At 62.2% G+C, this 57,671-nt stretch carries 47 protein-coding genes and 1 other RNA gene (1 of these 48 running past the window's edge); 5 read left to right on the forward strand and 43 right to left on the reverse strand.

What is annotated here, in order from left to right; translation table 11 throughout:
- Positions 1-148: 148 nt before the first annotated feature.
- From rny to HY896_01480, 35 genes are all read right to left on the reverse strand, one after another.
- A complete protein-coding gene (gene rny, locus HY896_01310; protein MBI5574981.1) occupies positions 149-1,720 on the reverse strand; it encodes a ribonuclease Y in 1,572 nt (523 codons plus the stop codon).
- A 23-nt stretch (positions 1,721-1,743) separates the two neighbouring features.
- Positions 1,744-2,346, reverse strand: coding sequence for a 5-formyltetrahydrofolate cyclo-ligase (locus tag HY896_01315; protein MBI5574982.1), 603 nt, complete (start codon positions 2,344-2,346; stop codon positions 1,744-1,746).
- Positions 2,347-2,556: 210 nt separating this feature from the next.
- Positions 2,557-2,738, reverse strand: a non-coding RNA gene (gene ssrS / locus HY896_01320) — 6S RNA.
- An 18-nt stretch (positions 2,739-2,756) separates the two neighbouring features.
- Positions 2,757-3,038 carry a cell division protein ZapA gene (locus HY896_01325; GenBank protein ID MBI5574983.1) on the reverse strand — a complete coding sequence of 94 codons (282 nt, stop codon included), beginning with the start codon at positions 3,036-3,038 and terminating at the stop codon, positions 2,757-2,759.
- Positions 3,039-3,069: 31 nt separating this feature from the next.
- Positions 3,070-3,330, reverse strand: a complete 261-nt coding sequence (zapB, locus tag HY896_01330) for a cell division protein ZapB (protein MBI5574984.1) — start codon at positions 3,328-3,330, stop codon at positions 3,070-3,072.
- Positions 3,331-3,418: 88 nt separating this feature from the next.
- Positions 3,419-5,053: a Na/Pi cotransporter family protein gene (locus HY896_01335; protein MBI5574985.1), complete on the reverse strand. Its 1,635-nt coding sequence runs from the start codon at positions 5,051-5,053 to the stop codon at positions 3,419-3,421.
- A 13-nt stretch (positions 5,054-5,066) separates the two neighbouring features.
- Positions 5,067-5,990, reverse strand: coding sequence for a signal recognition particle-docking protein FtsY (gene ftsY, locus HY896_01340; protein ID MBI5574986.1), 924 nt, complete (start codon positions 5,988-5,990; stop codon positions 5,067-5,069).
- A gap of 15 nt (positions 5,991-6,005) precedes the next feature.
- Positions 6,006-9,596 (reverse strand): chromosome segregation protein SMC, encoded by a 3,591-nt coding sequence (gene smc / locus HY896_01345; protein ID MBI5574987.1) that lies wholly within the window; start codon positions 9,594-9,596, stop codon positions 6,006-6,008.
- 161 nt (positions 9,597-9,757) lie between these two features.
- A complete protein-coding gene (locus tag HY896_01350) occupies positions 9,758-12,514 on the reverse strand; it encodes a pyruvate, phosphate dikinase (protein MBI5574988.1) in 2,757 nt (918 codons plus the stop codon).
- A gap of 27 nt (positions 12,515-12,541) precedes the next feature.
- Positions 12,542-14,620 (reverse strand): glycine--tRNA ligase subunit beta, encoded by a 2,079-nt coding sequence (locus HY896_01355; GenBank protein ID MBI5574989.1) that lies wholly within the window; start codon positions 14,618-14,620, stop codon positions 12,542-12,544.
- 25 nt (positions 14,621-14,645) lie between these two features.
- The gene (gene glyQ / locus HY896_01360; GenBank protein ID MBI5574990.1) at positions 14,646-15,524 is read right to left on the reverse strand and encodes a glycine--tRNA ligase subunit alpha; all 879 of its coding nucleotides are present in this window, start codon (positions 15,522-15,524) and stop codon (positions 14,646-14,648) included.
- A 99-nt stretch (positions 15,525-15,623) separates the two neighbouring features.
- Positions 15,624-16,394: a DNA repair protein RecO gene (gene recO / locus HY896_01365; GenBank protein MBI5574991.1), complete on the reverse strand. Its 771-nt coding sequence runs from the start codon at positions 16,392-16,394 to the stop codon at positions 15,624-15,626.
- Between the two features lie 6 nt (positions 16,395-16,400).
- A complete protein-coding gene (locus HY896_01370) occupies positions 16,401-17,231 on the reverse strand; it encodes a DUF4115 domain-containing protein (protein MBI5574992.1) in 831 nt (276 codons plus the stop codon).
- Positions 17,232-17,239: 8 nt separating this feature from the next.
- On the reverse strand, positions 17,240-17,998 hold the full coding sequence (locus HY896_01375; protein MBI5574993.1) for a tetratricopeptide repeat protein: 759 nt from the start codon (positions 17,996-17,998) through the stop codon (positions 17,240-17,242).
- Complete coding sequence (gene mtnP, locus HY896_01380) at positions 17,995-18,852, reverse strand: S-methyl-5'-thioadenosine phosphorylase (GenBank protein MBI5574994.1); 858 nt, start codon at positions 18,850-18,852, stop codon at positions 17,995-17,997. The genes HY896_01375 and mtnP overlap by 4 nt, the downstream gene beginning before the upstream one ends.
- Before the next feature lie 137 nt (positions 18,853-18,989).
- Positions 18,990-20,042: a 23S rRNA (adenine(2503)-C(2))-methyltransferase RlmN gene (gene rlmN / locus HY896_01385; protein MBI5574995.1), complete on the reverse strand. Its 1,053-nt coding sequence runs from the start codon at positions 20,040-20,042 to the stop codon at positions 18,990-18,992.
- A 179-nt stretch (positions 20,043-20,221) separates the two neighbouring features.
- Positions 20,222-20,656: a nucleoside-diphosphate kinase gene (gene ndk, locus HY896_01390; protein MBI5574996.1), complete on the reverse strand. Its 435-nt coding sequence runs from the start codon at positions 20,654-20,656 to the stop codon at positions 20,222-20,224.
- An 11-nt stretch (positions 20,657-20,667) separates the two neighbouring features.
- A complete protein-coding gene (locus tag HY896_01395) occupies positions 20,668-21,216 on the reverse strand; it encodes a 2-oxoacid:acceptor oxidoreductase family protein (protein MBI5574997.1) in 549 nt (182 codons plus the stop codon).
- A gap of 6 nt (positions 21,217-21,222) precedes the next feature.
- Positions 21,223-22,053 (reverse strand): 2-oxoacid:ferredoxin oxidoreductase subunit beta, encoded by an 831-nt coding sequence (locus HY896_01400; protein ID MBI5574998.1) that lies wholly within the window; start codon positions 22,051-22,053, stop codon positions 21,223-21,225.
- Positions 22,054-23,184, reverse strand: coding sequence for a 2-oxoacid:acceptor oxidoreductase subunit alpha (locus HY896_01405; protein ID MBI5574999.1), 1,131 nt, complete (start codon positions 23,182-23,184; stop codon positions 22,054-22,056).
- Between the two features lie 35 nt (positions 23,185-23,219).
- Entirely contained in the window at positions 23,220-23,459 is a 240-nt protein-coding gene (locus HY896_01410; GenBank protein ID MBI5575000.1) for a 4Fe-4S binding protein, read from the reverse strand.
- Between the two features lie 24 nt (positions 23,460-23,483).
- Positions 23,484-24,365: a succinate--CoA ligase subunit alpha gene (sucD, locus tag HY896_01415; GenBank protein ID MBI5575001.1), complete on the reverse strand. Its 882-nt coding sequence runs from the start codon at positions 24,363-24,365 to the stop codon at positions 23,484-23,486.
- A 10-nt stretch (positions 24,366-24,375) separates the two neighbouring features.
- Positions 24,376-25,542: an ADP-forming succinate--CoA ligase subunit beta gene (gene sucC, locus HY896_01420; protein MBI5575002.1), complete on the reverse strand. Its 1,167-nt coding sequence runs from the start codon at positions 25,540-25,542 to the stop codon at positions 24,376-24,378.
- Positions 25,543-25,700: 158 nt separating this feature from the next.
- Positions 25,701-26,642, reverse strand: coding sequence for a malate dehydrogenase (gene mdh, locus HY896_01425; GenBank protein MBI5575003.1), 942 nt, complete (start codon positions 26,640-26,642; stop codon positions 25,701-25,703).
- 248 nt (positions 26,643-26,890) lie between these two features.
- Positions 26,891-29,401 carry an acetate--CoA ligase family protein gene (locus HY896_01430; protein MBI5575004.1) on the reverse strand — a complete coding sequence of 837 codons (2,511 nt, stop codon included), beginning with the start codon at positions 29,399-29,401 and terminating at the stop codon, positions 26,891-26,893.
- Positions 29,402-29,409: 8 nt separating this feature from the next.
- Positions 29,410-31,212: an aspartate--tRNA ligase gene (aspS, locus tag HY896_01435; GenBank protein ID MBI5575005.1), complete on the reverse strand. Its 1,803-nt coding sequence runs from the start codon at positions 31,210-31,212 to the stop codon at positions 29,410-29,412.
- Complete coding sequence (locus tag HY896_01440; protein MBI5575006.1) at positions 31,209-32,474, reverse strand: histidine--tRNA ligase; 1,266 nt, start codon at positions 32,472-32,474, stop codon at positions 31,209-31,211. Before HY896_01440 ends, aspS begins: the two co-directional genes overlap by 4 nt.
- Entirely contained in the window at positions 32,471-33,775 is a 1,305-nt protein-coding gene (locus HY896_01445; GenBank protein MBI5575007.1) for a GGDEF domain-containing protein, read from the reverse strand. The genes HY896_01440 and HY896_01445 overlap by 4 nt, the downstream gene beginning before the upstream one ends.
- A 133-nt stretch (positions 33,776-33,908) precedes the next feature.
- Positions 33,909-36,281 (reverse strand): ComEC/Rec2 family competence protein, encoded by a 2,373-nt coding sequence (locus HY896_01450; GenBank protein MBI5575008.1) that lies wholly within the window; start codon positions 36,279-36,281, stop codon positions 33,909-33,911.
- A gap of 99 nt (positions 36,282-36,380) precedes the next feature.
- Positions 36,381-38,612: an NADP-dependent isocitrate dehydrogenase gene (locus tag HY896_01455; GenBank protein MBI5575009.1), complete on the reverse strand. Its 2,232-nt coding sequence runs from the start codon at positions 38,610-38,612 to the stop codon at positions 36,381-36,383.
- A gap of 444 nt (positions 38,613-39,056) precedes the next feature.
- Positions 39,057-40,703 carry an excinuclease ABC subunit UvrC gene (gene uvrC, locus HY896_01460; protein MBI5575010.1) on the reverse strand — a complete coding sequence of 549 codons (1,647 nt, stop codon included), beginning with the start codon at positions 40,701-40,703 and terminating at the stop codon, positions 39,057-39,059.
- Between the two features lie 6 nt (positions 40,704-40,709).
- Positions 40,710-42,701, reverse strand: coding sequence for an excinuclease ABC subunit UvrB (gene uvrB / locus HY896_01465; protein ID MBI5575011.1), 1,992 nt, complete (start codon positions 42,699-42,701; stop codon positions 40,710-40,712).
- Positions 42,702-42,858: 157 nt separating this feature from the next.
- Positions 42,859-44,361 (reverse strand): cysteine--tRNA ligase, encoded by a 1,503-nt coding sequence (locus tag HY896_01470; GenBank protein MBI5575012.1) that lies wholly within the window; start codon positions 44,359-44,361, stop codon positions 42,859-42,861.
- The gene (gene ispD, locus HY896_01475) at positions 44,362-45,552 is read right to left on the reverse strand and encodes a 2-C-methyl-D-erythritol 4-phosphate cytidylyltransferase (protein MBI5575013.1); all 1,191 of its coding nucleotides are present in this window, start codon (positions 45,550-45,552) and stop codon (positions 44,362-44,364) included.
- 58 nt (positions 45,553-45,610) lie between these two features.
- Positions 45,611-46,099: a CarD family transcriptional regulator gene (locus HY896_01480; GenBank protein ID MBI5575014.1), complete on the reverse strand. Its 489-nt coding sequence runs from the start codon at positions 46,097-46,099 to the stop codon at positions 45,611-45,613.
- Between the two features lie 100 nt (positions 46,100-46,199).
- Between HY896_01480 and HY896_01485 the strand changes: the two genes are divergently transcribed.
- Positions 46,200-47,267 carry a DUF362 domain-containing protein gene (locus tag HY896_01485; protein MBI5575015.1) on the forward strand — a complete coding sequence of 356 codons (1,068 nt, stop codon included), beginning with the start codon at positions 46,200-46,202 and terminating at the stop codon, positions 47,265-47,267.
- Positions 47,264-48,070: a 2-hydroxyglutaryl-CoA dehydratase gene (locus tag HY896_01490; GenBank protein ID MBI5575016.1), complete on the forward strand. Its 807-nt coding sequence runs from the start codon at positions 47,264-47,266 to the stop codon at positions 48,068-48,070. Before HY896_01485 ends, HY896_01490 begins: the two co-directional genes overlap by 4 nt.
- Before the next feature lie 29 nt (positions 48,071-48,099).
- Here the strand turns inward: HY896_01490 and HY896_01495 are convergent, their stop codons facing one another.
- Together HY896_01495 and HY896_01500 are read right to left on the reverse strand one after the other, a co-directional pair.
- The gene (locus HY896_01495) at positions 48,100-49,161 is read right to left on the reverse strand and encodes a response regulator (protein MBI5575017.1); all 1,062 of its coding nucleotides are present in this window, start codon (positions 49,159-49,161) and stop codon (positions 48,100-48,102) included.
- Between the two features lie 31 nt (positions 49,162-49,192).
- On the reverse strand, positions 49,193-50,371 hold the full coding sequence (locus tag HY896_01500) for an aminotransferase class V-fold PLP-dependent enzyme (protein MBI5575018.1): 1,179 nt from the start codon (positions 50,369-50,371) through the stop codon (positions 49,193-49,195).
- 64 nt (positions 50,372-50,435) lie between these two features.
- On the opposite strand from HY896_01500, the gene HY896_01505 reads away from it, so the two are divergent.
- From HY896_01505 to larE, 3 genes are read left to right on the forward strand one after another with little or no spacing between them, the layout of a single operon-like run.
- Positions 50,436-51,248: a HesA/MoeB/ThiF family protein gene (locus tag HY896_01505; protein ID MBI5575019.1), complete on the forward strand. Its 813-nt coding sequence runs from the start codon at positions 50,436-50,438 to the stop codon at positions 51,246-51,248.
- 2 nt (positions 51,249-51,250) lie between these two features.
- Positions 51,251-52,279: a hypothetical protein gene (locus HY896_01510; GenBank protein MBI5575020.1), complete on the forward strand. Its 1,029-nt coding sequence runs from the start codon at positions 51,251-51,253 to the stop codon at positions 52,277-52,279.
- Positions 52,263-53,144 (forward strand): ATP-dependent sacrificial sulfur transferase LarE, encoded by an 882-nt coding sequence (larE, locus tag HY896_01515; protein ID MBI5575021.1) that lies wholly within the window; start codon positions 52,263-52,265, stop codon positions 53,142-53,144. The genes HY896_01510 and larE overlap by 17 nt, the downstream gene beginning before the upstream one ends.
- A 295-nt stretch (positions 53,145-53,439) precedes the next feature.
- Here the strand turns inward: larE and HY896_01520 are convergent, their stop codons facing one another.
- The 6 genes from HY896_01520 to HY896_01545 all read right to left on the reverse strand — a co-directional run.
- The gene (locus HY896_01520; protein ID MBI5575022.1) at positions 53,440-53,814 is read right to left on the reverse strand and encodes a transcriptional regulator; all 375 of its coding nucleotides are present in this window, start codon (positions 53,812-53,814) and stop codon (positions 53,440-53,442) included.
- Positions 53,815-53,828: 14 nt separating this feature from the next.
- Positions 53,829-54,131, reverse strand: coding sequence for a type II toxin-antitoxin system HigB family toxin (locus HY896_01525; protein MBI5575023.1), 303 nt, complete (start codon positions 54,129-54,131; stop codon positions 53,829-53,831).
- 484 nt (positions 54,132-54,615) lie between these two features.
- The gene (locus HY896_01530; GenBank protein ID MBI5575024.1) at positions 54,616-55,101 is read right to left on the reverse strand and encodes a MogA/MoaB family molybdenum cofactor biosynthesis protein; all 486 of its coding nucleotides are present in this window, start codon (positions 55,099-55,101) and stop codon (positions 54,616-54,618) included.
- Positions 55,101-55,550: an MOSC domain-containing protein gene (locus HY896_01535; protein MBI5575025.1), complete on the reverse strand. Its 450-nt coding sequence runs from the start codon at positions 55,548-55,550 to the stop codon at positions 55,101-55,103. The genes HY896_01530 and HY896_01535 overlap by 1 nt, the downstream gene beginning before the upstream one ends.
- Positions 55,550-56,989, reverse strand: coding sequence for a diguanylate cyclase (locus HY896_01540; GenBank protein ID MBI5575026.1), 1,440 nt, complete (start codon positions 56,987-56,989; stop codon positions 55,550-55,552). The genes HY896_01535 and HY896_01540 overlap by 1 nt, the downstream gene beginning before the upstream one ends.
- A 1-nt stretch (position 56,990) precedes the next feature.
- Positions 56,991-57,671 carry the 3' portion of a GTPase domain-containing protein gene (locus tag HY896_01545; GenBank protein MBI5575027.1) on the reverse strand. The gene runs 447 nt beyond the window's last position, so 681 of the gene's 1,128 nt are visible here — the last part of the coding sequence; its start codon lies beyond the right edge, outside the window — the gene reads right to left on this strand; its stop codon occupies positions 56,991-56,993.

Below are 57,671 nucleotides of genomic sequence, written 5' to 3' on the forward strand. Positions count from 1 at the left end.
AATAACCAGACTCCGTTTCCGCCAAAGAGAGACCGAGCTCAGGCAACGCAAAACAGGGACGGTCCTGATAACTCCTGTCAATCTATACACCCCAGTTGAATAACCAGACTCCGTTTCCGCCAAAGAGAGACCGAGCTCAGGACCGTCCCTATTTAGCGTACTCCACGGCGCGGGTCTCGCGGATCACCGTGACGCGGATCTGGCCGGGGTAGGACAGTTCCCCTTCGATCTTCTTTGCGATGTCCCGCGCGAGGATCGTGGCAGCGTCGTCGCCGATCTTCTGGTTGTCGACGATGATGCGCACTTCGCGCCCCGCCTGGATGGCGTATGACTTCTCGACACCCGAGAACGATTTCGCGATACGCTCCAGGTCCTCGAGGCGCTTGAGGTAATTCGCCAGCATCTCCCGGCGCGCCCCGGGCCGCGCCCCGGAAAGTGCGTCAGCCGCCTGCACGAGGATCGGAAGGATGTCGTGCGGAGACTCGTCCTCGTGGTGCGCCGCTATGGCATGGATGACGCGGCTGGATTCGCCGTACTTCTTCGCGAGGTCCGCCCCTATGAGGGCGTGCGGCCCTTCAACCTCGTGGTCCACCGCCTTCCCGATGTCGTGCAACAGCCCAGCGCGCTTGGCGACTTTCGCGCTCAATCCCAGCTCGGAAGCGATCATCCCGCAGAGGAACGCCACTTCGAGCGAATGGGTATAAATGTTCTGCCCGTAGGACGTCCGGTATTTCAGTTTGCCGATCAGTTTGACCATTTCGGGATGGATCCCGTGAAGTCCGAGATCGAACAGGGCCTGCTCTCCCGCCTCGCGTACGAGATCGTCGACCTCCTTGGTCACCCGCTCGACCGTCTCCTCTATCCGCGCAGGGTGGATGCGGCCGTCCTGGACGAGGCGCGTCAAGGCGATTCGCGCCACCTCCCTGCGCACCGGGTTGAAGCCGGACAGGATCACGGCCTCGGGCGTGTCGTCGATGATGATGTCGATTCCCGTCGCCGCCTCGAACGCGCGGATGTTGCGTCCTTCCCTCCCGATGATCCTTCCCTTCATCTCCTCGGAGGGCAGAGGCACCGCGGTCACCACGTGCTCCGCCACGTAGTCCGCAGCGTACCGCTGCACGGAGAGGGAGATCATCTTTCTCGCCTTCTGGGCGGCCTCCTCCTTGAATTCCTCGTCCATGGCGCGGATCTTCTTGCCGGCCTCGAGGCGCGCCTCCTCCGTCACCATATCTACCAGCTCGGCCTTCGCCTGATCGGCGGAAATTCCCGCAATCCGCTCCAGGTCCTCCCTCGCCTTACGTAGATCTTCCTGCAACGCCGCCTGCTTCGCATCGAGGCTCCTGGAAAAATCCGAGAGCTCCTTTTCCTTCCTGCCGAACTCCTGGGAACGGGTTTCCAGCGCTTCCGTCTTCCTGTCGAGAATGTCTTCCTTCTGCAGGAGCCGCTTCTCCAGCTGGCCGATCTCGTTCTTCCGGTCCCTCGTTTCCCGCTCGAAGTCCAGCTTGACCTGGAGCTGGTAGTCCTTTGCCTGAAGCGACGATTCCTTGAGGATGTTCTCCGCTTCCTTTTTCGCGCTCTGAAGAATTTCGTCGGCCTTCGCCGCGCCGGCCCGCGCCTCCTCTTCGGCCGAGCGTTTTTTCAGCAACAGGAACACCACGTACAGCCCGAGCGCCGCCGCGATGACGGCCAGCGCCGCAATGACCGCAAGATTGGTATTCAAAATGAGCCTCCCGGGTACCGCATCTATTTTATTTGACCGCCGGCGCCATCCCTTTCAACGCGGATCACGCCGTCTTCCGTTACGACCGCATCCACCGGTACATCCCAAGGATCCACCGGGACCTCCGGCACCACCTGCCGGGAAAACGCCAGGCCGACCGTTACCGCGCTCCCGGCAAGCCCCGACAGGAACCGATCGTAATATCCGTAACCCTTGCCCAGGCGCCTTCCCATGGGATCGAACGCGACCCCGGGGACGACCACCAGGTCGAGCCCGTTCCGTATGCCTGACATTCCCTTTGTAACGCGCGGCTCCAGAAGCCCATATTTCCCACGGACCCAGCCGCCGCTGCCGCCGTCCGGATAGAACAGGAGCGTCCCGTCTTCCATGACCTTGGGATAATAAAGCAGCGCTCCCCCTTCGAGATAGCGCGCGCGGATCACCTCTGTTCCCACTTCTCCGGCGACGGCCATGTAAAGGGCCGCTTTTCCTCCCGGCCCGGGAGGAAACGCCGAAAGAAAATGCAGTTGCGCCGCCCGGCTTTTTTCGGCCTGCTCCTCGCCGCCCGTCTTTTCGCGGCTGCGCTTGCGCGCATTGCGGCGAAGCTGCGCTTTCCGCTCTGACATCAACATCAACTACCTGCCGGAATTGGGGAATGCGGGGTGGACAGGATCCACGAATAAGCCTTTGCGACGGTACGGAAATATCCCGTACCGCTACGGAGGAACCGTTATGGCAAACCAGGCCGGACCTTATTCGTGGTAGAACTTCATGAATCCCTTTAACCTGCCGCCCCAATCTATATAAACGCGGTCTCCCGCGGGTGTAACAGTATAAAAACCCCTGCTCTGTGCCGTGTCGACGATAGAGTCGAACCTGGCTCTCACCAGGTGGGATCCCTGGTTATGGCGGCTTCAGGCTTCCCCCGTGGGGGCATGCTCACCGCCGCCAGGAAGGGACCCCGTTCTACATGTGTTGGCTCAAACTCTCCCGCCAATCACGCGCACGGCAGGGGTAATACCGCCCTTCCGTTCCCTCACTTCAGCGCGCTGTCCAGCGCGTCCAGCAGGTCCCGGCTCTTCTGCTCCAGAAGCTTCTTCTCTTCGTCCTGCTTCCCGCGAAGCTCCAGGACCTCATCCGCCAATTTCATCGCCGCCAGCATGACGACGTTCAGGTAATTCGTCGTCACGCCCGACTTCTGAACCTCGCGAACCCGTTCGTTCAGGAGTTCGCTCAGCCTCGCCATGTGGTCCGCCGACCGGTCGGTCTTAACGGTCAGCGTGTACCCGGCGATGTTCACGTCATACCGGTCACTCATCCCTTCCACTACCCATTATACATTCGACGGGTTACAACTCAATGTTTTCCAGGCGCGAGAGGACTTTCTCAACCCGCTCGCGGATCTCGTTCCGCTCATTGGTCAATTCGGCGACCTTGCGGGCGAGGTCTTTGGCCTCGGCCTTCTTTTGCTCGAGCTGGGCGGACAACTCGGCATTCTGCCCCTTTAGCGCAGACACCAGCCCGACGAGATCGCTGATCTTTTTTTCTATAAGGACGAACGATTCATCCGCCATTTTCCCGGTTCTCCCCTCGATGTGCTCGATGTTCATGATCGGACAGCTTAAATTAACCCGTCCCGGCCGCAGGGTCAATCGTGAACAGGATCGGATGAGCCGTCCCGAACCATTCCCGTGAATTTCAGCGGTTGGGTTCCCTCTCTTCTATCTGAAGGACGCTGTAGGCGATCGCCGCGCAATGCGAAGCGATGACCTTCCATGCCGAAAGGATATCGAGGTGGGCGGCGCTGGACTCGAGCGATTCCGGCGTCCCCTTCCTCAGCCTGCGGATGTGGGCGAGCCGAAGATCCCGTTCCATGCGTCCCACCGTATCCTTGCGCGCGATGACGATTTCGGCAGCCTTCCGGTCCCGCGTGACGAACGCCGAGACCGCCTCGCGGTACATCGCCTCCACCTCCGACAGAAAGGACTCCAGCTCCTTCGCCCCCTCCTCCGAAAATCGCTGCTCCCTCTCCGCCATCCGGCGCACATGGTCTCCCAGCGTCTTGTCGATGAAGTCGCCGATGTTCTCAAGGTCGGATGCTATGGCGATATATGCCACCGCGCGGTTCGTCTGTTCCGAATCGAGGGAGCCTTCCCCAAGCGCCGACAGGAACACCTTGATCTCGCGCGTCAGCTCGTCCACGTCGTCATCCATCCGCCGGATGCGCTCGGCCAGCGCTTCTCCATCCGCACCGCGGATAGCCTGCAGCGCCGCGCCGTGCATTTCCTGTATCATGTCCGCGATCCGCATGATCTCACGGGCCACCTGGCCGAGGGCGGCCCCGGCTATCGGAAGGTGCTCCCGGTCAAGGTACATCGGCTTTCCCCGGGGAGCCGCCTCCTTCTTTTCCGGAATGATCCCGGAGAGCCACGAGGCGATTTTCGGCGCCAGCGGGAAAAAGAGAACTGCGAGCGTAAGGTTGAACAGCGTGTGCGCGTTCGCGACGATCCGGGAGGGATCGGGGGATACGGAGGCGAGCATATCCCGGACGTACGGGAAAAACGGCAGGAACAGGAGCGCTCCCGCGGTCTTCATCGCCACGTGCCCCCAGGCTATCCTCTTCCCCTCGGCGGCCAGCCCGGAGGCGGCGACGAACGCAACCGACGATCCGCCGACGTTCGCTCCAAGCACCAGCGGAAGGACCGCGGACACGGGGAGAACCCCTTCCTGGACGAAAGCGATCAGCAGGATCATCACCGCGGTGCCGCTCTGGAACAGCGCGCTCAGGGCCACTCCCCATGCAAAGGCAACAAGGGGAGCTCCGCCCAGGTCCGTCATCAGGGAACGGAGGCTGGCCACCTGGCCTACCTCGCCTGCCGCGCCCGCAAGAAATCGGAGCGAAAGGAGGATGAACCCGATTCCGAGCAGGCCCTGGCCTGCGGCATGGATCCTGGTCTTTCTTCCCCAAAGGTACAAAAGGACGCCTGCGGAAAGGATCGGAAAGGCGTAACGGTAGATCCGGAACGAGAGCACCTGGACGATCAGGGTGCTTCCGAGATCGGCTCCGAGCACGACGGAAAGCGACTGGACAAGCGGCAGCGGAGCGATTTCCGCAAATGATACGAGGAGCGTGACGACCGCGCCGGAGCTCTGGAGAAGCGCCGTTCCGGCGACCCCCGCCCCGAACCCTCCCAGCCGGCTCCTGCCCGGGGCGCCCCACCAGCTTTTGAGACGCGCCCCGAAGGAAAGCTCGAAGCCCTGGCCGGTGATCCTCACTCCGTACAGGAGGAGGAACGCCCCTCCGATCACCTGGAGAAAAAGGGTGTCGATCATATGGATTAAATGCTCAGAAAAGCGCTTCGGCGAACGCCGAAGCATCGAAGGGGCGCAGGTCCTCGACGGACTCGCCGACGCCGATGAACCGGATCGGGGCGCCGATTTCCCGGGTGACCGAGAGCACTACGCCGCCCTTCGCCGTGCCGTCCAGCTTCGTAAGGACAAGCCCCGTCACGCCGGTGAACTCCTGGAAGGTCTTCGCCTGCGCGATGGCGTTGCGCCCGTTCGTGGCGTCGAGCACGAGCAGCACTTCGTGCGGCGCCCCCGGCATTTCCCTTCCGATCACGCGGACCGCTTTCCGCATCTCCTCCATGAGAGAGGACTTCGTGTGGAGCCGCCCGGCGGTGTCGATGAGGACCGCGTGGGCGCCCCTTGCCTTTCCGGCGCGCACGGCGTCGAACGCGACCGCCGAGGAGTCGGAGCCTTCCTTGTGCTGGACGAACTCGGCCCCGACCCGGTCCGCCCAGATCTTCAGCTGCCCTATGGCCGCCGCGCGGAAGGTGTCGCCCGCGGCCAGAAGAACCGGATGCCCCTCTTCCTTCAGCCAGTGGGCGACCTTGCCGATCGTGGTCGTCTTTCCGACGCCGTTCACGCCGACGACAAGGACGACGAAGGGATAAGGGGGAACGACCTTCAGGGGGACCATCCTGGGGGCGAGGGTTTCCGCGATCATTCCCCGGAGGGCCGAACGCAGGGCGTCCGTATCGGGGAGCTCGCCGCGCCGCCACTTCGCCCGGAGCGCCTCCGAGTACTCATGCGCCAGGGGCGCCCCCGCATCGGCGAGGATGAGCGCCTCCTCGAGATCGGCGAGGACGTTTTCATCCACCGGGCCGATGCCGCGGGCGACCGCCTCGACGTTCATGAACAGCAGTTCGCGGGTCTTGGAAAGCCCCGCCTTCAGGCGGGAGAAGAATGAATCGTTCGATTTAGCCACGCCCGGAGGGATGAATCACGCGTTGAATTTTACGGAGACGACTTTGGAGATCCCAGGCTTTTCCATCGTTATCCCGTAGAGGCTGTCCGCAAGTTCCATCGTTCGCTTGTTGTGCGTTATGAGGAGGAACTGGTAGCGCCCCGACATCTCCCTGACGAGGGAATTGAACCGGTCGATATTGGCATCGTCGAGCGCTGCGTCCGCCTCGTCGAGAAGGCAGAACGGAGACGGCTTCACGAGGAAGATCGAAAAGATAAGGCAGGCGGCGGCAAGCGATTTTTCCCCGCCCGACAGGGAAGACAGCGGCAGCAGCTTCTTTCCGGGAAGCTGGACTACGAGCTCCACTCCGGTTTCGAGGAGGTTTTCCTCGTCGATAAGCGTCAGGAACGCCCGCCCGCCAAGGAACAGCCGGGGGAACACCTCCGTAAGCTTCTCGTTGATTTTCCCGAATGTGTCGGAAAAACGCTCCCGCGTGGTCCGGTTGATCCGCTGGATCGCCCTGGAAAGGTCGTCGAGCGATTTCTCGAGATCTTCCTTCTCGCCCGCAAGGAAGGAGTGTCGTTCGGTCTGTTCGCGGTATTCCTCGATCGAGGCGAGGTTGACATCCCCCATTCCGGAGATCCTGTCGCGCAATTCGGCGGCGCGGGATTCCCATCCGGAGATTTCAGCCGCCTCCCCTTCGGGATCGGCGGCTTCCTCCGGCACAGGGAGATCCGCCGGGTGCGCCTCATACCGCTGATACGTCAGGACATCGAGGTTCGACAAATCGTTTTCGATCCGCTGCACGGACAGGCGAAGGTCGGTGAGCCGATCGGAAGCTTCCTGCGCGCCGCGGCGCGTTTCTTTCATCGATCCTCCAAGGGAATCGATCTTCGCGGCGATCGCCGCCTTCTCGTCGATGAGCCTGTCGATCGCCTCCTGCCGCCGCGAGAGCTCGGCGGCGCCTTCCTCGACGGCGGTGCGCCCGGATTCGATCGCCTCTTCCAGCGCGCGGACCCTTCCCGCGTAATCCGTCTTCCTTCGGCTCCAATCTCCGGCCAGTACGCGTTTCTCCTCCAAAGCCGCTTCAAGTCCCTCGAGTGCCTTACGTTCGGCGTCGTCCTTCCCTGCAAGCTCCGCCAGCTCGATCTCCGCCGCATGGCACCGTTTCCGGGCGTCTTCGGCGGAAAGACGCTTTTCCTCGAGCGCTTCGATCAGCCGGCGGACGCGCTCCTCCTCTTCGCCCTTGGCCTGCCCGGAAAGCTGAGCCGCCTCCTGCGACGCCTTGTGCTCGGTCCGGATCCTTGCCAGGTCGGCCTTCTGGTATTCCAGATCCCGCACCAGGTCCTCGTGCCTTTCCACCGCCTGCGAGCGCGCCGCTTCGAGCCCCGCCCGCAACTGCTCCACCCGGCGAAGCTCGTTCGTGCATTCCTCCCTGCGGCGGAACATGAGGTTTCTCCGCTCTTCCAGCTCCGCCTTCGTGCGGCGGGACTCCTCCTCCGCCTCACGGAGCCGTGCGGCCTCGCAGGCGATCACGGCGATCTCCTTTTCCAGGTCGCGCATTTCCCGCTTCACCGCAAGGATGCCGGACTCGCTTTCACCGAGGGAGCCGCCGACCAGCGCACCTTCCGCGGTGACCACGTCCCCTTCAAGTGTGACGTAGGTGTTCCACACTCCGTTGCGGTTCCAAAGCCTCAGCGCGCAATCCATGTCGCGCACAAGCAGCGCTCCTCCGAGCAGGCCGCGCACAAGGTCCCCGCACTCCGAAGACGCCCGGACGACGTCGGCAAGCGGGGCGATCACCCCTTCCTCGCCGAGATACGCGGGCGCATCTTCCCGGGAACGCAGGGAAACCGGCACGAAAGTACCACGGCCTTCGCGTGTTTCCTTGAGGAACCTGAGCGCTGAAAGCCCCTCGGTGTGGTCGCGGACGACGATGGATTGCATTCTTTCTCCGAGCACAGCCTCGACGGCCTTCTCGTAAGGGGCGTCCGTCTCCACGAGGTCCCCGATCACGCCGAAGATCCCCTTGTCCCCCTCGGCGCCGCCGCTTTTCCCGTGCCCGTTGAAATGCCGGAGAACGGCGCGCACGCCGGAAGTGGCCCAATCCTTCTGCTCGTATACGCGGGACAGGGTGTCCAGCCGGGAGGATGACGCCTGGAGGAGGCCCTCGGCCTCGGCGCGCGTCTTCACGGCATCGTCGATCCGGACTGTGGATTCATCGAGGAGGCGGCCCGTCTCTTCCCAGGATGTTTCCGCGCCGGCGACCGCGTCCCTGGACACATCCTCACGCGCCCGGACTTCCGCAAGCTCCCGTTCCGCCTTCCCGGATTCCGCCAAAGCCGCTCCGACCTGTTCCTCGAGGCGGACGAGTTTCCGCTCGTTGTCATCGATCGTGCGCTGATACGACCCCGCGCTTGAAAGTGCGGTGGAGTGATGATTCACGCGAACCATCAGGTCGTACTTTGCGCGGTCGGACAGCTCCCGGTGGAGACGGTATTCCTCTTCCGCCCCGCCGGCCTCGGCCGAAAGGGCGGCAAACCGGCCCCTGGCCGAATCGACGCTTTCCCGCCGCAGCGATGCGCCTTCGCGCGCATCCCCGATTCGGACCGCAAGGGCGGAAATCTCCTGCCCGATAACCTCCGCCCGCGCCGCGGCTTCATCGATCAGCCCGCGCAGCTCCCCGGCCTGCCTGACGTTCCCTTTCCATTCCTCCTCACGACGGGCGACTTCCTCCTTCAGTGCGCCGTGGGCGGCCCCAAGGTCCCGCTCTTCGCTTTCCGCCTCGGCGTGGCGGATCTTCATGGATTCCATCTCCGCTTCGAGCCGGGAGATCTCCCCGCGGATACCGAGAAGCGAATCCTCGAGCGAGTGAAGCTCCACGCCCGCGGACGACCGAAGCTGCGTGAACTCCCGGAATTTCCGCGCCGCGATCCGCAGATCCAGATCGCGCAGCTCCTCCTTCAAGGCCTTGTACTTTTCCGCCTTGCGGACCTGCCGGTCGAGGCTGCCTATCTGCCGCTTCACCTCGTCGAGGATGTCCTTCACGCGCGCAAGGTTCTGCCGCGTGCTCTCCATCTTCCGTTCCGCTTCCTTTTTACGGACGCGGAACTTCGCCACCCCTGCCGCTTCCTCGACGATCAGGCGCTTCTCGTCGGGCTTCGCGTTGACGATCGTTGATATCCTGCCCTGCTCGATGATGGCGTAACCGCGGGCGCCCGCCCCCGTGTCGAGGAAGAGCTCTGCGATATCCTTCAGGCGGCAAGGGACCCGGTTGATGTAAAATTCGCTCTCGCCGTTCCGGAAGGTGCGGCGGGTGACCTGTATCTCCGCGTAGGACTCGTACCCGGGGGGACCGCCACCTTCTTCATTGCCGAAAGTAAGCGATACCTCGGCCATCCCCAACGGCCCGGCCGCATCGGAGCCCGCGAAGATCACGTCTTCGAGGGCCTTGCTCCGCAAATAGGTCGGAGCGTGTTCTCCCAGGACCCATCGGATGGCGTCGACGATATTGGATTTGCCGCAGCCGTTCGGGCCGACGATTGCGGTGATTCCCTCGGAAAATTCGAAAATCGTCTTGTCGTAGAAGGATTTAAAGCCGAAGAGTTCGAGTTTTTTGAGTTTCATTGTCCCCTTGCTGCCTGAGGCACGGAATACCTCGACATATTATCAAGATAGTGTATATGCCGCCCCCCCTGGACGCAATATATTGTGTTTGGGGGGAAATGTAAAGCCGAAAAAAACGGCGGCCCCCGGGAGGGCCGCCGTTTTGATGGGAGTAAATATTCCTATTTTCTGGGTTGGGCGGTCTTTTCCCTCAACACAGCCTGCGCCGCCGCCAGCCGCGCGATGGGGACGCGATAGGGCGAGCAGGAAACGTAATCCAGCCCAACGCGGTGGCAGAATTCAACCGACTTCGGGTCCCCGCCGTGCTCGCCGCAGATCCCGACCTTCAGGTTCGGCCGCACCGACCTGCCCTTCTCCACGCCCATGCGGACGAGTTGACCGACGCCTGTCTGGTCGATGGTGGCGAACACGTCGGCCTCGAGGATGTTCTCGGGCCGCCTCGGATAGACGACCTTGCAGGATGCGCAGGAAAGGTCCTTCTCGAGCTTGGTGCCGCACCGCGGGCAAAGCTCGGATCGCGACATGTAGTACTGGATGAACTTGCCGGAGTCGTCACGAGAGAATCCGAACGTCGTCTGCGTGAGATCGTTCGTGCCGAATGAGAAGAATTCCGCCTCACTCGCGATCTCGTCGGCGGTGACCGCCGCGCGTGGGAGCTCGATCATCGTTCCCACCGTGTAGGGAAACTTCTTCTTGTAGCGTTTCATCGTCTCTTCCGCGACTTCGACCACCAGCTCCTTCTGCGCCTTCATCTCCTGGACCATGCTGACAAGCGGAATCATCACTTCCGGCACCACGCGGATGCCTTCGCGGGTGACCTCGGAGGCGGCCTCGAAAATGGCGCGGGCCTGCATGCGGCTTATCTCGGGATAATAGATCCCCAGCCGGCATCCGCGCAGCCCCAGCATCGGGTTGAACTCGTGAAGTTCTTCCACACGGTCGAGCAGCCTGCGCTTCTCGTCGACGATCGTGCGGTCCGCACGCACGAGATCGAGTTTCGTGACCTCGACCATCAATTCCTCCCGCTTGGGAAGGAACTCGTGCAAAGGCGGGTCCAGGAGCCGGATCGTGACCGGGTAGCCCTTCATCTCCTTGTAGAGCCCCTTGAAGTCCTCGCGCTGCAGGGGAAGGAGCTTCGCGAGGGCCGCCTCGCGCTCCTCCTTCGTGCGGGCGAGGATCATCTCCCGCATCAGCGGTATGCGGTCCTCCGCGAAGAACATGTGCTCGGTCCGGCAGAGCCCGATCCCCTGCGCTCCGAACTCCCGTGCGGTGCGGGCGTCGCGCGGCGTGTCGGCGTTCGCGCGGACCTTCAGGCGCCGTATCGCATCGGCCCAGGACATGAGCGTGCCGAACGAGCCGGTCATCTTCGGCGCGATCAGCGGCACCTGCCCCAAAATCACTTCTCCGGTGCTTCCGTTAAGGGAGATGAATTCACCTTCGCGGACCGCCCGGCCGCCGACGACGAAACGGTGCGTCGATTCGTCCACGTCGATCGCCTCGCAGCCGGCCACGCAGGTCTTCCCCATCTGGCGGGCGACCACCGCGGCGTGGGAGGTCATGCCGCCCTTGGCGGTAAGGATTCCGCGCGCCACGTCCATTCCGTGGATGTCGTCGGGGCTCGTCTCCTTGCGTACCAGGATCACCGCCTTACCTTCCATCGCCCACTCCACCGCGCGGTCGGCGGTGAACACGGCGGCGCCGGTCGCCGCGCCCGGAGAAGCGGGAAGGCCCCGGGCGATGACCTCCAACTTCGCCTTGGGGTCGATAACGGGGTGAAGGAGCTGGTCTATCTGCTGCGGCTCGAGCCGCATCACCGCCTCTTCGCGGGTGATGAGCTTCTCCTTGACCATGTCGACGGCGATCTTCACCGCAGCGGCCGCCGTGCGCTTCCCGTTCCTCGTCTGGAGCATGAAGAGCACGTTGTTCTCGACGGTGAACTCGAAGTCCTGGACGTCCTTGTAATGCTTTTCCAGCTTGTCCGTGATCTTCACGAGCTGCGCGAAGACCTTGGGCATCTCCTTCTTCAGCGCGGCGATCGGCTTCGGCGTGCGGATCCCCGCCACCACGTCTTCTCCCTGCGCGTTCGTGAGGTATTCCCCATAGAACTCCGTGGCCCCCGTGGCCGGGTTACGGGTGAATCCGACGCCCGTCGCGCAGTCGTCGCCCATGTTTCCGAACACCATCGCCTGGACGTTGACGGCGGTGCCGAGGTTGTCCGGAATACCGTGCGCCTTGCGGTAATACTTCGCGCGGTCGTTGTTCCAGGACTTGAACACGGCGTCGCGGGCCAGGTCGAGCTGCGTCTCCGGGTCCTGCGGGAACTCCTTGCGAAGGCGAGCCTTGACGAGAGCCTTGAACTTCCCGCACACATCCTTCAGGTCCGCCGCGGCGAGCTCAACATCGCTTTCAATGTCGCGCTCCCGCTTTTTCCGCTCGAAGATCTCCTCGAAATGCTCCTTGTCGATCCCGAGAACAACGTCGGAGAACATCATCAGGAATCGGCGGTAGGAGTCGTAGGCGAACCGCGGGTTCTTCGATTTTCCGGCGATGCCCTCGACGCTTTTGTCGTTCAGCCCCAGGTTGAGGATCGTGTCCATCATCCCGGGCATGGAGAACTTCGATCCGGACCGCACCGAAACGAGGAGGGGGTTCTTCGGATCGCCCAGCTTCTTGCCTGTCATCTTCTCGAGGCGTGCAAGCTGCGCGGATATTTCCTTCCTTACGTCCGCGGAGATCTTTCCGCGGTTCGCATAAAAGAGGTTGCAGACTTCCGTGCTGATCGTGAAGCCGGGAGGTACGGGCACTCCCAGGTTGGTCATCTCCGCCAGCCCGGCTCCCTTGCCTCCGAGAATGTCCTTCATCTCCCCGTGCCCTTCGGCCTTGCCGCCGCCGAAGAAATAGACGCGCCTGGTGGCCATTCCCTTTTCCTCCCGGTCCGCTTTTTTTTACGCCTTGGACGCGCTTACCTTAGAAAAATCCGCCACGCCGGCAAACAGGTTGGAGAGATTCTTCAGGAGCGCCAGGCGGTTGGTTTTCACCTTTTCGTCCTTCGCCATCACCAGCACCTTCTCGAAGAAAGCGGACACCAGCGGCTGGAGCCGCGCCATCTCCCGGAACGCTTCCGAGTACCGGCCGTCCTTCGCAGCGGCCGAGACCCTGCCGGAAACATCGTTCGCGGCCGTGTGCAGCGCCCTCTCCTCGTTGTGCTCGAAGAGGATTTCCGATATCGCGAGCTGTCCCGAATATGCCTTGGTGATGTTTATCGCCCGCTTGAATACCTCGGCGAGCGGCTCGAATGCGGGGTCGGAGCGGAACGCGACGAGCGCATTCAGTTTCGACCGAAGGTCCGTCATGTCGGTCAGTCCGGCGGAAATCACTGCATCTGCCAGGTCTCCCGGTGTGCCCTGCGCGGTCCAGAGGTTGAACAGCCGGCCCTGGATGAATTCCATCACTTTCCGCTTCACTTCGTCCTTGGGGGATTTCAGCTTTCCCGTCAGTGTGGATAGCGAAAGGTCCACCAACCCCTCGATGGGAACGCGCAACCCCCGCGCTTCCAGGATGGAGAGGATCCCCAGCGTGTGACGGCGCAGCCCGTACGGGTCCGCGGTGCCGGAAGGGATAAGACCCACGCCGAAGCAACCGCACACCATGTCGATCTTGTCCGCAACGGCGACTGCGGCCCCCACGTCGGTCGACGGGAGGTCGTCGGACTGGCCCTTGGGCAGGTAGTGCTCGTAGACGGACTGCGCTACCTCCTGCTTCTCTCCGGTCTTGAGCGCATAGTGCCGTCCCATTACACCCTGCAATTCGGGGAATTCCTTGATAACGCCCGTCGTCAGGTCCGCCTTGGCGAGGTACGCAGCCCTCCGGCAGTCCTTCTCCTTCGCGGGGAACCCTATCGAGGCGACGTATCCGGAGATATCCGCCATCCGCTCGATCTTCTCCCAGTACATGCCGAGGTCAGCCTGGAACAGGACGTTCTTCAGCTTTTCCGCCCGGTCGAACAGGGTTTTTTTCAGGTCGTCCCCGTAGTAGAACTCCGCGTCGGAAAGGCGGGCGCGGATTACGCGCTCGTTACCGGCGATCACCACGCGGTTGTCCGGGACGCGCATGTTCGATACGAAGGCGAAACCGGGGAACAGGTTCCCCTTATCGTCCTCGAACACGAAATATTTCTGGTTGACGCGCATTGAGGTGATGAGGACCTCCCGCGGCAGGGACAGGTACTTTTCCTCGAACCGGCCCACCATCACCACGGGGTACTCAACCAGGTTCGCCACGATCTCCACCAGCGGCTCGTCTTCCACCCACTTCCTGCCTGTCTGCGCTTCAGCCTCCTTGATGCCCGCGCGGATCTTCTCCTTGCGGACTTCCAGGTCCACGAACACGTCGGCCGCAGCCAGCTTGTCTAAATATTCATCGGTCTTCGACAGGTCGATGGAACCCGGGGAAAGAAAACGGTGCCCGTATGTCGTGCGGCCCGCGGTGACGTTTCCGAAGGACAGGGGCAGCACCTGATCACCGTAAAGCGAAACGATCCAATGGACGGGCCGCACGAACCTCACGTCCAGGTCCGCCCAGCGCATCGACTTCTTGAACGGTATCGTGGGAATCCACCCCGCCACCACCTCGGGGAGGACCTCTGCTACCGGCCGGGCGGCCTGCGCCTTCACGATTCCCAGGTATTCTCCGCGGTCGGTGGGGAACAAGCCGAGATCGGACAGCTCCACACCCTGCGCCTTCGCGAACCCGAGCGCAGCCTTGGTGGGTTTTCCTTCCTTGTCGTAGGCAACGCTTTTCGGCGGGCCCAGGACCTTTTCCTCGGAAGCCCTCTGCCGGTCCGAAAGGTTTCGGATGACGTAGGCGAGCCGCCTGGGGGTTCCGTAGATGTCGACCCGGTCGAAGACGAAGCGGGCTTTTTTCAATATCTCGGCGAACTGCTGGCCGCCGAACCACAGTGCGGGTCCCACCAGCCCGGCCGGGATCTCTTCGCATCCTATTTCCAACAGGTAATCGCGTTCCATAATCCCTCTTCTTCGTGATGGATTGTCAGCGGGGGAACTTCTTCATCAGCGGGAAGCCCATCTCCTCGCGGGACTTCAGGTACCCTTCCGCGCAAAGCCGGGCCAGGTTGCGGACCCTGCCTATGTACGACGTGCGCTCGGTGACGGAAATGGCGCCGCGGGCATCCAGCATGTTGAACGTGTGGGAGCACTTAAGGCAGTAATCGTAAGCCGGAAGGACGAGTTTCCTGTCGATCAGCTGCAGGCATTCCTTCTCGAACATGTTGAAAAGGGAAAAGAGCATCTGTATGTCGGCGGCTTCGAAGTTGTACTTGGAGAACTCCACCTCCCCGCGGTGATGCACGTCTCCGTAGGTGACGTTCCCCACCCACTTCAGGTCGAATACGTTCTCCACGTTCTGGAGATACATCGCGATCCGCTCGATGCCGTAGGTGATCTCTCCCGAGACGGGCTTGAGATCTATACCTCCGCACTGCTGGAAGTAGGTGAACTGGGTGATTTCCATCCCGTCCAGCCATACTTCCCATCCGAGGCCCCACGCGCCGAGCGTCGGGGACTCCCAGTCGTCTTCGACGAGCCGTATGTCGTGTTTCAACGGGTCTATCCCGACGGCCTTAAGCGAATCCAGGTACATCTCCACGTAATTGTACGGGCATGGCTTCATAATAACCTGGTACTGGTAATAGTGCTGGAGGCGGTTCGGATTCTCGCCGTACCTGCCGTCCGTAGGCCTGCGTGAAGGCTCGACGTATGCCGTGTTCCACGGTTCGGGCCCGAGGGCCCGCAGGAATGTCGCCGGATTGAAGGTTCCCGCGCCCACTTCGATATCGTAGGGCTGGTGGATTACGCACCCTTTGTCCGCCCAGAAGCGTTCCAGGGCAAGAACAAGGTCCTGGTATAGCAAGGTGTCCTCCCCGTTCGGAAAGTGATAGGGTTACATATCACTCCGCCGAACGGGGTGTCAAGATAAATCACTATAAATACAGGGGGTTTGCGACCCCTATCACTGTTTGCCGCCTCCGAGGCTGCGGAATGATTTCCCAAGGTGTAACTCGAGATATCCAGGTATAACAGCCTGCAATTCCTCAAGAATGTTATTGGGGATGCGCAGCCGGCGCAGAATGGAGGGGGAGGAGGACTGGAGCGCTTTCCATGTTCTCACCGCTCCGAGAGACATTGGAAGACCGCCGGAAGAGGCGCAATTCCCGCAGATAAACCTCCCCTCGGAGAGTATGAACCGAACCGATCTTGCATCTTTTCGCTCGAGGCTGTCCGCAGGAAGCCCGCATCGGCGGCATCCTCCAAGGTCCGGCCCCCATCCTCCCAGTGAAAGAAATGCCGCCTCCGCCTTTCTCGCCGCCGCCGAGGGGGGCTCTCCCGATGCAAGGGAACGCATCTCATCGTGGAGGATGCGAAACGCCTTGGGCTTGGGGCCCGGTTGGGGAAAGATCGAAGCCGCGAGTTCGAGCAGGTAATCGGCGTGCCGCACCCTCTCCCAATCCGCCACGATTTCCCAGTAACTCGAAAGCAGGGAGCAGGAATTCAGGATCGCCATCCTGCCCGGGATCTCGGTCCATTCCGTCTGTAAAAGGAAATATTTCTGGAGGCTGCCGCCGAATCGCTTCCTGCTTCGAAGCGCCGCCTTCGCCATCATGGGAACCAAGCCGTCGGATTCGGTGAAGAAGGATAGCCGCAGGTCCGCCTCGCCCCGATCCGCGGAGCGGACGAGAAACGCGCGGGATGACTTGAATGAACGCGTCCCTTGGGACGGCAAGCCCCGTTACTCCCCGAGCCGGATTTCCTTCACCTGCCCCCTGGCCCCGAATGGCGGCAGCAGCTTGCCATTGAGGGTCCCCACCACGCCGCCTGCGTTTCCCAGCTTCAGGAAGATCTTCTTCCTGGCTTGAATGCTGATCTTGTCCCCCGGATAAAGCATGACGTCCACGGGTTCCTGATCGTCCAGTCCGTACATCAGCCAGGTCATTTCGCTCGCTTCCAGGAAAAGCTGGTAGGGAGATTTCACCGGTCCGACGCCTCCGACGGACGTCACCACGCTCTGGGGAGCCGGCGCATTGTTATCCGCCGGGACGGCAGCGGTTTCGGGAGCAGGCTGCTGTGCCGTGTTGTCGGCGATCTTAGGCTCAGCCGCAGCCGTCGCCGCGTTCTCGGCCGGCATGGGAGAGGGAGGGGAAACCGCCGTGACCGGCGGAGGGGGAACCTTCCGCATGGAGGTCCTGGTGCTTACCCACGCAAGCACGAGGCCTATGAAAAGGACCACGACGGCGGCCAGGGCATAAGTCGTCCTTCGACTCCCGCGCTGGCGCTCCCGTTCCACCCACGTGGGGATGGAATATCCCGGTGAAGGCGTGGATTCCGGCGATGCTTCCAGCGAACGGAGATATTCCGAAAGGACCGGCTCGGGATCCTGCCCGAGCAGTTTCGCGTAGGAACGGATATATCCGGAAGAAAACACTCTCGCGGGCCATCCGCTGTAATCCCCGTTCTCGATGCCCTGGAGGTATTTCCCCGCTATGCGGAGCCGCGTGGCGGCCTCTTCGATGGTGATCCCCCTCGCTTCCCGCTCCGCCTTCCATGCGGCTCCGGAGTTCATGGGGCAGGTTACCTGTTTTCCTTCCCGGCGGCGTTCAGGAAATCCGAAACCTGCTTCCGGAGCACGGGATCCGAAGAATTCGCGAGTACGTTCCGGAATGCGTTCTCCGCATCCTGCCGCCGCCCGAACGAGAGGAACAATTTACCGAGATCCATCCAGGCCGGGACAGCATCGGGAGACAGCGCGACGCATACCTCGAGCGTCCGCACCGCGTCCTCGGTGCGCCCACGGTCCGCCTGCAGCATCGCCAGCCGCAGATACGCGTTCACGTACCGGTCGTTCATGCCGATCGCCCGCCGATACATCGCCTCGGCCTTTTCCCGGTCGCGCCTGCGCCGGTACTCCTCTCCCATGTTGTAATAAGCCCATTCCGGCGTGGGATACAGCACGTTCGACGCCGCGGCCTGGAATTCCCGGATAGCCTCTTCTCCCTTGCCCTGCCGGCTCAGCACTATGCCGAGGTTGTTGTGCGCTTCCGCGTAATCGGATTTCTTTCCGATCGCTTCGCGGAAATATTTCCCGGCCTTTTCCAGATCCCCCCTCGTCTGGTAGGCCAGCCCGAGCGCCACGTCGACCTCCGGATTCCCGGGGTCGAGCTCCGAGGCCTTCGTCAGCTCTCGCATCGCCGACGGCAGGTTCCGCTGCTCCATGTAGGTTATCCCCATCTCCATGCGGGCGGATGCCTCCATTTTCCGCTCGGGCGAAACGGGGGCGCAGGCCAGCAACGCCGCGCACGCGGCGATCGGCACAAGGACGAAGCGTTTCACGAATATTTCCCCAGGAAAATATCGAGACGCTTCCTGGTCGCTGCCGGGATTCTTTTCCTTTCCGTGATAACGGCGTACCGGAGCGCTTCGCCGCATACGCATGAATCGTTCCCGGGAAGCTTGCGGGCCACTTCCCTTATGATCCGTTTCGAGTTCTCCACGTTCTTCCTGATGATCGCGAGGATCGCCTCTATCGATACGTCCTCTTCCGACTCGTGCCAGCAATCGTAGTCGGTCGCGAGGGCCAGGGTTGCATAGCACATCTCGGCTTCCCGGGCGAGTTTCGCTTCCGGCATGTTGGTCATCCCGATCACGTCGACTCCCCATTTCCTGTAGATCCTGGACTCGGCGCGGGTGGAAAACTGGGGCCCCTCCATGCAGAGGTAGGTGCCTCCCTTGTGCGTCCGTTTCACCACCTTCTTCGACGCTGCGTACGCCAGGCCCGCCATGTTCGGGCAGACAGGATCCGCGAACGGAATGTGCCCGACGATGCCGTCCCCGAAAAACGTGGTCGGGCGGAATCGCGTGTGGTCATAGAACTGGTCGACCACGACGATGTCTCCCGGACGAATATGCTCCTTCATGCTTCCCACGGCGGAAATGGAAAGGACCCACTTCGCGCCGATTTTTTTCAGCGCGTAGATGTTGGCTCGATAATTGATCTGGGTGGGGAGGAACCGGTGCCCGCGCCCGTGCCGCGGAAGAAAAGCCAGCGTACGCCCCTCTATCTCCCCCACGACCAAAGCATCCGAGGGATCTCCGAACGGCGTCCGCACGGACACGCTGCGGACGTTCTTCATCCCCTCCATCTCGTAGAGGCCGGAGCCCCCGATCACGCCCAGTATGTCGGCCATCCTGTTCGCGGTCTCCTTATAAGAAATTCTATCGCGACCGGGCGAGACACTCCTCACGTGGTACCCCTCGCGGGGGCTCGCCCGGGAAGATAGCAACATTCAATAAAGATAGATATAAGGTAGAACCTCTCGTCGGCTCAAGGGATTTTTCGTCCGGCGGATGCGCCGCGGAGCTGGCCGCAGGCCGCGCGGATGTCCGCCCCTCGCCTCTCCCGCGTGATGGTTTGTATCCCGGCTGCGAGGAGGACGTCGCGGAACCGGTCCGCGACTTCAAGGAGCGGAGATTCGAAACCGCCGCATTCGTGCACGTTGAAGGGAATCAGGTTGACCTTCACTCTCGCCCCTTTCAGAAGCCGCGCCAGTTCCGCTGCATCCCGTTCCGAATCGTTGACGCCCGCCAGGAGAACGTATTCCGCGGTCACCTTCCGGCCGCTCCGGAGAGGTATCCTCTTCATCGCAGCGACGAGTTCCCTGAGCGGATATTTCCGGTTGATGGGCATAAGCGACGTTCGCACGCCGTCCCGCGGCGCATTGATCGAAACGGCGAAACTCACCGGGAATTCCTTCGCCATCGCGAGCATGGCCGGGATCACTCCGGCAGTGGAAACGGTCACCCGCTTTCCCGACAGCCCGAAACCGAACTGCGAAAGGAGGATCGCGACGGCGCGGGAAACCTCCCGCGGGTTATCCAGCGGCTCCCCCATTCCCATGAAGACGACGTTGCTAAGCCTTTCTCCCTTTTCCGCGAGCCGCCTTGCGGCGAAACACACCTGTTGGACGATCTCGGTGGATGCAAGGTTCCTGCGGAACCCCGCTGCGCCCGTTGCGCAGAATCCGCACTTCAAGGCGCACCCTGCCTGCGAAGAGATGCAAAGTGTCCTGCGGTCCTCCTCCGGTATGAGAACGCTCTCTATCGCTTCTCCGTCTTCGAGCCGGAACAGATACTTCTCCGTTCCGTCGAGGGACGATTCCACCATTTCCGCAGGGGGCGAGGAAATGCGGCATTCGCCGGCGAGCTGTTCGCGGAACTTCATAGAGAGGTCGCTCATTGGAGCGAAATCCTCCGCGAACCTTTGGTAGATCCAGCGTGAGATCTGCCGTGCGCGGTAACGCTCCTTCCCCCACCGGGAAAGCAGCGATTCCAGTTCGGGAAGCGTGAGGCCTTTCAGGTCGGTGCGCGGGTCGATCATAGAAAATTCAGGGACGGTCCTGATGCCTCCTGTTGATTTATACATGCCGGTTGGATAACCAGTATACTACTCTACTGAAGAGAGTCCTCACTCAGGACCGTCCCTATAACATAACAAAAAACCCCGGCGCGTCATGGATCGACGCGCCGGGGTTGTTGCATCGGATATGATGTATTGCTTTACGATACTATATCCAATCTACTGAAAAAATAGCATATTTCTGTCGCAGCCGTTTCCGGGGCGTCGGAGCCGTGCACAATATTACGCTCGATGCTTCCGGCGAAGTCGGCGCGTATCGTCCCCTTGTCCGCCTTCGAGGGATCGGTCGCTCCCATGATCTTGCGGTTCCTGGCGATCACGTCCTCCCCTTCGAGCACCATCACCACGATAGGTCCCGAAGACATGAAATCGGTCAGGGAGGAGAAGAACGGGCGCTCCCGGTGGACCGCATAGAACCCTTCCGCCTGTTTCCTGCTCAGATGGAGCATCCTCATGGCGACGATCCGGATGCCTTCCTTCTCGAACCGGCGGATCACCTCTCCGACGATGCCATCAGCGACCCCGTCAGGCTTGACGATGGAGAGGGTGCGTTCTTTAGCCGTTACTTTCGTCATGTGGTACGTCCTCAGTTCATCTTCGTCTTGGCCATGTCGTAGCCGGCCCGGAGGGCTTTCTTGTTCATCTCCTCGGTTCCTTTCGGAACCCGCGACAGAACCGCCTTTTCCACCGATTCGATCGTCACTTTACCCGTCAGGGCCGTGATGGCTCCCAAGGCGACGATGTTGGCGACGAAAGCCTTCCCTATCTCCTCGGATGCCGTCCGGATGATAGGCATCTTGATCACCTTGAAGCTACCCGCAGGGATAGTTTTGACGAAATCCTCGTCTACGAGCAGCGTTCCGTCGGCCTTTATGTCCTTGTAATATTTGGTGCACGACTCCTGCGTAAGCGAAAGCTGGAGGTCGATCGCCTGGGCCTTCGGGAAGTCGATCGTCTGGTCGGAAATGATGACTTCCGACTTGGACGCGCCGCCGCGGGCCTCGGGGCCGTATGATTGGCTCTGGACCGCGTTGATCTTGTCGTAGATCGTCGCGGCCTCGGCGAATATGACACCAGCCAGGATCAGGCCCTGGCCTCCCGAACCGGAAAAACGGATTTCGTAACGTTCGCTCATGACCTTTTAGGCCCTCCCCTCTTTCGGTTTCTTCAGCTTCTCCACGAGACCGTAGTAGGTTTCGCAGTATTCCGGCGCCTCCTTCTTGAAGAGGACGCCCGTGGGGAACTTGCCCGCGGTCTTTTCCGGCGGAAGCTTGTCGAACGCGGTGATCGGCAGCGAATTGTCCTTCATCCAAAGGAGCATGTCGGTCGGGTTCTTGAACTTGTTCCGCCGGCCGTGCGTCGTGGGACAGGCGTTGATGATCTCGAGCACCGACAAACCCTTGTGATTCATGGCCTCGATAATCAGCTTGTCGAGCGCCGGGACATGGTATGCCGTCCCACGCCCCACCCAGGAGGCCCCCGCCCCCTTGGCCAGATCAGGGATATTGAAGTTCGGGTCCACGTTTCCGTAGGGCATCGTGGTCGCGATGTGACCCGACGGGGTGGTCGGCGAATGCTGGCCTCCGGTCATCCCGTAAATGAAGTTATTGAGCACGATGACGGTGATGTCTATATTGCGCCGGCAGGCATGTATGAAATGGTTCCCGCCGATCGCAGTGGCATCGCCGTCCCCGCTGACCACCAGGACCTTCTTGTCCGGCTTGGCCATCTTGAGGCCCGTGGCGAAAGGCAGGGCTCGCCCATGCGTCGTGTGCAGCGTGTTCCAGTCGACGTACCCCGGAAGCCTCGAGGCGCACCCGATCCCGGAGACAAGCGCGATGTCGTCCTTGGGGATCTTAAGCGAATCGACCGCCCGCAAAAGCGACTTGAAGACGATCCCGTAAGTGCAGCCGGGGCACCAGATGTGAGGGAGCTTCCCCCCCCGGATATATTGGTCGTAGTCGAAGGACATCTACTTGACCTCCTTGATCTTGTCGAGAATCTGGGTGGGGTTGATGGGGTCGCCGTCGACCCGGTAGATCCCCTCCACCTTGCACCTGCCCTTTGTGCACCGCTCCACTTCGAGAATGATCTGGCCGAGGGAGAGCTCCGGCACGATGATCGCGCGGACGCGGGATGCCAGCGCCGCCACCTGCTCCTCCGGGAACGGCCACATCGTCAGCGGACGGAAAAGCCCCGCCTTGATCCCCGCGGCGCGGGCCTGTTCCACGGCGTTCTTGCCGGACCGCCCCGAAACGCCGTAGGCGAACACCGCGACTTCCGCGTCATCGAGCAGGTACTCCTCGTTGCGGATGATGTCCTTCTTGTTGGCCTCGATCTTGCGCAGCAGCCTCAGTTCGTCGGTGTGGATCCGGGGGCTCGCGTTGACCGGGAAGCCGTCGGACGCATGGTTCAGGCCGGTGATGTGCTGCCGGTAGCCGCTGAAGAAGTCGGCCATCGGGGGGACGTCACCCTTTGTCTCGTCGAACGGCATGTATTCCGCCGGCGGGACCGTCGGACGCTTCCGGTTCTCGATGGGAATGACCCCCTTGTCGGGAATCTCGATCTTCTCCCGCATGTGGCCGATGATCTCGTCAAAGGCGACGATTACCGGTGTGCGGTACTTCTCCGCGAGATTGAACGCCCGCACCGTCTCGGAAAAGATCTCCTGCACGTATCCGGGGGTCAGGCAGATCACAGGGTGGTCGCCGTGCGTCCCCCACTTGCACTGCATGATGTCGCTCTGGCTGGGACCGGTGGGAACACCGGTCGAAGGGCCGCCGCGCATGACGTCGATGACGACGCAGGGGACCTCGCAGAGCATCCCGAAGCCGAGGTTCTCCTGCTTGAGCGAAAAGCCGGGCCCCGAAGTCGCCGTGAGCGTCTTGGCCCCGGCCAGCGACCCGCCGATCACCGCCGCCATCGCCGCGATCTCGTCTTCCATCTGAAGGAAGGCCCCGCCGATCTGCGGAAGCCTCCGCGCCATGAACTCCGCCACCTCCGTCGAGGGGGTGATGGGATACCCGGCAAAGAAGGTGCACCCCGCGTAGAGCGCCCCTTCCGCACACGCCTCGTTTCCTTGAAGCAGTTTTAACGTGCCCACCGTGTCTCTCCTTTTGGAATTTCTCGTGGTTTACGTCATTTCTTGTCGATGAAGATGGCGAAATCGGGACACCGCAGCTCGCACGCCGCGCAGGCGTTGCACTTGTCGATGTCAACCACCTTCACGACGAACATTTCCATGCCCAGCACCTGCGTGGGGCAGAGCTTCACGCAGATCTCGCACCCCTTGCAGTAACGCGGGACGATGCTGATCTTCACCTTCTGGTTTTCGGTCGATTCTATCTTCTCCGCCGTCTGCACCTGCGCGTTTGCCATTGCCTTGGTCCCTTCCTTTGCGGATTAATGTACTTTCAGTCCGAGCCGTTTCGCCAGCGTGATCCCAAGGTCGGATGGCGCCTCGGAGACCGAGATTCCCGCCGCCTTGAACGCTTCGATCTTTTCCGCGGCAGTCCCTTTGCCGCCTGATATGATGGCTCCTGCGTGGCCCATCCGCTTCCCCTTGGGAGCGGTCTGGCCCGCCACGAAGCCGACGACCGGCTTGTTCATCTTCGTTTTCACGAACGTCGCAGCCTCTTCCTCCGCAGTACCGCCGATTTCCCCGATCAGGATGACGGCCTCGGTCTTCGGGTCGTTCTGGAAGGCAGACAGGACGTCGATGAAATTCGTTCCGTTCACCGGGTCGCCGCCGATGCCGATGCACGTGGACTGGCCCAGCCCCAGCGTCGTCACCTGGTGGACGGCTTCATAGGTGAGGGTTCCGGAGCGTGAGACGATCCCGATCGTCCCCGGCCGGTGGATGTATCCCGGCATGATGCCGATCTTGCACTCGCCCGGCGTGATGACGCCCGGGCAGTTCGGCCCGACGAGGCGGGTCTTCTTCCCTTCCATGTACCGCTTCACCTTCACCATGTCGATGATGGGGATGCCCTCGGTGATACAGACTGCGATATCCACCTTCGCATCCACCGCTTCGCAGATGGCGTCCGCCGAGAAGGCAGGCGGAACGTAGATGACCGTGGCGTTGGCGCCGGTCGCCTTGACGGCGTCGGCCACCGTGTTGAACACGGGAACACCCTCGATCCTGGCGCCGGCCTTGCCGGGCGTGACTCCCCCGACGATATTCGTGCCGTACTCCAGCATCTGCTTCGTGTGGAACGCTCCGACCGCCCCGGTGATGCCCTGGACAAGTACCTTCGTGTCTTTATTGATCCAGATGCTCATGTTCGCCCCCTCACTTGGCCTGGCCGGCGGCGGCCACGACTTTGATCGCAGCGTCCTTCATGTCGGACGCGGAGATGATGTTGAGTTTCGACGCGGCGAGAATTTCCTTCCCCTTCTCGACGTTTGTCCCTTCGAGCCGGACGACGAGCGGCACCTTGAGGCCGAGCGTCTTGGCAGCCGCGACGACCCCTTCCGCGATTATGTCGCACCGCATGATCCCGCCGAAGATATTCACCAGGATCGCCTTGACCTTGGGATCGGAGAGGATCAGCCGGAAGGCGTTGGTGACCTGTTCGGCGTTCGCGCCGCCGCCCACATCAAGGAAGTTCGCGGGAGCGCCGCCCGACATCTTGATCATGTCCATGGTCGCCATCGCCAGGCCGGCGCCGTTGACCATGCAGCCGATGTTTCCGTCGAGACTGATGTAGGAGAGGTCGAACTTGGAGGCCTCCGTTTCCGTCGGGTCCTCCTCGTCGAAGTCCCGCATCGCCTGTATGTCCTTGTGGCGGAACAGGCCGTTGCTGTCGAAGTTCATCTTCGCGTCCAGGGCGATGATGTCGCCCCCCTCCGTGATCACCAGCGGGTTGATCTCCGCCAGCGAGCAGTCGGTGTCGGTGAACGCGTTGTAGAGCCCCATCATGAACTTCACCGTCTTGCCGGTCAGTTCGGACGGGATATTGAGGCCGAACGCGAGCTTCCGCGCCTGGTACGGCATGAGCCCCACCGCGGGATCGAAATGTTCTTTAAGGATCTTCTCCGGCGTCCGGGCGGCGACCGTTTCGATCTCCATGCCGCCCTCGGTGGACGCCATCATGACCACGCGGGACACTGCGCGGTCGATGACCATGCCGAGGTACAGTTCTTTCCGGATCGCGCTCGCCTGCTCGACGAGGACCCGCTTCACCTTCTTCCCCTGGGGCCCCGTCTGGTGGGTCACCAGGTTCATGCCGATGATCTGCTTCGCGTATTCCCTCGCTTCGTCGTGGGTCTTGGCGAGCTTGACGCCCCCGCCCTTGCCGCGTCCCCCGGCATGGATCTGGGCCTTCACCACGACCGGCGTTCCGAATTCCTTGGCGATGTCTTCCGCCTCGGCCGGGGTGTCCGCCACCTTGCCTCTGGGAACGGCCACACCGTACTTCGCCAGCACCGACTTGGCCTGATACTCGTGGATGTTCATATCCCTACCGTCCCTCCTGAAGAATGAAATTGGCGGATGATCTGCAACGCTGCGAACGACGCGGCAGGACCCAAATACGAATTATTATAACAGAATGGGCCTCCAGCAATCGGCGCGGGGCAGGCCCGGGCCGGCATCCGCCGTAATGAACCCTATCGTCAGAAGCCCAGCCGGTCGACCGCGTCGCAGAGTTCCTTGACCGCACCGGCCGACTGTTTCAGCGCCGCGGATTCCTCCGCGGATAGACTGAATTTCACGACCTCTTCCACGCCGCCCGCGCCCAACTTGGCGGGAAGGCCTACGAACAGGTCGTCGCATCCCTCGTATTTCCCTTGCGAGAGAACCGCGCAAGGAAGGATCATCTTCTTGTCCAGCATGATGGATTCGCACATCTGCACCGCGGCCGCGGACGGCGCGTAATACGCCGATCCGGTCTTAAGCAGCGCGACGATCTCCCCGCCCCCCTTTCGGGTCCGCTCCACGATCGCATCGAGCTTGGACCTTGGGATAAGGTCCTCCACGGGAATCCCGGCCACCGTGGTGTACTTGGTGGAAGGGACCATCGTGTCTCCGTGGCCGCCCAGGACGAATGCGGTGATATCCGTGACGGACACGCCGAGTTCCATCGCTATGAAGCAGCGGAACCGGGCGGAGTCCAGGATTCCGGCCATCCCCATAACCTTGTTCGCGGGAAGCTTGCTGTGCTTGCAGGCAACGTAGGTCATGGCGTCCAGAGGGTTGGACACCACGATGAGCATCGCTGCCGGAGATTTGGCGATGGCCTTGAGGGTAACGTCCTTCACGATCCCGGCGTTCACCTTGAGCAGGTCGTCCCGGCTCATCCCGGGCTTCCGGGGAAGACCCGAGGTGATGATGACGATGTCGGAATTGGCCGTTTCCTCGTACCCGTTGGTGCCCGTTACATTGCTGTCGAACCCGTAGACGGGGCCGGATTGCATGATGTCGAGGGCTTTCCCCTGGGGCATGCCCTCCACGATGTCGACCAGGACGACGTCGCAGAAATCCTTCTCGGCAAGTCGCTGCGCCGTGGTCGCCCCGACGTTTCCCGCTCCGACCACCGTTATTTTCTTCCGGCTCAACGGACCCCTCCCCCTATGCGATGCAGATGACGGCCCATCCGTTCGCTTCCTCCGGGTTCGCGGCGGACGTCCCGATGCCCTTGTTTGGGAGCGCGGCCATCTCGTCCTCCGCCGGCGGGTAAATTATGGGATGATTTCAGGCGGGATGGGGTGATCTCGCCCTAAACCGAGCATACAGTATACAAAGGTCCGCGGCATGTCAAGGAAAAACCGGGAATTGCGCCAATAGGCCGCGGCTGCGATCCGTCTTATCTTCGCCCCGTTCCGCCCTTGCGCAGGGCTTCCAGGATTCCCGGCACGTCGACGTTTTCCCTCACCAGGTCCACGCCCCGCCTGATTTTTTCCGCTTCCCGGATGCGAAGCCGCCCCAGGAGGTTTTCGAATTTCTCCACCGCGAAGAGCGTGTCTTCCTGGACGACCAGTATCGGCACCCCTTTTTCCCTTGCGCGAGCCAGTATCAGGTCGTTGGGCCGGACTCCGCCGGTCAGGACGAGGCAACGGGTGTCGGTCTCCAATGCCGCCAACTGGATGTCCGTCCTGTGGCCGCCTGTGATCACGGCTTTTCGGGGAACGCGCCGGAAGACGCGAAGCGCGCCGTCCATGTCCATAGCCCCCACGCAAAACCGCTCGATCAACGTTTCCATGCGGTCTTCCCCATATGCCGTTTCCGCGCCGAGGGCTTCCGCCAGCGCCTTTACGCTCACGCTTTCCAGCACCGGATCCGCCGGATTGATATCCAATTCCTGTATCTCGGGGAAGTCCATCGACAGGCGGGATATCCGCAGCAGCGCGTCGACGATTCCCCCCTCGTCCGCCGGCAAGCTCCCGCGGAAGGAGGACAACAGCGGGTAGGCGCGGATCTCGCGGACCATTTCCACGGCCTCGTCGCGGGACAGGGGGGCGAGCCGGAACGACACGTCCTTCAGCACTTCCACGTAAATCCCTCCGAGGCCGAACATGAGCAGGGGGCCGAACTGCGGGTCGCGGCTCATCCCGAGGATCAGTTCCCGCCCTCCGGACACCATCTCCTGCACGGAGACGCCGGAGATCCACGCCTCGGGAACCATCCTCCGAGCCGAGGAAGTGATCTCCACGAAAGCGTCCGCCACCGCTTCACGGTCCGTCAGGTTCAGCCGGACGCCCCCGACGTCCGTCTTGTGAAGGATGTCCGGGGAAACGATCTTCATGGCCACGGGGCGCCTCATCTCCTCGGACGCGCGCACGGCTTCCTCGCTCGTCTGCGCCAGGACATGCCTCGGGAACCAGAAACCGTAAGCCGAAAGGATCTCCCTGCTCTCTTCCTCGCCCAGGGTCTTCCTGCCTTTCGCAAGGGCTGCGTCTAGCGCGGTGCGCGCCTGCGCCGTGCGGATCCCGCCCGGCGCCGCTTCCGACTGCGGCGATCCTCCCCGGATTCTCACGTAGCGAAGCATCGCCTGGAACGAGCGGACGGCCCGCTCGGGAACCGGATACTGCGGGATTCCTCCTTCGGACAGGATCTTCCTGGCTTCCCGGACGGATGACTCGCCGAGAAAGGATGCGAACGCGGTCTTTCCCGAATCGGCCAGCGCACGGACGGCGGCCCGGGCGGTTCCTTCCGGCTCCGTCATCGCCTGCGGGGTCAGCAGCACCAGGACGGCGTCAAGCGAAGGATCGTTCCGGATCTCGGAGAGGGCGTCCCGGTACCGGTCGGCCTGCGCATCCCCGATGATGTCCACCGGGTTGCCGAGGCTTGCCGTGGCGGGCATCCTGGCCGCAAGCCGCGAGCGAAGCTCCGGCGAGACTTCGGCGAGCCGGATGCCGAGTTTCTCGGCGGTGTCGGCCGCAAGGATCCCGGGGCCTCCCGCGTTGGTCAGGATCAGCAGCCGGTCGCCTCGCGGCATGGGCTGCATGGCGAATCCGAGCGCAAGGTCGAACAGGTCCTCGACGGTCTCCGCGCGCAGAATCCCGCCCTGGCGAAACGCGGCGGAATAGGCGCGGTCCGAACCCGCAAGACTCCCCGTGTGCGATGATGCGGCCCGGGCGCCGGCGGCGGTCGATCCCGCCTTGACGAGGATTACCGGTTTTCTCGCCGTCACCTCGCGTGAAACGCGAAGGAACCGCATGCCGTCTTCGATGCTCTCGACGTAACCCAGGATGACGCGCGTATCCGGGTCGTTCGCGAGGTATTCCATGACGTCCGATTGCGAGATATCGGCCTGATTGCCGAGGCTGACGAACTTTGAAAACCCGACGTTCTCGCCGATGGCCCAGTCCAGTATGGCGGTGCACAGCGCGCCCGATTGCGAGAAGAACGAGATCGCGCCCGATGGGGGAGTCCCCGCGGAGAACGAAGCGTTCAGCCTGGCGTGGGTATTGATCAAGCCGAGACAGTTGGGGCCGAGCACCCGGACCGAAGCATTGCGCGCGACATCCCGAAGCTCGCGTTCCCTGCCCGCTCCCGCTCCGCCGACTTCCTTGAAGCCGGCGGAGATTACGATGGCGGCGCGCATCCCCTTCGCCGCCAGCAGGGGGATTCCATCGATTACAGCGTCCGGGGGAACGACGAATACTCCGAGATCGACCTTGCCGGGGATTTCCTTGATCGAAGGATAAACCGGCTTGCCTGAGATTTCCCCGCCGGAAGGATTGACGCCCAGGACCTCTCCCTGGAAACCGGCCTGGACGAGATTGGCGAACACCCCGTATCCGACCTTCTCGGGTTTCCGGGAGGCGCCGACGACGACGATCGATTCCGGGCGAAATAACGCGTCCAGGCTCATAGCCTGTCCTAATTCATTTTTTTCTCCGGCGTGGTCACCCGGATGTGCAGCTCGCGGAGCTGCTTGTTGTCCACGGGAGAGGGAGCGTCGGTCATGAGACAGGTCGCCTTCTGCGTCTTGGGGAAAGCGATCACGTCCCGCAGCGACTTCGCATCGGAAAGTATCATCGACAGCCGGTCCAGCCCGAAAGCGATCCCGCCGTGCGGCGGGGCCCCGAACTCGAGCGCTTCCAGCAGGAACCCGAACTTGACCATCGCCTCTTCCGGCCCGATGTTCAGCAGCCGGAACATCTTCGACTGGACGTCCTGGCGGTGGATACGGATGCTACCGCCGCCGATCTCGGAGCCGTTCAGCACCATGTCGTACGCCTTTGCGCGCGCCTTCCCGGGATCGGTATCGAGCAGGGGCAGATCCTCGTCGAGGGGCGCCGTGAACGGATGGTGCATCGCTCCCCAGCGCTTCTCCTCCTTGTCCCACTCCAGAAGAGGGAAATCGACCACCCACAGGAAATCGAACCGGGTTTTGTCGATCAGGCCCAGTTTCTCTCCCAGGTGGAGCCGCAGCCTTCCGAGGGAATCGCACGCGGTGAGATACTCGTCCGCGATCATCAGGATCAGGTCTCCCGGCTTCGCCCCGACGCGGGCGGCGAGGCTTTTGAGCTGCTCTTCCTTGTAGAATTTCGCAAGGGACGACGAAAGCCCCTGGGGCGTGACCTTCCACGTGGCCAGTCCGCGGGCGCCGCCGATCTTCGCCACTTCTTCCAGCGCCGCTATTTCGGAGCGGCTGGATTCCCCCAGCCCAGGCGCGACAAGAGCGCGGATCACTCCCCCCTTGGCCGCCGCTTCGGAGAACACGCGGAACTCGGTGTTCTTCATCAGGTCGGTGCAATCGAAGATTTCCAGGCCGAAACGGGTGTCCGGCTTGTCGACGCCGAAACGGTCCATCGCTTCCTTGTAGCTCAACCGGCGGAAGGGCCATGGAACGTCGATGCCGCGCACGTCCTTGAATGCCCTCGCCATCAGCCCTTCCATCATCGCGAAGATGTCCTCGCGGTCGATGAACGACATCTCCACGTCGATCTGCGTGAACTCCGGCTGGCGGTCGGCGCGGAGGTCCTCGTCCCTGAAACACTTCACGATCTGCGCGTACCGGTCGTACCCGGAGATCATGAGGATCTGCTTGAAGAGCTGCGGCGACTGCGGCAGCGCGAAGAACATGCCCGCGTTGACCCGCGAAGGCACCAGGTAATCCCTCGCGCCTTCCGGGGTGCTCTTCGTCAGCACGGGCGTTTCGATCTCCACGAAGCCATTCTCGTAAAAATATTCCCGGACGGACCGGGCGAGAGCGGCGCGGGACCGGAAAACGTTCTGGATCGCCGGGCGCCTCAGGTCGAGGTACCGGTATTTCAGGCGGACGTTCTCCGCGACGTCGGTGTCGTCCTCGAGAGCGAACGGGATCGGCTTCGACTCGTTCAGGACGGCGAGATCCGATACCGCAACCTCGACTTCGCCTGTCGGCAGGTTCGGGTTCTCCGTTCCCTGGGGCCGTTTCCGCACCGTTCCGCGGACTGACAGCACGTATTCCACCCTCAGCGCATCGGCCTTAGCATGCGACTCCGGCGAATCGCCCGGGTTGAAAACCGCCTGGACGAGCCCTTCCCGGTCGCGCAGGTCGACGAACACGAGCCCGCCGTGGTCCCTCCGGCGATGCACCCATCCGCAAAGTACGACTTCCTTCCCGACGTGCTCAAGGCGAACCTGGCCGCAATAAAGGGTCCGTTTATGTTTCGGAAGAAACGCGTCCACCGTCATACCTCCTTATTTTCAAGGCTCATGAGCCTCCTCAGCGCTTCGTTCCTGGACACTTCCTCTTGCCGGGCGGCTGCCATGTCACGGAACATGACGGCCCCGCGGGAATCCTCCGCCTCGCCGAAGACGACGACCGCCTTCGCCCCCGATTTGTCGGCCCGCCGGAACTGCGACTTGACGCTGCGTCCCTCGTAATCCATATCCGCCCGAACGCCCTTCGAGATCAGGTCCATCTTCCACCTGAACGCCTCGTCGAGAAAACGCCTGTGGGACGTCACCAGGAACACGTCCGCCGACGGCTGCGCGGCGGCGCCTTCCCCAAGGAGCATCAGGAGCCTCTCCACACCGATGGCGAACCCTATGGCGGGGATCCGCTCCTTTCCTCCCAGCATCTCGGCGAGCCCGTCGTACCTGCCCCCGGCGGCAACAGTGTTCTGCGCCCCCATCCCGGGTATGACGAATTCGAAGGTGGTCCTTCGATAGTAATCCAGGCCTCTCACCATCCGCGGGTTCCGCGAGAAGGGGACCCCGCTCGCCTCAAGCCCTGCTTCCACGGCCTCGAAGTGCCTCCGGCAGTCGTCGCACAGGAATTCGAGGATCGACGGGGCGTCTTTCGTGGCCTCCATGCACCGCTCGGACTTGCAGTCCAGCACACGCAACGGGTTCTGCCCTCGCCTGCGGCGGCAGTCGTCGCAGAAGCGGTCCTCGCGCGAGGCGAGGAATTCGGACAGCTTGCGATGATACTCCGGCCGGCATGCGGGATCACCCAGGGAATTGATTTCCAGGGAAACGCCGGCAAGCCCGGCCAGCTTAAGGAAGCCAGAGAGAAACACAAGGATTTCGACATCCGCATACGGCGATTCGGTGCCGAAGAGCTCGGCCCCGAGCTGGTGGAACTGGCGAAGGCGCCCCTTCTGCGGGCGTTCGTGCCGGAACATCGGCCCGGCATACGACAAGCGTACCGGCCACTCGCCCAACTCCGACCGGTTCATCAGAAGCGAGCGCACCACCGGGGCCGTCCCTTCCGGCCTCATCGTCAGGCTCTCCCCGGAGCGGTCGGCGAACGTGTACATCTCTTTTTCGACGATATCCGTCGTCTCTCCCACCGCGCGGGAGAACAGCTCGGTCTTTTCGAGTATGGGGGTACGGATCTCCCGGAAGCCGAATCGCGCAGCGTGCGCAAGGAACGCGGACTCGAGGGCGGACCACCTTGCCGATTCGGGGGGCAGAACGTCCTTCATCCCCCGCACGGAGGGAACGGTCATGGCACGTTTTGCGGAGTGGCGAGATAGACCACGTTGCGCGTGGAGTCTTTTCCCCTGTACATAGCCTGGTCGGCCATGCTGAGGAGGTGCTGCTTGGTTGAAGCGTGCTCCGGGAAAGCCGCGATCCCGATGGATATCGTAAGACGGAGGGAAAGACCGAAATCCTGCCCGAACGATTTTCCTTCGATCATCCTGCGCATGCGTTCCGCGACCAGGAGCGCATCGTCCGCGTTCGTTTCCACAAGAAGGACGACGAACTCGTCTCCGCCGTAGCGCACGACGGTGTCCGTTTCGCGGACGCAGGAACGGAGAACCCCTCCGACCTCCACGAGGACCCGGCTGCCGACGAGGTGGCCATAGGCGTCGTTCACGCGCTTGAAGAAATCGACGTCCATGAAGAGCACCGAAAAGAAGTTCCGATACCGCTCGGACCTCTTCAGCTCCCGGTCCAGAACGACGTTCAGGTACCTGCTGTTGTACAGCTTCGTGAGATCGTCAATGTAGATCAGGTTTTGCGTCTGCGCGCTTCGCTCGGCGTTCAGCAGCGAGAACCGCGCCTGCCGATAGAAGAAATTCAGGAACGGGCTGTCGAGTACGCCGACGCCCGGGACGCCCCGCATGGTAAGCACAACGTACATCTGCGAGCCCGGCGACAGGTCGAAACGAAGCGTAAAGAACGTTCGGTTTTCACCGAGCAGGGCTTCGTCCTCCGGCCGGACCGCACCCAGCTCATCCACGGTGACGATCGCCGGAACGGGCTTGCTTTTCCTGACCAGCGCACCGCCGAATCGAAGCAGGAACACACCCGCAAGCGAATCGTCCGGAAATCCTGCGGCCGCGATGACGGAATAGCCCGATCCTCTCCCCTCCTGCTCGCGGAACAGGATCCCGAAGGAGCTGCCCAACGATTCCTTGAACATCTCCACCACCGTCAGCGAAAGAAGATCCATGTCGGTGGTGGTGATGACGGGAAAGCAGTAGTCGAACAATTCATCGAGGGAGGTTTTCCGCAGCAGGCCGTATCCCTGGAAGAGGTATTTCTCGAGGGTGGACGTCAGCTCGCTGCCCAGGTCCTCCTCGAACAGGATCTCCGAGGCGCCTCCCCGAAGCGCGCCCAGCACGGAGGGGCCGCCTTTCTTGGGCAGGACCAGCACAAGTGGGGTTTTCGGCGCAAGCGATATGATGCTGCGGACGAATTCCTCAGCGCTCTGCCTTTTCGAAAATTTCCGGGCGACGATGACCGAGAAGTTTTCCTTCGCCAGGACGGAAACGCCCTTTTCCCAGTCGGACAGCTCCTTCATGGGGATGTCGGCGAAGGAAGATTGCCTGATTTTCAGTGCGATGGCCCCCGGGTCGGGGGAGATGATCAATATGCGTTGCTTCGCCATGGGTGCAGTCGGGTCGAATAACCGCCTGGATTTACCTTCCCTATGATCAGGGGAGGCGCCATAACAGCTTCCAAATCGATGAACCGCCTTCTCTCCCGCAGTATATCCTATCCCCGTTCGACCTCACGGTAAAAGCCCCGTTTTCCAAGAGAAAAGACTCAGCCGAGTGTACCGGATTTTCTCCCGCGAAACAATTTCTATTTTGGCTTATAACTACGGCCGGTTTGGCCGCGCCGACCCATTCGAGCGGTTTCGCGCCGGCGGAACCATGATGCGGAAGGAACAAAAACCGTTTGCCTTCTTCAGGGGTTTCCGCACTGCCCCACGCGGCGGGCCCGGTCTCAACGTCTCCCGGCAACCATACGGAAAGTTTCCCGTGGCGGACCTCCAACTGAAGGCTCTGCTCGTTGGGAGAACGCCGGTTTCCGTCTCCTGCTCCCCTGACGAAAACATCCGCTCCTCCCGCGGAAAAAACATCTCCTCCGCGTTTCCTGCGCACGAGGTGTTCCCTTTGCGCCACCGCCTCCCCGAATGCGGACGGGGACGGCCCCTCGGGGATCCATATTTCTCCGACCGCGAACCCTTCCAGGATCGCTTTCGCACCCCCGTAATGGTCTTCATGGGGATGGGTAAGGACCAGCACATCGACCTTCCGGATCCCCCTGCTTCTTAAAAACGGGGCCACGATTTTCCCCCCCGCATCTCCCTGCGCCGATCCGCCGCAGTCGATCACCATGTGCTTCCCTCCCGGAAAGGAAACGACATGGGCGGCTCCCTTGCCCACGTTCAATGCCGTAAAGGACAACCGGTTGTCGGGAAGAGCGGCATATGGAAGGTGGATCCACGCAAGGAAAAGCACCGCGCCCGCGAGCGCCGCCGGCCACGGAGACTTCCCTGACCGGCGGAGACGGATCGTCCCCCAGGCGGCCGCCGCAAAGCAGCAGAACGGCGCGATCGTGCCGGACGGCGGCAGCGGCAGATACCCCCATCCATCCCCGGAAGCGCGGGCCAGCAGCGAAAGCGCCGCTGTGAGCCCCTGCGCCACGAACCGGACGGGAGGACCGAGGAAGTCGATCGAGAAGGCCCCGCCCACGGCGGCGAGGAAAGCGCCGGCCACTCCCGCTGTTCCCAAAACAGGGCCGAACAGAAGGTTCCACAGGACTGCTCCGGCGGGAAAGGCGCCGAAGAAAGCGGAGCTGACCGGCAGCGTACCGAGGAACGCCACCGTGGAAGCGAGGACGGCGCCCTTCCCCCAGCGCAGAAACCGATGTTCGACACCCCCGGAGCCGGTTTCCGGTTTTTTCCCGGCGAAGGCGGCGATCAGGAAGAACGTCGCTCCGTAGGAAAGCAGGAATGACGGAGAAAAGATCAGGAAAGGCGAAGCGATAACCGTAACGAAACACAGGATCGTCCAGCAGAGGTCCGACCTTCGGAGGCCGATCGTGTTCCAAAGGGCGACGGCAAGAGTGATCATCCCCGCCGATCGAACCGCGGGGACGGGAGCGCCTGCCATCAGGACATAAGCCCAACAGACGGGAACGGAAACGAGCGAGGCGGCGCGATTGAGGTCCGGTGTCCCGTGCCTTCTGCGAAATATCCATAGCACGCACCTCGCGAGAAAGGAATGCACGGTGAAGAAGATCGCCACGTTGACGCCGGAAATGGCCAACAGGTGCGCAAGCCCGGTTTTACGGAGCAGCGCCACCATGGGATGCGAAAAGGAAGGGACCTCGCCGGTCGTGAGGGATCGAAGATAAAGCGCGCCGTCGGACCGCCCCGCATGCCCGTCCATCCAGAGCGACGTCCTTTCCCGGGCACGCCGGAATACATCGAGTACCCCTCTTCCGTCCGGACGATCCAGGAACACCGCGCGCGAAGCGTCGGTGGAAAAAACGTACTGGACGCCCATCGCCATTGCGCCCCATTCGCGGGGGATCTCCTCGGGGTTGCCCCGGCTTTGAACCGGGTGGAGACGCCCCGTGGCACGAATTTCGGCCGGCAAGCGGACAGTACCGTCCGATGTCCGGACGTACAGAAGCGCTTTCCCCAATTCCATGGATGCGGAGCCGTCGATGGAAGCGACCCTTGCATGTTCCGCCACGCCCTTCCAGCCAGTGTCCATGGGGGCCGATTCCTCCACGACCCCTTGCAGGACCACCTCATCGCCGAGGAAACGACGCGCCGCATCGGGATCGGCGAGCGGTATCCTCCCGCCCGCAAGTACGCCGCAAAGGACCATGACCGCCAGCGCGGTGTGATACGGCGGCAGTCGAAATGTAAGGCAAAGAAGGGATAGGAGCAGCGCTCCCGCTGCCGCGCCCGGCCAAGCCACGCCCGCGCCGAGCGCAACGAACACCCCCGCCAGGTAGACGGGAAGCAGGAGAAGGAATGCGCCGTGCCCCTTGAACGGATAGTCCATTCACCGCAGATGTGCAACCTGCGTTCCGCTTGCGTTGATGTGACAGGAATGGATGGACGGACGGCCGCGTGTGTGCGGCCGCCCGTCCGGGAGAGTTACTTACGCGATCGAGTCGATGATCGCGTTAAAGGTCGCGCTGGGACGCATCGCGATCGACGCCTTCTTGTCATCGGGATCGTAGTATCCGCCGATGTCCATCGGTTTCCTTTGGGCTCCGATCAGCTCCTCGTTGATCTTCGCCTCGTTTTCCTCCAGCTGCTGCGCCGCCTTCGCGAAGCGGGCCGCCAGCTCCTTGTCCTTCGTCTGCGCCGCCAGCGCCTGCGCCCAGTACATGGCAAGGTAGAAATGGCTTCCCCGGTTGTCGATCTGGCCGACCTTGCGGGCGGGCGACTTGTTGTTGTCCAGGAACTTTCCGACAGCCTGGTCGAGCGTCTCGGCGAGGATCTGCACCTTCTCGTTTTTGGACGTCCCGGCGATGTGCTCCAGCGAGGCCACGAATGCGGTGAACTCGCCGAGGGAGTCCCAGCGCAGGTAGCCTTCCTTAAGGAACTGCTGGACGTGCTTGGGAGCCGAGCCGCCGGCTCCCGTCTCGAAGAGCCCGCCGCCTGCAAGCAGGGGGACGATCGAAAGCATCCTGGCGCTGGTGCCGATCTCGAGGATGGGAAACAGGTCGGTAAGATAATCGCGGAGGGCGTTGCCCGTGACCGAGATCGTGTCCTTCCCTTCCCGGATCCGCCTCAGCGAGAACTTCATCGCTTCCACCGGGGGCATGATGTGGATCTCCAGCCCCTTCGTGTCGTGATCCTTTATGTACTTCTCGACCTTCGCGATTACCTGCGCGTCGTGCGCCCTGTTCTTGTCCAGCCAGAAGACGGCAGGTGCGTTCATCGCCTTCGCCCGCGTCACGGCAAGCTTCACCCAGTCCCGTATCGGGAGGTCCTTCGCCTGGCATGCACGGAAGACGTCCCCTTCCTCGACCTTCTGTTCGAGCAGCGTCGCCCCCGAAGCGTCGACGATGCGGATCTTGCCCTTGCCGGGCGCCAGGAACGTCTTGTCGTGGGAACCGTATTCCTCGGCCTGCTGCGCCATGAGGCCGACGTTGGGAACGCTCCCGATCGTCGCGGGATCCAACGCACCGTTCTTCTTGCAGTCCTCGATGATGGTCTTGTAGGTGGTCGCGTAGCAGCGGTCGGGGATCATCGCCTTGGTCTCGTACTGTTTCCCGTCCGGTCCCCACATCTTCCCCGCCTCGCGGACGACGACGGGCATCGACGCGTCGACGATGATGTCGTTCGGAGCGTGCAGGTTCGTGATCCCCTTGTCCGAGTCGACCATCGCGAGCGCGGGGCGGATCTTGTAGACCGCCTGGATGTCCGCCTCGATCTCCGCCTTCTTGTCCGCCGGCAGGCTCTCGATCTTCTTGTAAAGGTCGCCCAGGCCCATGTTCGGGTTTACGCCCGCTGTTTTAAGGGCAGCCGCGTGCTTCTCGAATACGGACTTGAAAAACACGCTGACGGCGTGTCCGAAAAGCACGGGGTCCGAAACCTTCATCATGGTGGCCTTGAGGTGCAGCGAAAGTAGAACGCCCTGCTTCTTCGCGTCCTCGATCTGCTCTTCGAAGAAATTCCGCAGCGCGCGTACGTCCATGTGCGTCGAGTCGAGGATCTCGCCCTCGAGCAGCTTCAGGTTTTCCTTGAGGACCGTCACCTTGCCGTCTTCGCCAACGAACTCGAACCGCACGGCAGTCGGCTGCTTGATCGTGACGGAGGTCTCGTTGCCGTAGAAGTCACCTCCGGCCATGTGCGTCACATGCGCCCTGGAGTCAGGCGGCCACGGATAGTTCCTGGGCGGGTGCTTTTTCATGAACGCCTTGACGGAAAGCGGCGAGCGTCGGTCCGAGTTCCCCTGGCGAAGCACCGGGTTCACTGCGCTTCCCAGGACCTTGGCGTACCGCGCATGGAGCGCCTTCTCTTCGTCGGTCTTCGGGTCTTCCGGATAATCGGGGACGATGTAGCCGTGCTCCTGCAGTTCCTTGATCGCCGCCTTCAACTGCGGGATCGATGCGCTTATGTTCGGAAGCTTGATGATATTGGCCTCCGGTGACAGCACCAGTTCGCCCATCTTCGCCAGGTAGTCGGGAATTCTCTGTTTCTCGGTCAGCTTTTCCGGGAATGCCGCCTTGATTCTTCCCGCGAGGGAGATGTCCCACGGTTCGACGGAGACGCCTGTTCCCTTCGTGAACGCCTGGATGACCGGGAGCAGGGAGTACGTCGCCAGCGCGGGCCCCTCATCGATTTTTGTCCAAATGATCTTCGCCGTCTTTGCTGTCACGGTCATAATCTCTCCTTTGATTTTATTGGAGGACGGTATAACAAAAGACATCTCTTGGACACTGGGAAGGAAGGGATCTTCCCCCCGGGCAATTCATTCCGGCCGACATAAGCCCGCAATCCGCGCCGGGCTTGAACATGTATTCTGTATACAAAACCCTTTGAGCTGTCAAACAAAAAAACCCGTCCCCGGACCGCGTTACGCTTTGGTGCCCGTCTCACGGGCTACGCACGCCTCACGGAGTGCCCATTGCGGGGGACGCCTTGTCCGGCCGTCCATGGCCGGGCTGCGGCTCCACGCTCCTCGCTCACGCCATCCCTGGCTTCCGCGTCGTCGCGTAGGCCCCCGCAATGTGCACTCCGTATCGGCGGCTCGCCCGCGAAATAATCCTCGACGCAATCTATTGGAGTTCTTGGGAACGTTCCGGTTCTTGGGTCCCGTCTCTCAGGAAAAGGTTTTCCGGGTGCGGCGGGCGCGGTGGAAGGAAAGGGCAAACCGGTGGGCCTCGTCGCGTACGCGCATCAGGAGGAGGAGCGCGGGGTCGTTGGGCGCCAGGAACAGCGGGTTCACCCTCCCCGGCAGGAAGATCCTCTCCCGGAATTCGGTCTCCCCTCCGCGCACCCGTTCCTTGGCAAGGGCGATCACGGGGATTGAGCCGGCCCCCGCCTCCTTCATCGCCGCCATGGCCTTGGAGAGCTGCCCCCTTCCCCCGTCGATGAGAACCAGGTCCGGCATCCCGCCGAAATCCTCGTCATGCCCGAACCGGCGGCGGACCACCTGCTCGATCATCGCAAAGTCGTCCTGACCGTCGATTCCGCGCACCGCGAATTTCCGGTACCATTTCTTCGCGGCCTTCCCTCCGACGAACGTCGCCATCGAACCCACAGGTTCGGTTCCGGACAGGTTCGAGATATCGAATCCCTCGATCCGCGCGGGCGCCCTCGGCAGGCGGCAAATGGACGCGAGCCGGGACGACACCTCCTCGTAGGCCGCCTCCTTCTCTTTCCGCATCCTGTGGAACTCCGCGGCGTTTTTCGAGGCAAGGGCCACGAGGCGCTCCCGTTCGCCCGCCCGAGGGGCCTTGACCCGCACTGCCCTCCCCGCGCGGTCGGACAGGAGCGAGGCGAGCGGGGCGGCGTCCGGCATCTCCATCGGCAGAAGGATTTCTTCCGGAAAGAACGCCCCCTCCGCGAAATGCTGGACCAGAAACGAGGAGAGGGCTTCGGCGTGATCCCCTTCAACGCGGAAGTGGTAGTTATGCGCGTCGGAAAGCCGCCCGGCCCGGACGTGAAGCACCGCTACCGCCGCTTCCGTCTCCTCAAGGAACCAACCGACTGCGTCCACGTCTCCGGGGACCGAACGGATTACGCGCTGCCGGACGAGCGTACGCTCCACCGTCGCTATCCGGTCCCTCAGTTTGGCGGCATCCTCGAAACGCATCTCCTTCGCAAGCCGCGCCATTGCCTCTTTCCATCCCCTTGCCAGCTCCCTGTAATCCCCTTTAAGGAAACGGACGGCGTTGTCCACGTACGGCAGGTAATCCTCACGGGTGATTTTCCCCACGCATGCCCCGCCGCACCGGCCCATCTGGTAGTTGAGGCACGCCCTTCGCCGCGAGGCGAACTTTTTCCGGGAACAGGAGCACAGGGAGAAAAGCCGGTAGAGAATGCGCAGCGTCTCGCGGATCCCCCGCGCGGAAGAGTACGGCCCGAAGTAGGAGGCGCCGTCCCTGGCAACGCGCCGTACCAGCTCGGGGCGGGGATACTCCTCGCCCCGGTCGATCCGCAGCAGCAGGTACTCCTTGTCGTCCCTTAAAAAAACGTTGAAATGGGGCCGGTGCTCCTTGATGAGGGTGTTTTCGAGAAGAAGCGCCTCCTTTTCCGTGGCGGTCACGATGCAGCGGACGTCCGCCACGCGGGGCAGCAGGTGCGGGATCTGCGGGCGGCCGTCGCCCCCCGGTGCGGTATAGTTATGGAGCCGCGCCCTCAGGCTCTTCGCCTTCCCCACATACAGGATTTTTCCCCGCACATCCGACATCAGGTAGACGCCGGGCTCGCGAGGAAAGGTCTTCCAGTCGGACAGGGTCGCCATTCCCGGTTACCTTGCGGACAGTTCTATCTTTTCGAGCGCCAACAGACGGTCGCGAATCTCCGCCGCGCGCTCGAAATCCAGTTTCTTCGCCGCCCGGTCCATTTCCTTTCGCAGCTTGCGGAGCATCTTCGACAACTCTTCGGGAGAGGAGAAATCCCACCCTTCCTGCGCGGCCACGGTGACGTAATCCGCATCGCAGATCTGCCCGATGGGGGCGGCGATGTTCTTCTTCACCGTCTCGGGCGTGATTCCGTTGCGCTCGTTGTAAATCCGCTGCTTTTCGCGGCGGCGTTCGGTCTCCGAGATCGCCTCCCGCATCGAATCGGTGAGCTTGTCGGCGTACAGGATCACCTTTCCGGATACATTGCGGGCGGCGCGTCCGAACGTCTGGATGAGGGAGCGGGCCGATCGGAGGAATCCTTCCTTGTCGGCATCGAGAATGGCCACGAGCGACACTTCCGGAAGATCCAGCCCCTCCCGCAGCAGATTGATTCCGATCAGGACGTCGAACTGCCCCAGGCGCAGATTACGGATGATGTTCACACGCTCCACCGTGTCGATGTCGGAGTGCAGGTACTGAACGCGGACCCCCTGCTCCTCGTAGTGCTCCGTGAGGTCCTCCGCCATGCGCTTGGTCAAGGTCGTGACCAGCACGCGCTCCCCCGCCTCGGCTCGTGCGCGGATCTCGGCAAGGAGGTCGTCCACCTGCCTGCTCGCGGGCCGCACTTCCACCTCCGGGTCGACGAGCCCCGTCGGCCGGATGATCTGCTCGGCGACCGCCTGCCTGCCCTCCCGCAGCTCGTATGTCCCCGGTGTCGCGGAAACGTAAATGGTCTGCCCCACGCTCCCGCAGAACTCCTCGAACCGTAGCGGCCGGTTGTCGAGGGCCGACGGCAGCCGGAACCCGAAATCGACCAGCGTCTCCTTCCGGGAGCGGTCGCCGTTGTACATCCCGTTGAGCTGCGGGACGGTTATGTGCGACTCGTCGATGAAGGTAAGGTAGCCCTGCGGAAAGTAGGAAAGGAGCGTGTGCGGCGGCTGTCCGGGCTTTCGCCCGTCGAGGTGGCGGGAGTAGTTCTCGATCCCGCTGCAGAAGCCCATCTGTTGGATCATCTCGAGATCGTAGGTGGTCCGCTGCTTGAGGCGCTCCGCCTCCAGGATCTTCCCCTGCGCCGACAGGGCCGCCAGCCGCTCCGCCAGCTCGGCCTCGATGCCCTTGACGGCTCGCTCCAGGTGGTCCTCGGGCGTCACGTAATGGCTCGCGGGAAAGATGACGGTTTCCCGTACGTCGTAGAGGCGAGTTCCGCGAAGCGGGTCCGTGTATCGGATTCGCGATATCGCGTCCTCGTCGAACTCTATCCTTAATACCCGGTCCTCCTCGTATGCGGGAAAAAGTTCCACGGCATCGCCGCGCACGCGGAAGGTCCCGCGGTGGAAATCGATGTCGTTCCGTTCGTACTGTATGTCCACCAACCGGCGGAGCAGCGCGTTCCGTGGGAACTCCGCGCCTTCGGTGACACGCACGGTCATCCGGTTGTAAAACTCGGGAGAGCCCAGCCCGTAAATGCAGGAAACGGATGCGACCACCACTACGTCGGTCCGCGTCATCACGGAGCGGGTCGCGCTGTGCCGCATCTTGTCGATCTGCTCGTTGATCGCCGAGTCTTTTTCGATGTACGTGTCCGTCTGCGGGATGTACGCCTCGGGCTGGTAGTAGTCGTAATAGGAGACGAAATATTCGACGGCGTTCTCCGGGAACAACTCCTTGAACTCCGCGAAGAGCTGGGCGGCGAGCGTCTTGTTGGGGGCTATGACGAGGGCGGGGCGGTTCGTTTCGGCGATGACGTTCGCCACCGTGTACGTCTTGCCGGAGCCGGTCACGCCGAGCAGAACCTGCCGCAGCGTTCCGCCGGCAAGACCTTCGACAAGCGATCGGATCGCTTCCGGCTGGTCCCCCGAGGGAGGGAAAGGCGATTTCAGGCGGAACCGGTTCTCCAACGCGATGACCCCCTCATCCGATTATACGGTGAGGCGCCGGGAGACTTGCCAAAGTCCCGGCCGGAAAACGTTATGCGCCGTTCGAATGGAAGTAACGCTCGTTAATCTACTTGGAGTTACTCGATCCCGGGATTCGTCCGTGCGGTTTATGGCGCCCCTAAGACTTGTATTTCCAGGTGGTTCCGCTTTTGGAGTCCTCGAGGAGGACACCGAGGGCATCGAGTTCCTTCCTGATCCGGTCGGCTTCGGCGAAGTCCTTGCGGGCGCGGGCGGCCTTCCGTTCCTCGATCCGGCGGAGGATCTCCGCCTCCTCCAACATGGCCGTTGCGCCCGACGCGTCGGCAATTTCAACAGCATCTGCGATGCTTCTGCGGATCACTCTGCCCTCCCCGCGGAAGTACTCGCCGGACGGCATCCGCAGCAAACCCAATACGCCGAACAGCGGATCGAGGATGGCATATCCTCCGAGGAACTTCGACGCTTTCTCCGGTTCGGCGGTGGGGTCTTCCGGGGCCAGCCGATTGAGCGCGCGCACGGCGTCGAAAAGGCGCCCCAGCGCCGCGGCCGTGTTGAAATCGTCGTCCATCGCCTCTGCGAACTGCGCGGGCGCTTCCCGAAGCGCGGCAATGTCATCCCCTTCCGGTACCGAACCGGCCCGCGCCCCCGCATCGGAGCACTTTTCGGCCTTCTCCTTCACGCGATAAAGACGGTCGAGACCCGCCTTCGCCTCCGAAAGGCTCTTGTCGGAATAGTCGATCGGGCTACGGTAGTGGCTCGACGCGAAGAAGAACCGGAGCACGTCGGGGTTCACCTTCTCCAGCACTTCACGCAGCGTGAAGAAATTCCCGAGCGACTTGCTCATCTTCTCGTTGTCGATGTTCACGAACCCGTTGTGGATCCAGTACCGGGCGAACGGTTCGCCGGTCAGCCCCTCCGACTGGGCGATCTCGTTCTCGTGGTGGGGGAAGACGAGGTCTTTCCCGCCGCCGTGGATGTCGAGCGTCGTCCCCAGGTGTTTCATCGCCATCGCCGAGCACTCGATATGCCATCCGGGGCGTCCCGGCCCCCAGGGGCTGTTCCAGGCGGGCTCCCCGGGCTTCGACGACTTCCACAACGCGAAGTCGAGCGGGTCCTGCTTCCGCTCGTCCACGTCCACACGCGCGCCGGACAATAGATCGTCTGTATTCTTCCCCGACAGTTTTCCGTAACCGGCGAAACCCTTGACGGAATAGTAGACGTCCCCGGCGACCGCATACGCCTTCCCCGCTGCCACCAGCCTGCTTACAAGGTCCACGATCTCCGGGATGTGCTCCGTCGCGCGCGGCTCCACGTCCGGGCGCAGCAGCCCCATCCGGTCGAAGTCGCGGTAGAACTCGGCTATAAATCTCTTCGCGATCTCCTCGCTTGTTACCCCTTCACGGTTCGCCCGCTTGATGATCTTGTCGTCGATGTCGGTGAAGTTCCGCGCGAAGGTGACCCCGTATCCGCGGAACCGCAGGTAGCGCACGATGATGTCGAACACGACGTTGGCGCGCGCGTGCCCGATGTGGCATAGGTCGTAAACCGTAACACCGCAGACGTACATCTTCACATTTCCCGGCGTAAGAGGCTCGAACGGCTCCTTCCGGTTTCCCATCGTGTTGAAGACGGTCAGCGCCATTTACCCGATAGTCCCTTCGGATGTTTGTTGCGGCGCGGTTCCCTGAAGGAGCGCCACCGCCCACGCCGAAATACCTTCCTTCCTTCCTTCGAAACCCATACCCTCCGTGGTCTTGCCCTTAAGACTTATCCTTTCGCCGGAAACGGAAAGCATCCCGGCGATGGATTCCCGCAGCGCTGATGCGATCGGAGCGATCTTCGGTTCCTCGCAGACCACGACCGCGTCGAGCCCCACGAGCGAAAAGCCGAGTTCGTCCATCCTTCCGCGCGCATGTTCCAGGATGGTGCGGCTGGATATCCCTTTCGTCTCATCCCTGCCGGGCGGAAAGTGGTGGCCGATGTCCCGGTCGCCCAGGGCGCCGTAAATCGCGTCTGCGATCGCGTGCAGCAGGACGTCCCCGTCCGAGTGGCCCAGGAGCCCCCTGGGATATTCGACGCGGATTCCACCCAGCCACAGTTCGCGCCCCTCCACGAGCCGATGAGCGTCCCCTCCGAGCCCGATGCGGAAATCCGGCGATTCTCCGAGCAGTCCCCTCGCCATCCGGAGATCCTCGGGGACTGTGATCTTGATATTCCCTTCCTCCCCGGGAATCGGCGTCACCTGGTACCCTGCCGCTTCCACGATCGAAGCATCGTCGGTCGCCTTGCGGCCGCAAGCCTTCGCTTTTTCGAATGCATTCCGCAGAATATCGGCCCGGAACGCCTGCGGGGTCTGGGCGCGGAAGAGGAGCGACCGGTCCACGGTGGCGAGGGTTTTTCCTCCCAGGTCCCACATCTTGACCGTGTCGCGCAGAGGGACGACCGGAACGACCGCGCCGTGCTCCCTGGCGCGGGTTACGCAAAGTTCCAGCAATTCCCGGGAGGCGAAAGGGCGGACCGCGTCGTGGACGAGTATTATTTCGGTCTCGGGCGGTACGGCGGCAAGGGCGTTTTCGACCGAATCCTGCCGCTCCTCACCGCCGTCGATAACTTGGAGAACTTTCGGGCGTGCGCGATACGACTCCTTCACCTCTTCGGACTGCGAATGAGGTAGGGCCAGGACGATCCCATCAATGAGAGGCGACGCCGCAATGGCCGAAATAGCAAGGTCCAGTATCGGGCGCCCACCGATGCGGAGAAACTGCTTCGGCGCATCACCGCCCATCCGCTTCCCCGCCCCGCCGGCGACGATAATGGCTACGACTTCAGCCATCGCGCCCCCGGAGAGCAGGCAACCGGTGAATCCTCATGCGCCAAAGTTTGTTTCGGGCCTACAGGTTCAGGAAGCGGCGCAAGTCCGCCTCCACGGCTTCCTCCGTCGTGGCCTTGGCGAGGGAAATTTCCTTGACGAGGAGGGATCGGGCCGTGTCCAGCATCTTCCGCTCCCCGAACGAGAGGGCTTTTTCCCCCTTGAGGAGCAGCAGGTTGCGAAGGACCTCGGCGATTTCGAACGGGGAGCCGGATTTCAGCTTGTCCATGTACTGGCGGTAGCGCCGGTTCCAGGGCTTGGGCTCGACGTCGATCTCCCGGTCTTTCAATATCTTGTAGACCGAGGTGACCGCACGGGCGTCCATGATGCGGCGCAGGCCCACCTGGTCCGTGTTGTTCACCGGGACCAAGATGGTGATGCCGGTGTCCAGAATGCGCAGAACGAAAAAGGATTCTTTCGTTCCCCCGGAAATCGACTTCGTCTCTATGGATTGGATGACACCGACGCCGTGGGCCGGATAAACGGCCATATCCCCCACCTTGAAACTCATAGGACGCAGCCCTCCGAGGAGTATCGGGAAGTGTCGTGATGCATCATTGAATAATGTATTATAATGCCCGATTGCCGATCCGTCAATGCGGGGGTTCTGCATGCAGTCGACAGTATGGTTCACGGACCTCTCCACGAAGCCGGGCAGGAACCTTCTCGACAAGACGGGGGAGTTGCTGCGCGCAGCCGGTCTTGCCGAACGAATCGCGCCCGGTGACTTGACGGCGGTCAAACTCCATTTCGGCGAAAAGGGAAACACCGCGTTTCTGCGGCCGATTTTTGTGCGCAAGGCTGTCGAGGAAATCGCCGCGACCGGAGCGAAGCCATTCCTTACCGATACGAACACTCTTTATCTTGGGGGAAGGAGCAACGCTGTAGATCACTTGAGGACCGCTATCGCGAACGGCTTCGCTTACTCCGTCGCCGATGCGCCGATCGTCATCGCCGACGGCCTGCGGGGGGAAAGCGCCATAAAGGTTCCCATCGAGGGGGGCATGCTTCGCGAGGTATCCATCGGGACGGAAATCGTGAACGCGGACTCCATGGTCACGCTGACGCATTTCAAGGGACACGAACTCTGCGGCTTCGGCGGAGCGATCAAAAACCTGGGTATGGGCTGCGCCTCCAGGTCGGGCAAGCTCGTCCAGCACTCAACCGTCGCTCCTTTCGTCGATCCCTCGGGTTGCTCAGCATGCGGCACATGCGTGGCGCATTGCCCGTCCGGGGCCGTCACTGTCGTCTCGGAAAAAGCCCTCATCGATCCTAAAGAGTGCATCGGATGCGCGGACTGCATCGTCGTCTGTCCGGAGCACACCGTTAAGATCGACTGGGACGAGGCGGCGCCTTTGGTGCAGAAGAAAACCGTGGAACACGCCCTGGGAGCCATGCGGGGTAAAAGGGACTCCTCCCTGTTCCTTTCGTTCATAACCCAGATCTCCCCGTTCTGCGACTGCTACGGCAACAGCGACCGGCCGATCGCCCCGGATGTGGGAATCCTGGCCTCCGCCGACCCGGTCGCCATCGACCAGGCGTGCGCGGACCTCGTGCTGAAGACGGCCGGCAGGGACCCCTTCCGGGAAACCCATCCGTTGATCGACTGGACGGTCCAGCTTTCCTACGGAGAAGAGTTGGGGCTCGGCTGCCGGAAGTACGTGTTAAGGACGCTGTGAAATCGGGAAAAACTCTTTTCGGGGGGATCGATGTAGGATCCCTCTCCACCGACGTCGTCCTCCTCGACGGAAAAGGGAAGGTAGCGGGCCAATCCATCATCGCCACGGGCGCCTCTACGCGCAAAGCTGTCGAGGAATCGCTTACCCGCGCGCTTGCAGCTGCCGGGGGAACACGGAAGAACATCGCCTTCCTCGTATCGACGGGCTACGGCCGGGATTCGGTCGAGGGCGCAGACACGGCGGTCACCGAAATAACATGCCATGCGCGCGGCGCCCGGCGCCTCTTCCCCAAAGCGGCCACGGTGCTGGACATCGGCGGGCAGGACAGCAAGGTCATCCGCATCGCACCCGATGGAAAGGTGGCCGACTTCGCGATGAACGACAAGTGCGCCGCGGGCACAGGCAGGTTCCTGGAAGTTATGGCGCGCACGCTGGAGATGGACCTGGAAGAGATGGGCGCCCGGTCGCTCAAATCCCGCAAGGCGCTGTCCGTAAGTTCCATGTGCACGGTGTTCGCGGAGTCGGAGGTGATCTCGCTCATCGCGTCCGGCGCCGCCCCGGAGGACATCGCGTGGGGAGTTCACCTTGCCATTGCGGACCGGATCGCCGCGCTCGCCGAACGGGTCGGTTGCGTTTCACCCGCCGTCATGACGGGAGGCGTCGCGAAAAATCCCGCTGCCAGAAAAGCGCTCGAAGCAAGGTTCGGCTTGAAGTTGCTCGTTCCCCGGGAACCTCAACTTGCAGGCGCGCTCGGCGCCGCCCTTATCGCACGGGAAAGCAACCGGCCTGTGCAGGTTCGCTGACGCTCCCTGCAGGGAGCGGGGAAATCCATTTACAACCCCGGGTTTTCCTCGAAGATCGCGCGGAATTTGTCAGCGCAGCGAATGAAGGCCTGGCGGAGCTTAGGGTCGATGTGCTCGGGCCGAATGACGGGTCCGTTGCCGGAGACGAGGTGTACGGCGTTTTCGTGATTGAAGGAAGGCTTGTACGGCCGCTTGCTCCGCAAGGCGTCGTACATGTCGACGAGGTTGACGATACGGCCTTCGATCGGGATTTCCTCCCCTTTCAGTCCCTGCGGATACCCGCTGCCGTCCCAATGTTCGTGGTGTGTCAGTGCGATAATCTCGGCCATCTTGAGGTAGGGGCTGCTCGACCCGCGCAATATCCGCGCACCGATCGTGGTGTGCGTCTTGATGACCTCGAATTCCTCTTTCGTCAGCTCCCCTTTTTTGAGGAGGATCGAATCGGAGATGCCGACCTTTCCTATGTCGTGCATCGGGCTGGCGTTTGCGATGATCTCCGCCGCCTCGTCGTTGAATCCGAGCTCCCTGGCGACCACCTCGGAATAGATGCCGATCCGCTTTACATGATTGTACGTGTCTACGTCCCGGTACTCGGAGGCCAGCGTCAGCCGCTGGGCGGTATCGAGGACCGCCGCCTTTAATTGCCTTGTCCTCTCCTCGATCCGCGATTCGAGGATCCTGCTGTGCTCCTCGAGGAAATCCTGGTACTTCTTGACTTTCAGTATGTTTTCCACGCGCACGAGAAGCTCGGTGAAATCCACCGGTTTCCCGAGGAAGTCGGCGGCGCCCGCCTGGAGCGCCTTGATCTTCGAATCCCTGTCCGCGTACGCAGTGAACACGACCACGGGTATCCGTGCGGTGGAAGGATCGTTTTTCAGCAAGGCGCATGTCTCCACGCCGTCGATGCCGGGCATCTGGAGGTCGAGAATCACGAGATCCGGCCGCAGTTCCTTCGCCTTCTTGACGCCTTCCTCTCCGTTGAAAGTTCCCGTGAACCGGAACCCCTTCTCCTTGAGATAAACTCCCACCGCGTCGACGACCCGCGGATCGTCGTCGACCATCAGGATCTTTTCGCGGGGCTCTGTACTCATGTCCCTGCGGCGCCTCCCTGGGTCCGCGCCGTCACGCGCGGGCCGTTTCCTCCCGGATCATCTCGAAAAACCGCGAGATCTCCTCGGGTGTGTTGTAGAAGTGCGGCGAAACCCTGATTCCTCCCGCTCTCGGCGAGCACACGGCGTTCCTGGCGTGCAGCGATTTCCAGAGGGCTTGCGGGTCTGCACCCGGAATTCTGAAGGTAACGATGCCGGATCGTTCCTCCGGATTCCGCGGGGAGAGGATCTCGTATCCGAGCCGAAGGGCGTTTTCGATTGTCCCGTCCGTCAGCCTGCGGACCCGCTCCCATATCCTGTCGGTGCCGACGGAGAGCAGCAGGTCGAGCGACGCATTGAACGCCGCGATCCCTACCGTGTTGAAGCTGCCCGGCTCGAAACGGCGCGCATCCATCGCGAGGCGGAAATCGTAGTTCTCGAAATCGAACCGGTTCTGCACGGAATGCCATCCCAGCACGACCGGCTCCACCATCTCCATCACTTCCTTCGAGATATAGAACCCCCCGACTCCCTCCGGCGCAAGCAACCACTTGTGCCCGTCGGCGGAAAGGGAGTCGATCCCGTAGGACCGGACGTCGATCGGCAGGACGCCCAGGCTCTGGATCGCATCCACGCAAAAGAAGATCCCCTTCTTCTGGCAGAACTCCCCGATGGAAGGAAGGTCGTTCCGGTAGCCGTTGGCGAACTCGACGGACGATATGGAGATCAGCCTCGTCTTGCCGTCGCATGCGGCGAAAAGGTCCTCCTTGCGGATACGCCCTTCCCGGGCGGCGACCATCCGCACCTCCACGTTCCGCGAGCGCAGGCGGAGCCACGGGTAGACGTTCGAGGGGAATTCGACGTTCGCGATGACCAGGTTGTCCCCTTCCTTCCAGGGGAACCCGGCCGCGATGAAGGAAAGGCCTTCCGAAGTGTTCTTGATGAAGGCGATCTCTTCCGGAGACGCGCCGATCAGCCGTGCGAAACGGCTGCGGGTCTCCTCCGCGATATCCTGCCACTGCCGTAGGCGGAACGCACCCTCGTCGCGAAACCGGAAGAGAATTCGCGCGCCCGCTTCCGCGGTGCGCGCAGGTATGGGAGAAACCCCTGCGTGATTCAGGTAAATGAACTTCTCCGTCACCGGAAACTCGGCCTTCCGGATGGGAGCGACATCGATCGGCAACGGACCCCCCCTTTGGCGGCGATACCCCATGGCCTCCTCTTTAAACGAACTTCCGCTGCGAGGGGCGCCGGGCAAATTAAGATATAATAGCGCGATGGCGTGGACAGACCAAGACATCCTTCGATACAGCCGTAATATCCTCCTGGAGGAGATCGGTCCGTCCGGTCAGGAAAAGCTTTTCTCGTCCTCGGCGCTCGTGGTCGGCGCCGGCGGCCTCGGCTCGCCCGCTCTTCTCTATCTCGCGTCGGCCGGAGTGGGCCGTATCGGAATCATCGACGGAGACAGGGTGGATCTGTCGAACCTGAACCGCCAGTGGATCCATCGGGAAACCGCGGTGGGGCGGGCGAAAACTGCATCAGCCGCGGAATCGTTGCGGGAGTTCCGATCCGATCTCCGGGTGGAAACGCATGAAGAGGCGTTGACGCCGGCGAACGCCCTGGACATTTTTACGCGCTACGACGTGGCTATCGACGGCAGCGACAATTTCCCGACGAAATACCTTTGCAACGACGCCGCCCTTCTTTCGAAGGTCCCCCTCGTCCACGCGGGAGCATTGAGGTTCGGCGGGCAGATCCTTTCCGTGATCCCCGGGCGCGGTCCGTGCCTTCGTTGCCTTCTCCCCGAAATACCTCCCCGCAAGGACGCGCCTAACTGCTCCGAATCGGGAATCCTCGGCGCGGCGGCGGGAGTCATCGGCTCCTGGCAGGCGGCGGAGGCGCTGAAAATCCTGCTCGGAATCGGCGACCCGCTGTCCGGAAGACTGCTGGTCATCGATACGCTCGAAGCGACCGTAACGAAACTTTCGGTGCACAGGGACCCGGCCTGTCCCTCCTGCGGCGATTCCCCCCGGATCCGCGCACCGCTTTCGGCACTTGACTACTCGCTGGAACGGAGCTGCGCGACATGAGCATGGCCGCAGAACGTAAAAACTCACGCGGGGTGATGCTGCTGTCGGGAGGACTGGACAGCACGCTCGCCGCGAAGATGATGGTCGACCAGGGAATCGAGCTGTTCGCGATCCATTTCACCTCGCCCTTCTGCACTTGCACGCGGGGCGCGGCATCGGCCGGTTGTCATTCACAGGCGCAGATTGCGGCTGCACGGATGGGGATGCCCGTACGTACCGTCTCCAAGGGTACGGAGTACATCGAAATCGTCAGGAACCCGAAGCATGGGCGCGGATCGGCCATGAACCCGTGCGTCGACTGCCGCATATTCACCTTCCGGAAAAGCCGGGAATACATGGAGGAGATCGGCGCATCGTTCCTCGTTACGGGCGAGGTCGTGGGACAGCGCCCGATGTCCCAGCGCTCCGACGCCATGCGGGTCATCGAGAAATACAGCGGATGTGCGGATATCGTCCTCCGCCCCTTGTCGGCCCGCCAACTGGAGCCGACTCTTCCGGAACGGGAAGGATGGGTCGACCGTGAGAAGCTCCTCGCGATCGTGGGCCGTTCCAGGAAGGAGCAAATCCGGCTCGCGGAGGAATGGCGCATCTCCGATTACCCCTGCCCGGCGGGAGGCTGCCTCCTGACCGACAAGACCTTTTCCATCAAGGTAAGGGACTTGCTCGAACACTCCCCTTCGCCGGACATGACTGACCTGAACCTGCTGAAGGTCGGGCGCCATTTCCGGATGCCCGGCGGAGAGAAGGTCATCGTGGGGAGGGACGAGGCGGAAAACCGGAAACTGGAAGCGCTCGGACGGGGGAAGCTGCGCGTCTACATCGCGGAAGGTTTCCCGGGGCCGTCCGTAGGGGTTAACGGCAAGGGCGGGGAAGCGCCCCTGGGCATTCTCTCCCGAATCTTCACGAGGTACTGCAAGCCGGGATCGCAGCCGCCATTCCGCGTGCGCGAAGTGGCAGGCGGAACTGAACGCGAGATATTCCTGCCCGCCGATCCCGACTTCTCCGGGATGGAAAATGCGCTCCTCTCCTGAAAATCCGCAGAAAGAGACCCCGGCCGGGACCCCGGAAGCGAAGTGGGAATCGCTGCTCGCATCTCTGCGGGAGATGGGCTCCGCAGTGATCGCCTTCAGCGGCGGCGTCGACAGCACGTTTCTCCTGCACGCCGCCCGCACCGCGCTCGGAAACCGCGTATTGGCCGTAACCGCCACTTCCCCGACTTACCCGAAATCGGAGCGGGACGAGGCGGAAAGGATCGCCCTGGAATGGGATGTCCCACATCGGTTCGTGGAATCGAACGAACTGGAGATACCCGGTTTTTCCTCCAACCCGCCGGACCGGTGCTACCACTGCAAGAAGGAACTGTTCGGGATCCTCGCCGGGATCGCGCGCGAGGAAGGGCTCGCCGTCGTTTGCGACGGCTCCAACACCGACGACCTGAACGACTACCGTCCCGGCCGCCGTGCCGCGAAGGAGCTGGGCGTCCGCAGCCCATTGCTGGAGAACGGGATCGGGAAGGAGGAGATCCGGACCTTAAGCCGCCGGTTCGACCTTCCGACCGCGTCGAAAGGGTCGTTCGCATGCCTCTCTTCCCGCTTCCCTTACGGGACCGGGATCACAGGTGAAGCGTTGCAACGCGTCGAGGCGTGCGAGGAGATCCTGCGCGGCTTCGGTTTCCGCCAGTTCCGCGTCCGTGTCCACGGGACGGTCGCCCGAATCGAGGTGGGAACGGACGAGATCCCTCGCCTGTTCGAGGAGAAAATATCTAACGCCGTACATGAGGGTTTCCGCCGGAACGGCTTCCTCTACGTCTCCGTGGACCTCAAAGGTTATCGTACCGGTTCTATGAACGAAGGCGGAATCGCAAGCGGCCAACTGCCCGATTCGGAACTCCTTTAACAAATACCAATTTCATTTCCCCCTGGCAATGGTCGCCGCCGTCGCCGCGGATCCGCATCGATGAATGGACTCCCCTTATTCCGGCAGGAGCAGTGAGTGACTGGTTCTGCGGCCACGGCAGTATTTGTTATATAACCAACCGAACCTAAAACAACTGTAACCTTATCAACTCCTTGCCTATCCACGTAGTGCACCGAGTCGTTTCTGGAATATACATACAAATTAAACTCGTTACCCTTTAAGGAGGAAGATGGAAGTTCTCAACGTAACGGCGCACCGGCCGGCGACAGGCGTGTCACGCCGCCCTGTAATCCGCTGGTGGCCGAATCAGGCTCTCGGCCGGAATGCCAAGTTCGCAGTGGAGTCGCCAGGCCATCTTCATCGTCAACGGACGCTTCCGGTTCAACACCTCGTACACGCGGTTGCGCCGGCCGATCATCGGCTCCAGGTCTTTGGGGGTTAGTCCCAGCTGCTCCATCCGGAACTTGATCGCCTCGACCGGATCGGGTAGCTCCAGCGGGTAATGCTTCCTCTCATACGCCTCGACCAGTGCGACCAGAACGTCGAGACGCTCCCCCTTCACGCTGTGCGGAGCGGCGTCCATGAGCGTCTCTATTTCTTTTAACGTCCGCCGGTAGTCCGCTTTGGTCCTGATAGGCCGGATGTCCATGGCTCCTTCTCCCTTCACACCGTTTGCGCGTCGATCGCGTCGTACTGTGCGTGCGTCCCGATGAACCGTACATAGACGATCCGGTACGGGTAGTTGATCCAGACAACGACCCGGTACTTGTTACCGGCGATGTTGAAGACGACCCGCCCGCTCTTGAGGATGCTCGCCTTCGCGAAGTCCCTCTTCACGTCCGCCGGGGAAGCCCAGTCCGCCTTCAGGACATGCCGGTACCACGCCAAGGCCGGCTCTCGGGCGTCCATGAAGGCCGGGGCATCGTCCCAGAACTTCTTCAGCGTCGAGAGAGCGATGACCCGCATGAACGGAGTATAGTCCCATTTTGGGACTTACGCAAGAAGGCTGCGCAGAAGGCTGCGCGGGCCCCGCGCGCAGTATGCGGAGCCCCCCGACAGAGGGGCCTTATCCCGCATTTCTCACCACGGTTCGTCGCGAGGCGGTGGAGACGGGTATGGCTACAAGGCGTCGCGACCGAGGGTGACGCAGGCGTAGTTGACACTACGTCGAGGAGCCCGACCGAGCGCAACGCAGTAGACATGGCCGGATCCGCAGCAGCAGCAGAAGCGTGGTGAGAATTGCGGGTTAAGCGCGAGCACGGAGACCGGTGCTGCGCACGGCGAAGCACGCGGCGTTGGCGTAGTCTGTTCTGAAGCATCGCCCGCCCTGGATGATCGCGGGATCAACTGTGTTATTGCCAGCCCGGTTCCCGTTAGTGACGTTCTGGGTGAATGTCCCATCCAGAGAAAGAAACGAAAAAGATTGGTTATGGGGCTTTCATGTGGAGTGTTAACGCGCGCAGTCGCCGCCGTCGCCGCGGATCTTGCCGATGGCGTGGGGAATGGCGGGCATGATGGACTCGAGGTTTTCCCTGGCGCCGCCGGGGCTGCCGGGCAGGTTGACGATCAGGGTCTTGCCGCGTATGCCGGCCAGCGCGCGCGAAAGCATTGCTGTTGGCACTTTTTTCTGACTTTCGGCCCGCATGACCTCCGACATCCCGGGTATTTCGCGATCTATCACGCCGCGCGTCGCATCGGGTGTGACGTCGCGGGGATCGACGCCGGTTCCTCCCGTGGTGACCACCAGGTCCAATCCGAGGGCATCGGCGAAATGGCAGAGAGCCCTGCGGATGTACGGCTGCTCGTCGGGGATGACGACCCGCTGCACGATCGTCGCCGGCATGCGCGCCAGGATCTCGGCGACCACAGGCCCGGAAGCGTCGGCCCTCTCTTTACGGAAGGACCTGTCGGATACGGTCACCACTGCGGCGCGGATCACGGCTCCTCCTCCTTCCGCACTTCATCGCCGGGGGCTACCTTTCCTCCCCGGATCACCCGCGCGAACACGCCTTCGCGGGGCATAACACAGTCTCCCGCCTGGAAGTAGATCGCGCAGCGCGTATGGCATTCCTTCCCGATCTGCGAAATTTCGAGCAGGGCCTCGCCTACGCGGATCCTGTCCCCCACCTTGGCCTGGAGCAGGTCGAAACCTTCCACCGTGATGTTCTCCGCGAAATCTCCCGGCCCTACGGATAATCCCTTCGCACGCATCTTCCCGATGCTCTCCGAGGCCAGCAGGCTCACCTGGCGATGGCCCGGGCCGGCGTGGGCATCGTCCCTCACGCCGTGTTCTTCTACCAGGACCACCGAGGAGACCGGTGACTTCTTCTCCCCTTTGCGGGAGCTCACCGAAACCGCCGCTACCATGCCTCGATTCGTTTCCATTACATTTTGAGGAGATTCGACCGGAAGATCAGCTTCTCGTGGTCGTCTCCGTCTTCCGGATAGGAGGCGTGCCCGAATCGAAGGTCGACGCGGATGTCCGGGACGCGTTTGCGGATCTCATCCACCTCTGCGTGCATGGCCTTCTTGATGCGGGGGATGGCGCTCATCCTGCCGTCCTCGGCTTCGGGAAGGATCATCGCGAACTTCCACTCGCTGATCCGGGCAACCACGTCGTACTCCCGGAGGGTTTTTTTCAAAACCGACGCCAGACGTATTGCGATCGGCTCTCCACCGTACGGCTCCGCGGACTTCCTGCCGGGAACCAGGGGCGCCGCTTCGCATATCATCAGCACGAGCCTGCGCTTGAAACGCTTCGCGCGGGAAAGCTCGTGAAGAAGCCGATCCTGGAAATATTTCAGGGTCGGCAATCCGGTGACGTCATCGAGGTTCCTCAGGCGGTCGTTCCGTTCGAAGACGATGGCGTTGTTTACCGCCTTCTCGACGTACCGCATGAACTTCCCGAGCGTCCCGACGTCGTCGCCGTTGAACGACGCGGGGTAGAACGTCTTGTGCGGGAACTTGTCGAAAATGGACAAGGTGCCGATCACGGTCCCGTCGCAGCGCAGGGGGAAGCAGACAAGCGTGCGGGCGATCCCGGCGAACTCCTTCCACTTGTCGTCCGCCGCCACATCCCTGACGAGCAGCGATGGAGCCCCTTTCAGGATCTCGGTGACCGCCTTCGTGTCCATCCGGAATAGATCCCGCTGGTCGCTTTCCTCCTTCATCCCGTAAAACTCGCGGATGGCGTACTTGCCGGTTTGCGGATCCCTCAACCTTATGACGCACGATTCGGCCTCCATGATGAGGCACGCAGAAGTCGCGACAAGTTTCAGCAGCCGCTGGAGGTCCAGCGTGGAAATGATGTTGATGCCCGCCTCGTTGATGGCCGCGATTTTCGTCATCCGGAGGGCGGCCGATTCCTCGCGCAATGAAACGCCTACCGCGTCCGCAAGGAGAGTCGCCGCCTCGCCCAATATCTGCGCCTGCGCCGGAGCGATTCCGCCGGCCGACGCCGACTGGACCGCAAGGACGCCCTGCGGCTCGTCCGCGTAGATCAGTGGAAAGAGGATCAGGTCGCCTCGCAGGCGGCTCTCCGACGACCGGCCGATCTCCGAAAGGGAAACGACACGCCGCTCCCGGAGGGCCAGCTCTTCGAGCGTGCCGGCCGAAGAGAAATGTACGATTTCGGGCGACGGCGCGTAGCGGAGGGTCGTCGCCCTCAGGAAAAAGTCCTCGGAATCCCTGTCGAACAGGAGCACGGAGGCCACGGCGCCGGACAAGTGGGATGCGGTCTCCGCCGTGAACTCCCGAAGCCGGTCCTCGATCGGCTTTCCGGACCGCAGGATCTCTCCCGCCTTCTTCACGAAGCCGTCCGGCATCCTATTTCCGCTCCTCCATGGCTATGCGAATGCGCACACGCACGATATTCCCGGAATCGTCCATGAACGCCGCGGGGATAACGGCATGTCCTTCCGGCGAAAGGAACGGCGTTTCGAAATTCAGGAATGTCAGCGAACCGCCTTCCGGCTCGACGGAAATCCGGGCCGCCATCTCATTCGAAGGGGCCGCCTCCTGCGCCCGCTCGGGGATCTCGATCTCGATCTCTTCCGGGACGGCTGCGGAAGCCTCCTCCTCGGCCGGGGCTTCCTCTTCGACGACCGGGGGCGCGGTCGGCAGAATCACGAATTCCTCCGGTAACGATTCCACGGGTTCCGGCATTACCGCCTCATCGTGTTCCACGGTCTCCCGGGTCTCGGCGGTTTCCGTCGTTACTGCCGTCTCCCTTTCCGCCTGGACCTCCTGGATCTCCTCCACTTCGGAAATCTCCTCCAGGGGTTCCTCCTTCGGTTGGAAAGATTTCCCGATGCCTGCTTCGGTAATCTTACCGGACTCTTCCTTCTCCGCCGCCTCGCCCGGAAGGAGCAGCGTCTTCCGAAGGTGGGAAAAGACCATCCGCGAGATCGCCACCAGCGTCTCCGACACTCCCACTCCGTCCTTCGCGATGCCCTCGACCACCGGAACGTTCATGGCGTTGAGCCTGGCGTTCATCTCCGCCACCGA

It is taken from the genome of Deltaproteobacteria bacterium, assembly GCA_016218975.1.
In the GTDB taxonomy this organism is placed as follows: Bacteria; Desulfobacterota; Deferrimicrobia; order Deferrimicrobiales; family Deferrimicrobiaceae; genus JAENIX01.

Coding starts and splice junctions, on each gene's coding strand:
- HY896_01315 (MBI5574982.1), bottom strand. CDS start 2,346: ATGTCAGAGCGGAAAGCGCAGCTTCGCCGCAATGCGCGCAAGCGCAGC.
- HY896_01325 (MBI5574983.1), bottom strand. CDS start 3,038: ATGAGTGACCGGTATGACGTGAACATCGCCGGGTACACGCTGACCGTT.
- zapB (MBI5574984.1), bottom strand. CDS start 3,330: ATGAACATCGAGCACATCGAGGGGAGAACCGGGAAAATGGCGGATGAA.
- HY896_01335 (MBI5574985.1), bottom strand. CDS start 5,053: ATGATCGACACCCTTTTTCTCCAGGTGATCGGAGGGGCGTTCCTCCTC.
- smc (MBI5574987.1), bottom strand. CDS start 9,596: ATGAAACTCAAAAAACTCGAACTCTTCGGCTTTAAATCCTTCTACGAC.
- HY896_01350 (MBI5574988.1), bottom strand. CDS start 12,514: ATGGCCACCAGGCGCGTCTATTTCTTCGGCGGCGGCAAGGCCGAAGGG.
- HY896_01355 (MBI5574989.1), bottom strand. CDS start 14,620: ATGGAACGCGATTACCTGTTGGAAATAGGATGCGAAGAGATCCCGGCC.
- HY896_01370 (MBI5574992.1), bottom strand. CDS start 17,231: ATGAACTCCGGAGCCGCATGGAAGGCGGAGCGGGAAGCGAGGGGGATC.
- mtnP (MBI5574994.1), bottom strand. CDS start 18,852: ATGGCCGACATACTGGGCGTGATCGGGGGCTCCGGCCTCTACGAGATG.
- rlmN (MBI5574995.1), bottom strand. CDS start 20,042: ATGATCGACCCGCGCACCGACCTGAAAGGCCTCACGCTTCCCGAACTG.
- ndk (MBI5574996.1), bottom strand. CDS start 20,656: ATGACGAAAGTAACGGCTAAAGAACGCACCCTCTCCATCGTCAAGCCT.
- HY896_01395 (MBI5574997.1), bottom strand. CDS start 21,216: ATGAGCGAACGTTACGAAATCCGTTTTTCCGGTTCGGGAGGCCAGGGC.
- HY896_01400 (MBI5574998.1), bottom strand. CDS start 22,053: ATGTCCTTCGACTACGACCAATATATCCGGGGGGGGAAGCTCCCTCAC.
- HY896_01410 (MBI5575000.1), bottom strand. CDS start 23,459: ATGGCAAACGCGCAGGTGCAGACGGCGGAGAAGATAGAATCGACCGAA.
- sucD (MBI5575001.1), bottom strand. CDS start 24,365: ATGAGCATCTGGATCAATAAAGACACGAAGGTACTTGTCCAGGGCATC.
- sucC (MBI5575002.1), bottom strand. CDS start 25,542: ATGAACATCCACGAGTATCAGGCCAAGTCGGTGCTGGCGAAGTACGGT.
- HY896_01430 (MBI5575004.1), bottom strand. CDS start 29,401: ATGAGCCTGGACGCGTTATTTCGCCCGGAATCGATCGTCGTCGTCGGC.
- aspS (MBI5575005.1), bottom strand. CDS start 31,212: ATGACGGTGGACGCGTTTCTTCCGAAACATAAACGGACCCTTTATTGC.
- HY896_01440 (MBI5575006.1), bottom strand. CDS start 32,474: ATGACCGTTCCCTCCGTGCGGGGGATGAAGGACGTTCTGCCCCCCGAA.
- HY896_01445 (MBI5575007.1), bottom strand. CDS start 33,775: ATGAAGGAGCTGTCCGACTGGGAAAAGGGCGTTTCCGTCCTGGCGAAG.
- HY896_01450 (MBI5575008.1), bottom strand. CDS start 36,281: ATGGACTATCCGTTCAAGGGGCACGGCGCATTCCTTCTCCTGCTTCCC.
- uvrC (MBI5575010.1), bottom strand. CDS start 40,703: ATGGCGACCCTGTCCGACTGGAAGACCTTTCCTCGCGAGCCCGGCGTC.
- HY896_01470 (MBI5575012.1), bottom strand. CDS start 44,361: ATGGCGCTGACCGTCTTCAACACGATGGGAAACCGGAAGGAGCCGTTC.
- ispD (MBI5575013.1), bottom strand. CDS start 45,552: ATGGCTGAAGTCGTAGCCATTATCGTCGCCGGCGGGGCGGGGAAGCGG.
- HY896_01480 (MBI5575014.1), bottom strand. CDS start 46,099: ATGAGTTTCAAGGTGGGGGATATGGCCGTTTATCCGGCCCACGGCGTC.
- HY896_01485 (MBI5575015.1), top strand. CDS start 46,200: ATGCAGTCGACAGTATGGTTCACGGACCTCTCCACGAAGCCGGGCAGG.
- HY896_01495 (MBI5575017.1), bottom strand. CDS start 49,161: ATGAGTACAGAGCCCCGCGAAAAGATCCTGATGGTCGACGACGATCCG.
- HY896_01500 (MBI5575018.1), bottom strand. CDS start 50,371: ATGGGGTATCGCCGCCAAAGGGGGGGTCCGTTGCCGATCGATGTCGCT.
- HY896_01505 (MBI5575019.1), top strand. CDS start 50,436: ATGGCGTGGACAGACCAAGACATCCTTCGATACAGCCGTAATATCCTC.
- HY896_01510 (MBI5575020.1), top strand. CDS start 51,251: ATGGCCGCAGAACGTAAAAACTCACGCGGGGTGATGCTGCTGTCGGGA.
- larE (MBI5575021.1), top strand. CDS start 52,263: ATGCGCTCCTCTCCTGAAAATCCGCAGAAAGAGACCCCGGCCGGGACC.
- HY896_01520 (MBI5575022.1), bottom strand. CDS start 53,814: ATGGACATCCGGCCTATCAGGACCAAAGCGGACTACCGGCGGACGTTA.
- HY896_01525 (MBI5575023.1), bottom strand. CDS start 54,131: ATGCGGGTCATCGCTCTCTCGACGCTGAAGAAGTTCTGGGACGATGCC.
- HY896_01535 (MBI5575025.1), bottom strand. CDS start 55,550: ATGGAAACGAATCGAGGCATGGTAGCGGCGGTTTCGGTGAGCTCCCGC.
- HY896_01540 (MBI5575026.1), bottom strand. CDS start 56,989: ATGCCGGACGGCTTCGTGAAGAAGGCGGGAGAGATCCTGCGGTCCGGA.